General features: G+C 46.5%; 53 protein-coding genes and 2 tRNA genes (2 of these 55 cut by a window edge). 24 read left to right on the plus strand and 31 right to left on the minus strand.

Translation table 11 applies throughout. The annotated features are described in order from the left end of the window. From ACNI23_RS02310 to ACNI23_RS02330, 5 genes are all read right to left on the minus strand, one after another. Positions 1-175: the start of an AMIN domain-containing protein gene (locus ACNI23_RS02310; protein ID WP_420246469.1), read on the minus strand. It extends 704 nt beyond the left edge of the window; only the first 175 of its 879 coding nucleotides appear in the window; its start codon is at positions 173-175; its stop codon lies off the left edge, out of view. Positions 176-366: 191 nt separating this feature from the next. Next, positions 367-1,554 carry an iron-containing alcohol dehydrogenase gene (locus tag ACNI23_RS02315; RefSeq protein WP_420246471.1) on the minus strand — a complete coding sequence of 396 codons (1,188 nt, stop codon included), beginning with the start codon at positions 1,552-1,554 and terminating at the stop codon, positions 367-369. Positions 1,555-1,648: 94 nt separating this feature from the next. Then, complete coding sequence (locus ACNI23_RS02320; protein ID WP_420246472.1) at positions 1,649-2,227, minus strand: P-loop nucleotide/nucleoside kinase family protein; 579 nt, start codon at positions 2,225-2,227, stop codon at positions 1,649-1,651. Continuing rightward, positions 2,164-2,559 carry a VOC family protein gene (locus tag ACNI23_RS02325; protein ID WP_420246474.1) on the minus strand — a complete coding sequence of 132 codons (396 nt, stop codon included), beginning with the start codon at positions 2,557-2,559 and terminating at the stop codon, positions 2,164-2,166. The genes ACNI23_RS02320 and ACNI23_RS02325 overlap by 64 nt, the downstream gene beginning before the upstream one ends. A gap of 9 nt (positions 2,560-2,568) precedes the next feature. Continuing rightward, on the minus strand, positions 2,569-4,509 hold the full coding sequence (locus tag ACNI23_RS02330; protein WP_420246475.1) for a protein-disulfide reductase DsbD family protein: 1,941 nt from the start codon (positions 4,507-4,509) through the stop codon (positions 2,569-2,571). An 80-nt stretch (positions 4,510-4,589) separates the two neighbouring features. On the opposite strand from ACNI23_RS02330, the gene ACNI23_RS02335 reads away from it, so the two are divergent. The 3 genes from ACNI23_RS02335 (at position 4,590) to ACNI23_RS02345 (ending at position 5,687) form a co-directional block, all read left to right on the plus strand. Further along, positions 4,590-4,665: transfer RNA gene (locus ACNI23_RS02335), tRNA-Lys, on the plus strand. 344 nt (positions 4,666-5,009) lie between these two features. Further along, positions 5,010-5,078 carry a Fic family protein gene (locus ACNI23_RS02340; protein WP_420250549.1) on the plus strand — a complete coding sequence of 23 codons (69 nt, stop codon included), beginning with the start codon at positions 5,010-5,012 and terminating at the stop codon, positions 5,076-5,078. A 213-nt stretch (positions 5,079-5,291) separates the two neighbouring features. Further along, positions 5,292-5,687 (plus strand): DUF2391 family protein, encoded by a 396-nt coding sequence (locus tag ACNI23_RS02345; RefSeq protein ID WP_420246477.1) that lies wholly within the window; start codon positions 5,292-5,294, stop codon positions 5,685-5,687. Positions 5,688-5,722: 35 nt separating this feature from the next. Here ACNI23_RS02345 and ACNI23_RS02350 read toward each other — a convergent pair whose 3' ends face one another. The 3 genes from ACNI23_RS02350 to ACNI23_RS02360 all read right to left on the minus strand — a co-directional run bounded on the left by ACNI23_RS02350 (position 5,723) and on the right by ACNI23_RS02360 (position 8,434). After that, a complete protein-coding gene (locus ACNI23_RS02350) occupies positions 5,723-6,904 on the minus strand; it encodes a sensor histidine kinase (RefSeq protein WP_420246479.1) in 1,182 nt (393 codons plus the stop codon). A gap of 309 nt (positions 6,905-7,213) precedes the next feature. Then, positions 7,214-7,462 carry a tyrosine-type recombinase/integrase gene (locus tag ACNI23_RS02355; RefSeq protein WP_420246482.1) on the minus strand — a complete coding sequence of 83 codons (249 nt, stop codon included), beginning with the start codon at positions 7,460-7,462 and terminating at the stop codon, positions 7,214-7,216. Positions 7,463-7,627: 165 nt separating this feature from the next. Continuing rightward, positions 7,628-8,434, minus strand: a complete 807-nt coding sequence (locus ACNI23_RS02360; RefSeq protein ID WP_420246484.1) for a YkgJ family cysteine cluster protein — start codon at positions 8,432-8,434, stop codon at positions 7,628-7,630. Between the two features lie 482 nt (positions 8,435-8,916). Here ACNI23_RS02360 and ACNI23_RS02365 point away from each other — a divergent pair, with 482 nt between their 5' ends. Then, complete coding sequence (locus tag ACNI23_RS02365) at positions 8,917-9,996, plus strand: acyltransferase family protein (protein ID WP_420246485.1); 1,080 nt, start codon at positions 8,917-8,919, stop codon at positions 9,994-9,996. A gap of 80 nt (positions 9,997-10,076) precedes the next feature. Here ACNI23_RS02365 and ACNI23_RS02370 read toward each other — a convergent pair whose 3' ends face one another. From ACNI23_RS02370 to ACNI23_RS02405, 8 genes are all read right to left on the minus strand, one after another. Further along, positions 10,077-11,105 carry an extracellular solute-binding protein gene (locus tag ACNI23_RS02370; RefSeq protein ID WP_420246487.1) on the minus strand — a complete coding sequence of 343 codons (1,029 nt, stop codon included), beginning with the start codon at positions 11,103-11,105 and terminating at the stop codon, positions 10,077-10,079. After that, positions 11,105-11,872, minus strand: coding sequence for a spermidine/putrescine ABC transporter permease PotC (gene potC / locus ACNI23_RS02375; protein WP_420246489.1), 768 nt, complete (start codon positions 11,870-11,872; stop codon positions 11,105-11,107). The genes ACNI23_RS02370 and potC overlap by 1 nt, the downstream gene beginning before the upstream one ends. Further along, positions 11,869-12,723: a spermidine/putrescine ABC transporter permease PotB gene (gene potB, locus ACNI23_RS02380; RefSeq protein ID WP_420246491.1), complete on the minus strand. Its 855-nt coding sequence runs from the start codon at positions 12,721-12,723 to the stop codon at positions 11,869-11,871. The genes potC and potB overlap by 4 nt, the downstream gene beginning before the upstream one ends. After that, positions 12,713-13,831 carry a spermidine/putrescine ABC transporter ATP-binding protein PotA gene (gene potA / locus ACNI23_RS02385; protein WP_420246493.1) on the minus strand — a complete coding sequence of 373 codons (1,119 nt, stop codon included), beginning with the start codon at positions 13,829-13,831 and terminating at the stop codon, positions 12,713-12,715. Before potA ends, potB begins: the two co-directional genes overlap by 11 nt. A gap of 21 nt (positions 13,832-13,852) precedes the next feature. Beyond that, positions 13,853-14,125, minus strand: coding sequence for a hypothetical protein (locus tag ACNI23_RS02390; protein ID WP_420246495.1), 273 nt, complete (start codon positions 14,123-14,125; stop codon positions 13,853-13,855). Between the two features lie 16 nt (positions 14,126-14,141). Beyond that, on the minus strand, positions 14,142-14,690 hold the full coding sequence (locus tag ACNI23_RS02395; RefSeq protein WP_420246497.1) for a GNAT family N-acetyltransferase: 549 nt from the start codon (positions 14,688-14,690) through the stop codon (positions 14,142-14,144). Positions 14,691-14,783: 93 nt separating this feature from the next. After that, entirely contained in the window at positions 14,784-15,056 is a 273-nt protein-coding gene (locus tag ACNI23_RS02400; protein WP_420246499.1) for a hypothetical protein, read from the minus strand. A gap of 267 nt (positions 15,057-15,323) precedes the next feature. Beyond that, positions 15,324-16,721, minus strand: a complete 1,398-nt coding sequence (locus tag ACNI23_RS02405) for a sigma 54-interacting transcriptional regulator (protein WP_420246501.1) — start codon at positions 16,719-16,721, stop codon at positions 15,324-15,326. A gap of 420 nt (positions 16,722-17,141) precedes the next feature. Here ACNI23_RS02405 and ACNI23_RS02410 point away from each other — a divergent pair, with 420 nt between their 5' ends. The 8 genes from ACNI23_RS02410 to hydF all read left to right on the plus strand — a co-directional run bounded on the left by ACNI23_RS02410 (position 17,142) and on the right by hydF (position 24,885). Beyond that, on the plus strand, positions 17,142-18,398 hold the full coding sequence (locus ACNI23_RS02410; protein WP_420250550.1) for a [FeFe] hydrogenase, group A: 1,257 nt from the start codon (positions 17,142-17,144) through the stop codon (positions 18,396-18,398). Between the two features lie 12 nt (positions 18,399-18,410). Beyond that, positions 18,411-18,749 carry an iron hydrogenase small subunit gene (locus ACNI23_RS02415; RefSeq protein WP_420246502.1) on the plus strand — a complete coding sequence of 113 codons (339 nt, stop codon included), beginning with the start codon at positions 18,411-18,413 and terminating at the stop codon, positions 18,747-18,749. Positions 18,750-18,963: 214 nt separating this feature from the next. Then, the gene (locus tag ACNI23_RS02420) at positions 18,964-19,206 is read left to right on the plus strand and encodes a TM1266 family iron-only hydrogenase system putative regulator (protein ID WP_320008982.1); all 243 of its coding nucleotides are present in this window, start codon (positions 18,964-18,966) and stop codon (positions 19,204-19,206) included. 14 nt (positions 19,207-19,220) lie between these two features. Next, complete coding sequence (gene hydG, locus ACNI23_RS02425) at positions 19,221-20,645, plus strand: [FeFe] hydrogenase H-cluster radical SAM maturase HydG (protein ID WP_420246504.1); 1,425 nt, start codon at positions 19,221-19,223, stop codon at positions 20,643-20,645. 18 nt (positions 20,646-20,663) lie between these two features. Continuing rightward, positions 20,664-22,103, plus strand: coding sequence for an aspartate ammonia-lyase (locus ACNI23_RS02430; protein WP_420246505.1), 1,440 nt, complete (start codon positions 20,664-20,666; stop codon positions 22,101-22,103). Next, the gene (locus ACNI23_RS02435; RefSeq protein ID WP_420246507.1) at positions 22,100-22,705 is read left to right on the plus strand and encodes a hypothetical protein; all 606 of its coding nucleotides are present in this window, start codon (positions 22,100-22,102) and stop codon (positions 22,703-22,705) included. The genes ACNI23_RS02430 and ACNI23_RS02435 overlap by 4 nt, the downstream gene beginning before the upstream one ends. After that, the gene (hydE, locus tag ACNI23_RS02440) at positions 22,668-23,690 is read left to right on the plus strand and encodes a [FeFe] hydrogenase H-cluster radical SAM maturase HydE (RefSeq protein WP_420246508.1); all 1,023 of its coding nucleotides are present in this window, start codon (positions 22,668-22,670) and stop codon (positions 23,688-23,690) included. Before ACNI23_RS02435 ends, hydE begins: the two co-directional genes overlap by 38 nt. Further along, positions 23,683-24,885, plus strand: a complete 1,203-nt coding sequence (gene hydF / locus ACNI23_RS02445) for a [FeFe] hydrogenase H-cluster maturation GTPase HydF (protein ID WP_420246510.1) — start codon at positions 23,683-23,685, stop codon at positions 24,883-24,885. The genes hydE and hydF overlap by 8 nt, the downstream gene beginning before the upstream one ends. A 417-nt stretch (positions 24,886-25,302) precedes the next feature. On the opposite strand, the gene ACNI23_RS02450 is transcribed toward hydF, so the two are convergent. Beyond that, a complete protein-coding gene (locus tag ACNI23_RS02450; RefSeq protein WP_420246511.1) occupies positions 25,303-27,423 on the minus strand; it encodes a pentapeptide repeat-containing protein in 2,121 nt (706 codons plus the stop codon). Positions 27,424-27,648: 225 nt separating this feature from the next. On the opposite strand from ACNI23_RS02450, the gene ACNI23_RS02455 reads away from it, so the two are divergent. Next, a complete protein-coding gene (locus ACNI23_RS02455) occupies positions 27,649-27,939 on the plus strand; it encodes a hypothetical protein (RefSeq protein ID WP_420246512.1) in 291 nt (96 codons plus the stop codon). Positions 27,940-28,021: 82 nt separating this feature from the next. Here the strand turns inward: ACNI23_RS02455 and ACNI23_RS02460 are convergent, their stop codons facing one another. Both ACNI23_RS02460 and ACNI23_RS02465 read right to left on the minus strand, forming a co-directional pair. Beyond that, positions 28,022-28,822 (minus strand): hypothetical protein, encoded by an 801-nt coding sequence (locus tag ACNI23_RS02460; protein ID WP_420246514.1) that lies wholly within the window; start codon positions 28,820-28,822, stop codon positions 28,022-28,024. Beyond that, the gene (locus ACNI23_RS02465; RefSeq protein ID WP_420246516.1) at positions 28,804-29,421 is read right to left on the minus strand and encodes a TetR family transcriptional regulator; all 618 of its coding nucleotides are present in this window, start codon (positions 29,419-29,421) and stop codon (positions 28,804-28,806) included. Before ACNI23_RS02465 ends, ACNI23_RS02460 begins: the two co-directional genes overlap by 19 nt. Before the next feature lie 388 nt (positions 29,422-29,809). Here ACNI23_RS02465 and ACNI23_RS02470 point away from each other — a divergent pair, with 388 nt between their 5' ends. Then, a complete protein-coding gene (locus ACNI23_RS02470) occupies positions 29,810-31,312 on the plus strand; it encodes an NHL repeat-containing protein (protein WP_420246518.1) in 1,503 nt (500 codons plus the stop codon). 82 nt (positions 31,313-31,394) lie between these two features. On the opposite strand, the gene pheT is transcribed toward ACNI23_RS02470, so the two are convergent. The 6 genes from pheT to thrS all read right to left on the minus strand — a co-directional run bounded on the left by pheT (position 31,395) and on the right by thrS (position 38,050). Then, on the minus strand, positions 31,395-33,806 hold the full coding sequence (gene pheT, locus ACNI23_RS02475) for a phenylalanine--tRNA ligase subunit beta (RefSeq protein WP_420246520.1): 2,412 nt from the start codon (positions 33,804-33,806) through the stop codon (positions 31,395-31,397). A 32-nt stretch (positions 33,807-33,838) separates the two neighbouring features. Further along, positions 33,839-34,885: a phenylalanine--tRNA ligase subunit alpha gene (pheS, locus tag ACNI23_RS02480; protein WP_420246522.1), complete on the minus strand. Its 1,047-nt coding sequence runs from the start codon at positions 34,883-34,885 to the stop codon at positions 33,839-33,841. Continuing rightward, positions 34,886-35,239: a 50S ribosomal protein L20 gene (gene rplT / locus ACNI23_RS02485; RefSeq protein ID WP_015851226.1), complete on the minus strand. Its 354-nt coding sequence runs from the start codon at positions 35,237-35,239 to the stop codon at positions 34,886-34,888. Between the two features lie 107 nt (positions 35,240-35,346). Continuing rightward, positions 35,347-35,544 (minus strand): 50S ribosomal protein L35, encoded by a 198-nt coding sequence (rpmI, locus tag ACNI23_RS02490; protein ID WP_420246524.1) that lies wholly within the window; start codon positions 35,542-35,544, stop codon positions 35,347-35,349. Positions 35,545-35,589: 45 nt separating this feature from the next. After that, positions 35,590-36,135 (minus strand): translation initiation factor IF-3, encoded by a 546-nt coding sequence (gene infC, locus ACNI23_RS02495; RefSeq protein ID WP_081434574.1) that lies wholly within the window; start codon positions 36,133-36,135, stop codon positions 35,590-35,592. After that, positions 36,122-38,050, minus strand: coding sequence for a threonine--tRNA ligase (gene thrS / locus ACNI23_RS02500; protein WP_420246526.1), 1,929 nt, complete (start codon positions 38,048-38,050; stop codon positions 36,122-36,124). Before thrS ends, infC begins: the two co-directional genes overlap by 14 nt. A gap of 33 nt (positions 38,051-38,083) precedes the next feature. On the opposite strand from thrS, the gene ACNI23_RS02505 reads away from it, so the two are divergent. Beyond that, positions 38,084-38,239, plus strand: a complete 156-nt coding sequence (locus ACNI23_RS02505; protein ID WP_420246528.1) for a hypothetical protein — start codon at positions 38,084-38,086, stop codon at positions 38,237-38,239. A gap of 246 nt (positions 38,240-38,485) precedes the next feature. Here ACNI23_RS02505 and ACNI23_RS02510 read toward each other — a convergent pair whose 3' ends face one another. From ACNI23_RS02510 to ACNI23_RS02535, 6 genes are all read right to left on the minus strand, one after another. After that, positions 38,486-38,707, minus strand: coding sequence for a hypothetical protein (locus tag ACNI23_RS02510; RefSeq protein WP_420246531.1), 222 nt, complete (start codon positions 38,705-38,707; stop codon positions 38,486-38,488). Between the two features lie 45 nt (positions 38,708-38,752). After that, positions 38,753-39,304, minus strand: coding sequence for a DUF2059 domain-containing protein (locus tag ACNI23_RS02515; RefSeq protein WP_420246533.1), 552 nt, complete (start codon positions 39,302-39,304; stop codon positions 38,753-38,755). Positions 39,305-39,306: 2 nt separating this feature from the next. Then, positions 39,307-39,837 (minus strand): DUF2059 domain-containing protein, encoded by a 531-nt coding sequence (locus tag ACNI23_RS02520; RefSeq protein ID WP_420246535.1) that lies wholly within the window; start codon positions 39,835-39,837, stop codon positions 39,307-39,309. A 171-nt stretch (positions 39,838-40,008) separates the two neighbouring features. Then, on the minus strand, positions 40,009-40,734 hold the full coding sequence (locus ACNI23_RS02525; RefSeq protein ID WP_420246537.1) for an acyl-[acyl-carrier-protein] thioesterase: 726 nt from the start codon (positions 40,732-40,734) through the stop codon (positions 40,009-40,011). Position 40,735: 1 nt separating this feature from the next. Next, on the minus strand, positions 40,736-42,853 hold the full coding sequence (gene shc / locus ACNI23_RS02530; RefSeq protein WP_420246538.1) for a squalene--hopene cyclase: 2,118 nt from the start codon (positions 42,851-42,853) through the stop codon (positions 40,736-40,738). A gap of 70 nt (positions 42,854-42,923) precedes the next feature. Further along, the gene (locus ACNI23_RS02535) at positions 42,924-43,532 is read right to left on the minus strand and encodes a TetR/AcrR family transcriptional regulator (RefSeq protein WP_420246539.1); all 609 of its coding nucleotides are present in this window, start codon (positions 43,530-43,532) and stop codon (positions 42,924-42,926) included. 256 nt (positions 43,533-43,788) lie between these two features. Here ACNI23_RS02535 and ACNI23_RS02540 point away from each other — a divergent pair. The 9 genes from ACNI23_RS02540 to ACNI23_RS02580 form a co-directional block, all read left to right on the plus strand. Next, a tRNA-Arg gene (locus ACNI23_RS02540) sits at positions 43,789-43,865 on the plus strand. A gap of 795 nt (positions 43,866-44,660) precedes the next feature. Then, positions 44,661-45,344 carry a hypothetical protein gene (locus tag ACNI23_RS02545; protein WP_420246541.1) on the plus strand — a complete coding sequence of 228 codons (684 nt, stop codon included), beginning with the start codon at positions 44,661-44,663 and terminating at the stop codon, positions 45,342-45,344. 358 nt (positions 45,345-45,702) lie between these two features. Continuing rightward, complete coding sequence (locus tag ACNI23_RS02550; RefSeq protein WP_420246542.1) at positions 45,703-46,464, plus strand: hypothetical protein; 762 nt, start codon at positions 45,703-45,705, stop codon at positions 46,462-46,464. A 21-nt stretch (positions 46,465-46,485) separates the two neighbouring features. Continuing rightward, a complete protein-coding gene (locus ACNI23_RS02555) occupies positions 46,486-54,177 on the plus strand; it encodes an SPM autocatalytic domain-containing protein (RefSeq protein ID WP_420246544.1) in 7,692 nt (2,563 codons plus the stop codon). 5 nt (positions 54,178-54,182) lie between these two features. Continuing rightward, on the plus strand, positions 54,183-54,440 hold the full coding sequence (locus ACNI23_RS02560) for an acyl carrier protein (RefSeq protein WP_420246546.1): 258 nt from the start codon (positions 54,183-54,185) through the stop codon (positions 54,438-54,440). Then, positions 54,440-54,922 carry a GNAT family N-acetyltransferase gene (locus ACNI23_RS02565; RefSeq protein WP_420246548.1) on the plus strand — a complete coding sequence of 161 codons (483 nt, stop codon included), beginning with the start codon at positions 54,440-54,442 and terminating at the stop codon, positions 54,920-54,922. The genes ACNI23_RS02560 and ACNI23_RS02565 overlap by 1 nt, the downstream gene beginning before the upstream one ends. An 8-nt stretch (positions 54,923-54,930) precedes the next feature. Then, positions 54,931-55,443 carry a toxin-activating lysine-acyltransferase gene (locus ACNI23_RS02570; protein WP_320176137.1) on the plus strand — a complete coding sequence of 171 codons (513 nt, stop codon included), beginning with the start codon at positions 54,931-54,933 and terminating at the stop codon, positions 55,441-55,443. 28 nt (positions 55,444-55,471) lie between these two features. After that, positions 55,472-55,945: a toxin-activating lysine-acyltransferase gene (locus ACNI23_RS02575; protein WP_320176136.1), complete on the plus strand. Its 474-nt coding sequence runs from the start codon at positions 55,472-55,474 to the stop codon at positions 55,943-55,945. A 53-nt stretch (positions 55,946-55,998) separates the two neighbouring features. Then, on the plus strand, positions 55,999-57,671 hold the 5' portion of the coding sequence (locus tag ACNI23_RS02580; RefSeq protein WP_420246551.1) for a peptidase domain-containing ABC transporter. The gene runs 514 nt beyond the window's last position; only the first 1,673 of its 2,187 coding nucleotides appear in the window; it begins with the start codon at positions 55,999-56,001; its stop codon lies off the right edge, out of view.

The raw sequence follows: 57,671 nt of genomic DNA on the forward strand, positions 1-57,671 counted from the left end.
TGCTGGTGAAGTAATTGCCATAGCGGCGAAAGCTGCGGCTGCATGAACCGCAGGTGTATGACCTGATCGGTACGAGCAGTGAAATTAGCACGTCAGAAACCAGCCCCCGCCTGAAGTACAAGCGGTTGCTATCACAAAACGGGCACTGAATTATTTTTTTCTGCTTTTTAGTCATTGTGCGGTAATTTCCTCCGATCCCCAGCTACCAACACTTTGAAATATGCCAAAATTCTTTAATTGCCTGTGGTTATACTTATAAAAGAGCACATGACAATGTCAATTAGCAGTTTTTTAGAAATTAAGGGGAACCCACAGAGTGAGTTCCCCCTTGAATAATCAAACTTAGCAGCGCGAAGTTAACTATCATTAACCTGCAATAGCTTCGGACATGATGCATTCGAGATCTTCGCGTTCCATTTTTGCGGGGGTGAACTCGAAGAGTTTGCTCATAGTCTGCTCGGCAATGTCTACCAGCTCGGCAACATCTTCTTCTTTTGCACCGTAATCTTTGAGTGATTCTTCGTTGAATCCGGTCCGTTCGAGTAGGGAGCGAAGCCCTTCAAGAAAGACGGTAGCGCGCATGTTTTCGTCAAACTGCTGGGTGTCGTAACCCATAGCCATGGCGAGATCTTCGAAACGCTCCGGGCTTTCCGGGATCAGGCGTTTGAAGTAGGGCACGGAAAGTTTTGCAAGGCCGAGGCCGTGCGGCAGTTCGGGATATTTTGCGCTCAGGGCATGTTCAAGAGCATGCTGGGAAATGCAGCGGGAAAGGGTCTCGCACATACCTGCGGCAGTACTGGACCATGCCATGACAGTGCGGGCTTCGATGTTTTCGCCTTCGGCAATTGCCATGGGCAGGTAATGGCTGCTCAGGTGAACCGCTTCGAGGGCAAGCATGTCGCTCATGGGCTGGTGTGCTGTGGAAAGGAAGGTTTCCACTGCATGGAAAAATGTGTCGATGCCGGTGTAGGCAGTTGTGCGCGGGGGCACGCTGACCATGAGTTCCGGGTCAACGATGGAGATGGTCGGGAAGGTGGAATCGTTGCCGAGGCTGATTTTTTCAATGCCGCCGGATTTATTGATCACTGCCCACTGGTCCGCTTCGGTTCCTGTGCCCGCTGTGGTGGGAATGGCGATGAGCGGTGCTGCCGGATTTTCAGGGGTAACGCCGCCGCCGGAACCGGACTGCATGTAATCCCAGCATTTGCCCACGTTGGTGGTCAAAAGGGCGATGGCTTTGGATGCATCGATGGTGGAGCCGCCGCCAAGTGCAACGATAAAGTCGATTCCTTTTTCACGGGCTATCTTTGCAGCCTCGTCAACCTGATCGGAGTTCGGGTTGGGAGATATATTATCGAAAACCACGGTGGAAACATCCTGCTTGGCGAGGAGGGCCTGAACTTTATCGAGGTAACCGTTCTCGATCATTGCACCGGATTCACCGATTACGATCATTGCTTTTTTGCCTTTGGGCAGGGGCAGGGTGCCAATTTCTGCAAGTTTTCCGGGACCGAAAACAATGCGGGTGGGGATAAATATCTGAAAATTGAGCATGTGCTTCCTTTATTTATATAGTGTTTTTTTAGTTGCGTTGAGCCACCTGATAACTGACTGTGGTGCTGTCGTAAAGGGTGGAGAGTGCTTAAATCTATTTGTTCCAATCTTTGATTGATGAGATTAGCTCTTGAAGGCTTGTTTTTTCGGTTTTACCAGCTGTGTCCACCACAATCCTGTCCGACTCCCAAGCGTGATATTCTCGTTGCTCCACCTGTTCCCAAGTAGGGAGTTTCAAGCCTGCTACTGTTGAAGTTCTCTTTTCAACTCGTCTCTTATGCTCGGCTTTGTCAGAACGAACAACTTCAATATTTATAAATCTAACGCCAGCATTTATAGCAACTTCCTGCCATTCTGCGCGGGTTAATTCTATTGGGTTGCAGGAATCGGAAACGACGCTGATGCCGCATTTAAGGTTATCGGAAGCAACCCGATAAGCAAGGCGATACCCCTCGCCTTCTACTTTGAAATTGCAAAGGTCGCGTATTGCCTGCTCAATTGTATCTATCCTGAGATAGGCACAGTTTAATTCGGAGCTTAAACCTTGAGCCAGGGTGCTTTTACCTGATCCCGGTAAGCCGGAGAATATGTATAATTTCGCTGAATCCATTAATCTTTTTGGTCGTAAGTAATCAGGTTCAGGTAAATACCCTGCGGGTCTTGAATAACGCAAAACCGTCCGACACCTTCAATTTTTGTGGGGGGGAGCATAACCTTGCCGCCAGTTTCTTCGACTTGCGCCGCCGCAGCTTCCACATCATCGACTGTGATATACGGGTCCCAGCAGCCTTTGATGTGGTCAGGTGTATCCGCAGGTTTGATCATCATGCCTGCTGCCATGCGTCCATCTTTGAAGGCGGTCAGGTAGGTGTCGCCGTATATGGTTTTCGATTCCTTAAAGGTCCAGCCCAGAAGGTCGCCGTAGAACTTTTCGGCTGCCTCCAGATCGCTTGTCAGCAGTTCATTCCAGCTGAAAAAACCATGTGATGATGAATTGTTGTGCATAATATTTCCTTACTTGAGTGTCTGGCTTAGTGCCTCATCCATCTGTCCGGTGGTGTAGAGGTCACGGATAACTGTGGGGGATGCTGAATCCTCTCCGGGTTTGAAGATAGCTGCCAGCGGGATGGAACGGCTGTCCAGAGCTCGCAGGAATTGATCAGCTACTTTATCCGGCGCGGTGAGGTCGACCCTGATAAAGGTCAGATTGTACTTTTCCTGCCAGCGGTTGAGGTTGGCCGGGGTCAGTACTGTCTGTTCCAGAACCTTGCAGGACGGGCACCAGTCAGCTGTGAATTCCACCAGCATGGCTTCGCGTCCCAAGCGCGCTGTGAAATCCTGCTGTTCAAAGCCGACCCAGTGCGCGGTGCGTTCCTGCGGAGTTGCGGCCCAGAATCCGGCACTGATGCAGACAGCCAGCGCGCTGATACGCAGCAGGTACATGACTGATTTCTTGTCTGTTCCGGCGGAAAGTCCCCACATCCATGCGCCAACGGCAGTAAACCAAAGGAAGATCATCGTTGGGATATACATGTCCTCAGGTAGAATGCTGAACAGGTAGATACATGTTCCGGCAAGGAAAAATCCTGCGGCACGTTCGATCCAGATGGTCCATGCTCCGGGTTTCGGGAATTTGGTTGCCATTGCCGGGAAAATGGACATTAAAATATAAGGCAAGGCCATGCCCACGCCAACGCTCAGGAAAACCGAGCTGATTACATAATGCTGCTGCACCATGGCCCAACCGAGCACTCCGCCGAGAAAGGGGCCGCTGCATGGGGTTGCCAGCAGGGTGGCAAGTATCCCGGTAAATAGCGCCTGCCTGCGTGGACCGCTGTTTTTAGATCCAAGCTTGAGGTCTACAATGGGCAGGTTGAACAACCCGAACAAACTCAAGCTGAGTGCGAACACAACTCCGGTCAGCACGATAACTACCGGGGGCTTCTGGAAAATCTGTCCCCAAGCCATACCGGTTACACCGAGGATGCCGCTGAGGACCCCAAAGTAGAGCAGGATGCCGAGGGCAAAGAAAATATTGTGTTCCCTGAAACCGCGTTTTTGTTTTTCCGCACTTTCGTGTTCAGCCCCGGCGAGCAGGGTCGAGAGTTTCAGACTGATCACCGGAAGAACGCAGGGCATGAAGTTGAGCAGGAATCCGGCCAGCAGTCCGAAGATGATCGCGGTGGTCAGGTCTGTTACTTCAAGGCCCGGAGTAAAGGAACGAGGGCTGAGGGAGTCGAATGAAAATGCGCCTTCAGTGGCTTCTCCTTCTACATCCTGAACAGGAGGAGCAGTCTTTTGCGGTTGGGATTTAGCAGTTTTTTCCGCATTCTTCCCTTCAACTTTGGCAGCGATATTTTTTAGGGAAATCTTGATGGTCTTGGCACCCTTGCGCATCTCAATGAATTCCGGCCACCACGGTTGCAGGCTGGCCTGCGGCAGTTTGTCCGGTGAGACCGACATGCCGAAGAAACTGAGATCGGTCCTGAAAGGCTGGCAGGCAGTCTCCGAACACATAAGCAGGGATAGTTTGGCTTTGAGCGTAAAGGATTTCAAAGCAGGGGGTACCGGCACCAGAATAGGGGTAGGCTCTGAGTATGTGGAGACCTTTTTGCCTTTGTTAAAAGGGTCATCCTTGAGCTTACCCGGAAGGTAAATGGCTGGAAGGATGGTGTTGTCCGGGGTCAGGGTGACTTTAAGGGTAGTCGGTTGTCCCAGCTTGCCCGGATTGTTGGAATATGTGTACCAGCCGTTTTTGGGCTCAAGCATCAAGCCTACTAAAATATTGGTTTTCAGCCCGGTAAGTTTCTGGTCATCTTTACTCAGGCTGTAAAGCTTCCATTTGGTATCCAGATTGGGATTCTGATTTTGGGCACTGAGAACCGTTTGCGGACAGATAAGCGCAAAGGTTGAAATGAAACTTAATAAAATTAAACAAATTAGCTTAAAACGCATTTAGTTGCCTTTTTTAAATAAAAAAATAAAAAACTGATTGACATCTACAGTGAATCTCTCTAAACCCATTCTCACGACACGGGTCACTGGCTCAATTGGTAGAGCAGCGGACTCTTAATCCGTTGGTTCAAGGTTCAAGTCCTTGGTGGCCTACCACAGTAAATACAGGGTGTTAGACGAATAGTCTAGCACCCTTTTACTTTTTGTTTTTTCGGGTTGTACAATTCCTGTACAACCTTTTCATGTGACGCTGAGCGATAAAGGGTGACACTATTCTTTCGCATACCCGAAATTATGGCTGATTGTTGTTGTGGTGTCCATTTTTTAGGTGTGCCATGACGTTTCTTTTGCCACTCCCCAAGCTGTCCCCTCCAAGTTAACCCCCAATCACCCCTCAAGTTAAAGCCTTGATAGAAGTCATTTCTGGAGAAATGAGCCGCGATGAGCTGCAAACTGCTGTGAGTTTCAAAGGCCGCAAAGGCCGCAAGTGATTCAGGGAGATTTACCTTAAGCCCGCATTGGAAGAAGGGCTTGTGGAAATGACCATTCCCGGCAAGCCCAATAGTTGAAATCAGAAGTATCGGTTGACTGAGAAGGAGTAGCTGGTAGCATATCGCTAGCCAGTCCTTTTTCTAGTATTTTGAAGCAGGTTGATAATAGTGTGCCTATTGTCGAACTTTGCCGAGAACACGGGTATAGCGTATCTGGTTTTCGTGTAGAAAAAATTGTTATTGAAGACCTTGAAATAACGAATTATCCATCGCGCCGACGGAGTAATTGAGATGAAAGCACATTTTAATTTTGAAGATTTGAGCCAGACTTTTGTAGGGGCGTTTGCATTGGCGGTTCCTATCTCTTTTTCCGAAGAAGCTTGGAACATAGGACCGTCTTTGCCGCTGTTGAACTTGCTTTTGATTTTTTCTTTGTCGGTTTTATTTTTAGCTTTTTTCACCTATGAAAGCGTGTTTAGAGGGGACGTGAAGCATAGGATTGGAGCTTTTTTTTTCCGTCTCCTTGTTGCTTATACTATTGCAAGCTTAGTGGTTGCTCTCCTTCTTTTTGCCTTGGATAAGTTTCCGTTAATTACAGCTCCTGAAGTCGCAATCAAACGTTTGATCGTCATAACTATGCCAGCTTCTATGGGCGCTATTGTTGTAGATAGTTTTGATAAGGAATAAATGAGCCTACCCTGATAGGGTGTGCTTCTCTTTCCTTAGGCCTTTGGTAGATGGACATATATTGTTGTTATTTCAGGGCTAGAACAGTTTAGTTCAATCTTGCCATTTTGAACTTTGACCATCATCATCGCTAAATATGTTCCCAATCCAGTTCCAAATTTTTTGCCTGATGTAACCATTTTGTTGAAAAAAGTTTCTCTTATGCTTTCAGGAACTGATCCGTAGTTACTAATAGCGATGGAACAATACTTGTTTTTGCTAAGAATAACTGAAATTGGCTCTCCTTGAGGAGAAGCTTCTAATGCATTTGTAAGTAGGTTCATGAAGATGCTGTAGAGAAGAAATTTATCTCCAGTTACGGGGAAAGTATCGCTTTCAGTGCCGTCAGCGTCCATGCAGGTGATTGAAATTTTATGTTCGTAATTTGAATGGGAACCAGCGATACGTTCGACAACATTTGTGATTATTTTGAATAGGTTTACAGTCGTAAATTTTTTTTCATAAGTGCCTTCTTCTATCCGATAAAGTGTTAAGCTTGAGTCAAGTATCTCAAGCATTTTTTCCCCACTGTCCCGGATTAGTCGTACAATGATCTTTTGTTTGTCAGTTAAGTTGGGATCAGAAAGAACCGATTCTGGTAATGATGCTGAAGCTATCAAAGCACTTCTGAGATCGTGCTGGATCATTTTCTCTATTAATTCTCTCGCTTCGATTTCTTCATGTAAACGGTCTATTTCAGTTTTTAGTACAGAGATAGATTGGTTTGCATCATCCAGATCAGCAATACTTATTGTTAATTCGGCATCTGTGATACGTTGTTTTTTCTTATAACCATCAATCCGATCTATGGCATTTTGAGATTTTGTATCAAATTCTTCAAGACTTAGTTTGAATTTGAGATGTTCAGACTGCATGTCTGTGATCACATCATCCTGCTCCAAAATCTTATTTTGGAGTTTGGATTTTTCCACATCACTTGTTGACGTTGCTTTTGGGGCCCATATACCTTTCACTATAGTCGCAATTGTTCCAATAAGAATACCAATGAGTAAGGTTCCCAGAAGTACTAATGCACGAGATATTGGAATAGTCCAAAATAAGAACGCGATCTGAATCTGTTCAGTATTTTGGATGATAAACAATACGAAAAAAATAATTATCAATATAATGACAGCTAAGTATATCTTATGTCTGATTTTTGTTAGAAGTTTTAGCATAAACGTCTCAGGATATATCCATCTTTTTTAGATGAGGAGGTTGGTTCTTTTTGGGAGAGTGTTTGCCGCACCAATCGTTTTTTTTTACTCTTGGCCAAATTCCCATGGCCTTATCTGAGGTTGGTGAAACTGTTGGAGGCGAGAACCTGCATATTCCGTCTTCTTTGTAGTCCATTTGGCTTGGAAGGTAGTAACGACAATTTTCGCATGCTTTATCCATTGAATGATCTCCTTAAAAGTATCACTGTCGGTAAAGTTGTGTGCTTTTTATGATTCTCTCTTTAATCTTATGGCTTCTGAAATCTTAGGTCAACCGGCATGCAAAAAAAGATGCTTAGTCCTGACGGATTTTTCGGTTCTGTTCTGCTGATCTTTAAGAATATTTCTGGTCGGAATGTTTATGGGGATACGCTGATCAATACCGTCCTTGGGATCACGGTTAAAAATTAAGCCGCACTCGAAATCAATATCTTGCCATTGCAGCCTGTATATTTCATCTTTGCGCATCCCCGTATAAGACCATGAGCATAAGAGTGTGTTAGAAGAATTGTCTAGCACACTTTTACTTTATGTGAATGAAAACCGGTCCGAGCATGATGTTCGGACCGGTTTTTTCGTTATCTATTTAGTCTGTTGGTAGGCTGGAAGAGTTCGTTCCGTTGTGCTGGGCTTCGGATTGTATATAGATTGATGAAATTCATTAAATCAGGTTGTTGCCGGGATTTAGATAGTTATGCCTCTTGCAAAAAAAGCTTCGCCTTTCAGCCATTTATCGGTCAACTGAGCAATATTCTCAGCCCCGCCTTCCAATAATAAATATACGGCTCTAGGTAAAAGCAGATAGCCTGTTTCGCGGCCTGTTTCTTTTGCCCCGTTCAGAATTCCTATTTGAATGCTGTCTGCAGCAATTCTGGGCAGAGGATGGTTCTCTATTGGCGCTAGGGCGTCCCCGGATTGATTGCTGTGTTTGCACATCTCCGCATTAACTGAGTTCCAGCCCCGGCAGACAAAAGGTCGGGCTGCATAAATAGAACAAGTCTCTCCTTCCATGAACAGACAGGGATGAAGATGCCTTTCCATCCCGATTTCCTGACGACTTTTCCCTTTCAATTCTGTGAACAGGGTTAGTGTTCTGTCTTTAAGGGTTTGGAGCTCACTTGGGCTGCGGGTTTCAAGAAGATGAAAGCCCAGATACAGCGCTTCCGGCTCAGTCAAAGACACCTGGTTTATGCAGCAATAAATACAACCCTCTTTGCATGCCAGAGGCGGTTCTAAGGTCATATCATCCAGCATTGAGTCGAAAAGGGAATATGATTCCTGCATAAACTCGTTGAGCGGCTGGATTCCGCTGTGGGCTGTTTTTAAGGAAAGCCTTTGAACAAATTCTTTTCGTCTTTCTTCAGCTGTTTTTAAAGCAGCAGCTTCATGTTGAGATAGTGTGTTTGATACGTGCTGATTTTGTTTGGCAGCATTGGGTATTACTTTTCTTTTTCTTGATTTCTTCTGCCGAGTTTTTTGTCTGGAAGCCATTAGTTGTTCCTTTGGCAGGGATTTGATCATGAATACACTGCCTAAATTATAGTCTGTATTGGAATAGTTAATTCTACATTAATCATGCCAGACAAAAGTGAAAATGAATAATGTAATTATTGTAATGTGCTTTTGTTAACTGACTGTTAAATAGGCATATTTTATATGTTATTATTTAGGATGCCTGTTTTGATAAAGATATGGTGTGTGGTTGATTGTTTAAACAGGTCTTCAAAGTTCTTTTTATGTGAAAAAGAGAATCTAGAGTTCTTGCCGATCATGCCTTTATAAATACTGGAATTCATCAAATAACGTCACTTCATTCATATAAGAGGAATTCATAGTTCCTATCATGTCTCAACGCTACTGACATTGTGTATGGATTATAGCCTGTTATTCGGTGGCATGTATGTTGATAACAGTCCGGAGTATATAAAAGCTGTTTCATTTCCATTTAGTGTCATGTTGACATTCCTGCTGTTGTGAAGAGTTCAATATTCCGGGAGTTGAAGTTGGGCATAATAAGGTTGTTACTAGCTATAGCTGTCTGTAATTCTCATTTTGAGTTGACCGCGCTACCGATGGTTGATGGTCATGAGGCGGTGCTGACATTTTTCGCAGTGTCAGGCTTTTACATGGCCATGATTCTGGAAGAGAGGAAAGAGAGTACGGGCAGTTTCTATAAGAGCCGCATACTGTCTCTCTATCCCATGTTTTTATTTGCAGTAGGAGTTAGTGCGGCAATTTTATTCTTTCTCGATGCCCATCCGCTGATAAGTCGTGCCCAGATGGTTGAAATGTTGAGTAATCCATTAGGATTTATTATTGTTCTTTGGACTTCTGTGTGCGTGGTAGGGCAGGAGTTGCTGTTCAGTCTAGGGGTATCCGAGGGCGGGACCTTACACTTTATAAGCGGGGATGTGTCTAGCATATATAATCATGTTTTTCTGGTGCAGGCATGGTCTCTTTCGCTTGAAATAGTTTTCTACTCGCTGGCACCATTTCTTGTCCGATTAAAATCCAAAAACCTGCTTAGTTTAAGTCTCGGAAGTCTCTTATTGCGGGTCCTGATCGTTGTGACCCCGCTTTCAGAGCAAAGTTTTTTTCTGCGCTTTTTCCCTGCTGATTTCTGGCTGTTCGGGTTCGGTATTATTTCCTACAGATTTTATTGCGGTCTTTCGAAAAAAGTATCTCCGGTTGATTATCTGGCATTTATAACTTTAATTGCTCTAGTTATGATCGCCGGTGGAGTCAGCAACACTTATGCTCCCTTCTTTCTTCCCATGGGAGCCATAATTCTTCAGCCGTTCATTTTCCGGGCTTTTCAGTCTCTTGTGCTGGATTGTGTCGTGGGTAAAGTTACTTATCCCTTTTATCTGCTGCATTATGCCGTGATCGGACTTTTTGAGGAGTATGCAGATGATCCGCTTGGGTGGCATATCTTTGCAGTCTCAATGGCTGCGGCCCTGATAGCCTTTTTATTATTCAGCCCCGGTATAGGTGTTTTGAAATCTAGAGTAAGGAGATGGACTTCCGGTAATCCAATTCTTGGTACTGCGTGAGAAACAGCGGTATTGGCTGGCGTTGTTTGGGCACCACCGCCCCCGTCTGCCAGGGGCGGTGATGTATGGAGGTTTGGGAATTAGTCGGTTTTCAACTTAACCCAGTATTCATCATATAATTTCATAGAATCACCTAAGTAATCCTGAAACTCTCCGCGTTCGATTACTTCATTTGAAGGGTAAACGATGGGGTTTTTACGCACTTCTTTCGGGATAAGTTTCATGGCTGCATCATTAGGTGTAGAGTAACCCATCTCAGTAGAGATTATGGTAGCGACATCAGGGCGCAGCAGGTAGTTGAGGAAAGCGTGTGCTTCTTCAATATTCTTGGCTCCTTTGGGAATGCACAGGGAATCCACCCAGAGGTTGTATCCTTCAGGAGGGTATACGTACTTGATGTCGGGGTTTTCCTGATTGGCGATAAATGCTTCTCCGTTAAATACCACGCCTACTGCAACTTCCCCGGCGAGCAGAGCCTGCTTGGGGGAGTCGGAATCAAAAACACGAACACTCGGGATCAGAGTTTTCAGCTTCTGATAGGCTTCCTCAATGTGCGCAGGATCGGTTTCGTTCAAGGGATAGCCGAGCAGCTTGAGGGCAAGTGCGAATGCTTCACGCGGTTCGTTAGGCAGAAGCAGCTTGCCCTTAAGTTCCGGTTTCCAGAGATCTGCGATGGAGTTTACAGTGTCGTTGCCGAGCAGGGCGGTGTTTACTGCAATAGATGTTGATCCCCACATATACGGGATGGAGTATGTGTTCTCCGGGTCAAAGGACTGGTTGGTGAACTTTGGGGCAAGGTAGCTGAAGTTGCTCAGCTGGTTTTTGTCCAGCGGCAGCAGCAGACCCTGACGACGCATCAGGCTTACATAGTCAGAGGAGGGAACAATCAGGTCATATCCTTCTCCGGCCAGTTTCACCTTGGTATACATGGCTTCGTTGCTGTCGTAGTTGGACATGTGGACCTTGATCCCGGTTTCTTTAGTGAAGTTCTCCACAACTGCATCCGGTATATATTCGGACCAGATGTAGAGATAGAGTTCACCGCTTCCGGCGTAAGTGGGCACGCAGTAGAACAGAACCATGGCAAGAGCCAGCAGTATTTTTTTCATTATTTTTTCTCCTTAAGCAGACGCCGAGATAAAATGACGGCGACAACAGTTATCCCGATCATCACCACGCTGAGTGCGTTGACGTCAGGTTTAATTCCTAAACGGACCATGGAATAGATTCGCAGGGGCAAAACTTCATAGGTCGGCCCTGTTGTGAAAAAACTGATGATTACGTCGTCCAATGAGAGTGTGAAACTCAGCAGCCATCCGGCCATCAGGCCGGGCAGCGCCATCGGGACGATAATCTTTTTGAAAACCAGATATTCGTTTGCCCCCAGATCGCGGGCAGCCTCAACCACGGTCCTGTCGAATCCCTTGAATCGGGAATAAACAGTTGCGGTGACGAACGGAACACATAAGGTCACGTGTCCCATGAGCAGCGTCCAGAATCCAAGGGTGAAACCGGCTCCCATGAACAGCACCAGCAGTGAAATACCGATGACAATGTCAGGGGACATCATCATGACAAATATACTGCCGAAAACAGCCCCGCGTCCTTTGAAGCGGTATTGATGCAGCATGAAAGCTGCAAGTGTACCGATCAGGCAGGCGATTGTGGCCGAGATCAGTGCAATGGTCATTGAGCGCAATGCAGCATCAATCAACGTGGTATTGGCGAGCAGTTTGCCATACCATTTCAGAGTGAATCCCTTCCATGAAAGCGAGTATTTGGACGCATTGAAAGAGTACACCGCCATTACAGCCAGAGGCAGGTAAAGGAATGTGTAAACCAGCCCGACGTACAGAGACTTGATGAATTTATTCATATTTTAAGCCTCCTGCCGGAGCGGCGCATGCTACGGTAGTACACGGCCAGCATAAGTCCCATCATCAGGGTCAGAGCAATGGATGCCGCTGATCCCATGGGCAGGTCTCTTGCAGTAAGGAACTGGTCACGGATGTAGTTACCAAGCAGCATTGTCCGCGCTCCGCCGAGGACATCGGGGATATAGAACATTCCAAGTGCCGGAAGAAATACCAGCATGCATCCGGATACAATTCCCGGCATGGTCAGCGGTATGGTGATCTTCCTGAATGCAAGCCATCTTCCTGCTCCAAGGTCTCTTGCTGATTCCAGTAAACGCTGGTCGAGTTTTTCGATAGCAGCGTAGAGCGGCAGAATCATAAACGGCAGCAGGGTGTAGACCAGTCCGATGAATACGGCGGACTGGGTGTACATGATCTTAATGGGTGCATCTATCAGGCCGAGAAACATAAGTGTTTTGTTCAGGATACCGTCAGCCTTAAGGACAGCAACCATGGCGTAGGTCCTGATCAGGGTGTTGGTCCAGAACGGGATCATGACCAGCATAAGCATCAGCCGGGACGCTTCTTTGCCGGCCCGGGCTACAATGTATGCAAATGGATACCCGATGAGCAGACAGAGCAATGTGGCTGTTCCCGCCATCAGCAATGATTGCACAAGCATGGTCCCCAGTGCCGGTTCGAAAAGCCGGAAATAGCTATCCAATGAAAAAACCGGGGCAACGAGGTCATCGGTATGCCGGGTCATGAAGCTCACACCCAGAAGCATCACAGTGGGCAGAATTCCGAATAATGTAATCCAGCCCAGAACTCCCCCGATGATAAAACGTTTGAACAAGCGTCTATCCTTCATGGGGCAGGACCACCTCCCAGCCTTCGAACCAGCCGACTGCTACGCGGTCTCCGGCGTGGAAGTAGAGGGTCTCGGCGTCTTCATCAAAGAACTCCGAAACCAGAATTTTTTTACCGTCATCAAGGGTTATGTCCAGATCGTATGTCGCACCTTTGTAGTAGGTGTGCTCAACGGTGCCTTTGAGGAGTGCTTTGGCAAACTTTTCAGCCAGTTCCGGGTCATCGTTTACTTCATGCATAACCTCAACCCGGAAATCTTCCGGCCTGAGCAGGACGTGGACTTTGTCTCCTTCGGAGAATTCACGTTTTGATTTGACGATGACAGGAACTCCTTCAACTTCGGCGTTGAAGCAGCACCCTTTTTTTCCGGTGATGATCCCATCAAGTACGTTGATTTCCCCTACAAAGCGGGCCACGTATAGGTTGGAGGGATCTTCGTAAATTTCGCGAGGCGTGCCGATCTGCTCAATGCATCCTTTATTCATTACCACCACACGGTCAGACATGGTGAATGCTTCTTCCTGATCGTGGGTAACAAGTATGAAAGTAATGCCGAGGGTACGTTGAAGCTCCTTGAGTTCCTTCTGCATTTCCTTGCGCAGGCGGTAATCAAGAGCGGACATGGGTTCGTCCAGCAGCAGTACGCGGGGTTTGTTGACAATGGCACGGGCGATGGCAACGCGCTGCTGCTGTCCTCCGGAAAGTTCACCGGGCATGCGTTGTCCCATTTCACCGAGGCGGACCAGCTTGAGTGCTTTTTCAACTTCGCCGGCAATCTCGGCTGCAGGAATACCTGCTATTTTAAGGCCGAAGGCAACATTCTCGTACACTGACATGTGCGGGAAGAGGGCATAGCTTTGAAAAACGGTATTTACCGGACGGTCCTCCGGCTCAATGCCGGTCATGGGCTTGCCGTCCAGAAATATCTCGCCACTGTCGTATTTTTCAAAGCCGCCCAGAAGACGCAACATAGTAGTCTTGCCGCAACCGGACGGTCCCAGCAGAGTAAGGAATTCACCATCGTCAACTGACAGGGACAGCTTTTTCACGGCAATGTCCCCGTCATATGATTTAGATATGTCGGATATCTTAATAACCTTGTTCGCCAAAATTATCTCTTCCTTTGTTTGTTACCAGGCATCGTCGCCTCCGAATTGCATTTCATCCTCAAGGGTGTAGCCTAGAATTTTAACGCTGATATCATCATCTGTTTCTGTTACTACGGCCTGCACTGTGATCCATCTGTCTATGTAGTTGGCAAGCAGCTTGCTGGACTCGTCTTTTTCGATGTTGAATTCTTCTTCCCCATCTACAAGCAGGACAAGCTCGGATACAGAGTCGTTGTCCCATCCTGAGGGCACAAGCTGTCCGTATAATGTGTCTTGATAAATTTCTGAACCCATGTTTCCCCCTCAGTAACTAGTTAAGCTCGTCAGCGTCCGGACCCATATCATATCTGTAAACAATTCCACCGCCTTCCGGGATGAATTGTTTGATATAACGGTGTTCTGGAATGAAATTATTAGCTTCACAAAAGAGACGTGCGTTTTCAAAGGCACGGTCTGTTTTTGTTTCCAAAAAGATGCATTGCCCGTTCTCGTAATCAATCATTCTGTTCATCTCGGCGATCAGAGCAGAACCGATTCCGAGCCTCTGGAAGTCAGGGTCGACGGCAATTGCGTACATCTCATAATTTCCCGGCCAGTACGGAATGGGTCCGAAACAGATAAAACCGATAACCTGATCCTGTCCGGCTTTCTTTATAGTTGCCTTGAGAAACGTGTCAGGTTCACTGCCGTTTCCATAGGCACTGTCCCATGCCATGGATTCTGCAGAGGTCATTTCTGAGGACGAAAAAAGTCCACTGGCCGCTGCCATGCTTAAAACTTGTTCAACCTCATCCGGGGTAAGTCCCGATGCGATTGCAACCTCTTGCGTTTCGACAGATGCAACTTCCTCTAGAGCCATCTCTCATCACCTTTGTTATTGGTTTTATTGCATGAGGGGGGGGGCGAGTGCGTCATTCAGTTGCGGTATGCTTCCGTTGGCGTGAATCTCCCGTCACTCCCCAGCATTTTCTATCAGTGTAAAGCTTTCCAGCAGAATGGATTCCATGCCATCTTTTTGGTTAATGACACCGGTAAAAAATGCTTCCTTTTGCGAAAATGTCCGTAATTCCGGAAAACTTTCAAGATTTTCCACGCGAAGCTCCCGTTCATCCCGGCAGGCAACAAGAATGCCTGTCACTTCGAAGCGGGCGTTCCATTGAGCAGGAAGGGCCATGCCTCTGACGGTTGTTCTGGTGCTTTGCGCAGATGTAGATAATTTTTCCATAAGACCTCACGACATTTTCAACTGCGCAGCCAAAGCATAAGGAATGCCAAAGTTGTAAGTCCTTGATTTTAAATACTTAGAGTCTTTATTTGTGATTACAGTAGGAATTAATAGTTCTTGTTGCGCTGAAAAAGGCTAAAAAAAGACAAAAGCCAATCTTGCATATGCAAGATTGGCTTTTGTGGCGTCTAAATATAATTCTGTTATTTTAGTGTATTATGAATAGATAGGAACTTTTAGTTCTTATAAACAAAGGAGAGAGAATTCTTATTTCTTGTTTTTGAAGTCTATTCGTTTGAGGGCATGGCGGTTCATCAGCTTGCTTAGTTGCCGGGTCGTTATTCCTGCTTTTTCAGCTGTGGTTTTGATAACACCATTACATTGCTCAAGCAGACTGGAAAGGTATTGTTTTTCAAATCTGTCTACGGTTATCTGGCGGGCTTCCTTGAGAGGAAGGCTGGTTTTGACCGGAGAGGTGACCACTTCACCCTGCGTATCCAGCAAGTCCGGGGGAAAGCTGTCCGGCTGTAGAATGTCTCCTGTTTCCAGAATGCAGGCTCGTTCAATAACATTTTCCAGCTCCCGTACGTTCCCAGGCCAGTCATATTCGAGAAGAGTGTCCAGTACCTGGGGATGAATGCCTTTGATTTCGGTATTCAGCAGTCCGTTAAATTGCCTGATGAATCCCTCAGAGAGGCGGGGAATATCTTCCCGGCGTTCTCTTAGTGGGGGAATTCGAATGGGAAATACATTGAGTCGGTAGAACAGGTCGCGCCGGAATTTGCCTTCCTCGCAGAGCTGCCCCATATCTTCATTTGTTGCAGCTATAATGCGCACATCGACTGAAAGGTCGTTCTCGCCGCCGACTCGCTGGATGATGCGTTCTTGAATTACGTTGAGAAGTTTAACCTGCACCGATTGACTGACAGTGCCGATTTCATCAAGAAAAATAGTGCCCTCGTGGGCCAGTTCGAATTTGCCCAGCTTGCGACGGATAGCACCGGTGAATGCCCCTTTCTCATGACCGAAAAGCTCGCTTTCCACTAATGTGTCGGGAATCGCCCCGCAATGCACGCTGATGAAAGGCATATCTTTGCGGTTGCTGTGGGCATGGATAAGCTTGGCAATAAGACTTTTCCCGGTACCGGTTTCACCTGTCAGCAGAACCGTGGTACGTGTTCCCGCTACCTGTCGGATCTTAGCAAAGACATCGCGCATGGATTTGCTGCGAGTGTCCACGTATTCCAGTGAGTCGTCGTTCCAGAATTGTCCTCTGAGATAGTCCAGTTCAGATTGAAGCACATCGGATTCACGGACCTTCTCCATGACCAGACCCAGTTCTTCTTTTTCAATGGGGTGGGTCAGGTAATCAAAAGCACCGGCTTTTACCGCATCAACAGCTACCTTAGTCTGTTCCTCGCTGGCCATGACTACGATGGAGGCTGACGGGTAATGCTTCCAGAGGTCATCAAGGGCTTTAGTCATGGATTTGTTCTTTTTTTGCAGCGATTCTACGTCTACAAAAAGTGTATCTACTTCCCGGTCATCTTCTGGGCTGGATGATTCTGTGGATGTTTCGGTTAGAATCTCTTCAATCTGGTCAATCAGATCTCCGATTTCTTCCGATCTGCTCCCATCGCGGGTAATCACAAGCATCTTTCTCATAGGTTACAACTCCTCATAGAGTATTTAAGGCTATGTTGGGTTGAGCACAATCAGAAAGTTGCACAAATCTTAAAATGTTGTTGCTGGCTCTCAAAAAGATGCGTGTCAGCTCTCCATTTGTCCTTTCCAGCTGATGAATCATAGCTTGTCCCATCATTATTTTAAATTTTTCATAAAGGAATTAGTAGGCTATGTAGGTCTACCAAAAATAGTAATGCTTTTAGATCATTAATTGACACGTATAACAGAAGTGTATTAGTGCATCTCTAGTGTTACTTTTTCAGTATTTGTGTTTGGTGTGTTTGATGATTTGTTAACTAATTTTAACAAAGGAGGCCATACATGTCAGGATGTGCGCCAAAGTCCCCGCCAGCCGGGGCGGCAGCGGTCCAACCTGCTGTGAATGAAAATGCCAAACGAATGGAGGGTGTTGAGTACAGTCTTTACGCTCCTCCTGTGGGGGTTGATGCAGACACTGTCAGATTCGTGCGGGTTGATGAATCTAAGTGTGAAGGGTGTGGTGCGTGTGAAGAATATTGTGCCAGTGGTGCTATCCAGTCTATCAATGACGATGGCACTCACCGGATAGTCGATCCTGTTGCCTGCATGAACTGCGGTCAGTGTCTTACCAACTGTCCGTACGGTGCTATTTATGAGGGTGTTTCCTTCGTTGATGAGCTTGCAGCGAAACTTAAGGACCCGGATACCATTGTTGTATCTATGCCGGCTCCTGCGGTTCGTTACGCTCTGGGCGAATGTTTCGGTGCGTCTACCGGGACATATGTTGGCGGAAAGATGCACGCGGCTCTGCGCAAGCTTGGATTCGACTATATCTGGGATACCGAATTTGCAGCAGACGTGACCATCATGGAAGAGGGAACAGAACTGCTTGAAAGGGTCAAGAATCAGGGCAAAAAAGATACTCTGCCTTTGCCTCAGTTTACTTCCTGTTGTCCGGGATGGATCAAGTTTTCGGAGACTTTTTATCCGGATCTGCTTCCGCATCTGTCTACCTGTAAGTCTCCTATCGCTATGCTTGGTCCCTTGGCTAAGACATACGGTGCACAGGAAACAAAGACTGAAGGTAAAAAAATCTACACTGTGTCCATCATGCCCTGTATTGCTAAAAAGTACGAAGGCGTGCGCAGTGAGATGAATGACAGCGGATTTGATCGTGACATCGATGCAACTATCAACACTCGTGAACTGGCTTACTTGATCAAGGCCGCAGGTATTGATTTTAACAACCTGCCGGATGAAGATCCTGATCCGGTTCTCGGTGAATCAACCGGTGCGGCTACCATCTTCGGTAACAGCGGCGGGGTAATGGAAGCAGCTCTCAGGCTTGCTTACGAAGTCCTTTCCGGAACCAAGATTCCCAGCCCTGATGTCAAAGTTGTCCGTACCCATGAAGGCATCAACACTGCTGATGTTCATGTTCCCAACTTCGGAACTGTGAAAGTTGCAGTTGCCAGTGGTCTTGATAACGCTGCCAAGCTTTGTGATGAAGTTCGTGCAGGTAAATCTCCTTATCACTTTATCGAGATTATGACTTGTCCCGGCGGTTGCGTTAACGGTGGCGGACAGCCTCTTGATCCTGAAATCCGGGCTTCCCTGTTCAGGTCTACAGTGGCTCAGATCAACAAGCGTTTCAGAGCCCGCAAAATTAAGGCATAAGGAGAAACTGATATGAAATTAAGCAGACGCAGTTTCATCAAGGCCGCAGGTGCAGTGGCCGGTTATGCGGTTTTGGGCGTGAATATTGCCAAAGAGGCAGCGGCAGAAGTCATGGACTTCGTTGCTCGCCGTCAGAACTCTGTTTATGCAGCAGATGCCAACAAGGATATCTACAAGTACAGAAAATCTCAGGATAACCCCATGATCGTTAAAATTTACGATCCCAAAAAAGGTTTCCTGCATGATGGTCCTTGCGGACATAAATCCCATGAACTCCTGCATACTCATTACTATGATCGCAGCAGCAAACTTAATGCCTTGAAAGAGAAGGGCATCAAGCTGAATCTCTAAAAAACTATATACATGCGTTTGCCTGAGGTGAGGATTTATCTGGCCCAAGGGTCGGCGCAAGTTTCGGAGGCTGTTTTGTGAAAACAGCCAGTGTTTTTCTTACCGGCAAATTACCGAGGAAAAGGGTCCGTCCTGACTTCCTGCAGGGGTTTCCCCGGCAAGCTCCGGAAGCTGTCAGCTGCTTCTTTACTTCGACCATTGCGGAGCCTTTTTAATGGATAAGCGTTTGGGAATTATAGGAATAACCATCAAAGATAGATACAAATCTGCACCCAAGGTCAATCAGACCTTGAGTGAGCATGGAGAAATCATTGTAGGGCGCATGGGACTTCCTTTCCGCGAAAAGGGCGTGAATGTCATCGGTATAATTATCGAGGCAACCACGGACGAGGTCGGGGCATTAACCGGGCAACTTGGCATGCTTCAAGGCGTAAAAGTCAAATCACTTCTCGTGTAGGAAAGGATACCGTTATGAATAAGAATGCCACCCTTGGAACCGATCTTGAATCATTTATTGATGAAGAGCTTATTTGGTCGGAAATTGAAAAAGCCACCAATCCTGAACCATCCCTCGTCCGTGACGTCATAGCAAAAGCCAAGGAGAGAAAAGGTCTTTCTCCCTTTGAGGCGGCGGTTTTGCTGAAGAACAAGGACAAGGCGTTGGACAATGAAATTTTTGAAGCCGCCATTGAAGTGAAAAAGGGAATCTACGGCAACAGATTGGTCCTTTTTGCTCCTCTATATATTTCTAATGAATGCGCCAACCAGTGTGCATACTGTGGTTTTAACGCCACTAATAAAGATCTCGAACGTCGAACTCTTACTGCGGAAGAAATTCATAAAGAGGTCGAGGTCCTTGAAGATCTGGGGCATAAACGTCTTCTTCTGGTTTATGGTGAACACCCCAAGTATGATGCGGACTGGATTGCTCAGACTGTTAAAGATGTTTACTCCGTTACTTCCCGCAAGAGTGGTGAGATTCGCAGGGTAAACATCAACTGTGCACCGTTGGATGTTGAGGGCTTCAGGAAATTGCATGAGGTCGGTATCGGTACCTATCAGTGTTTCCATGAAACCTATCATCAGGAAACATACAAAAAATATCACCTTGCGGGCCGTAAAACAGATTACAACTGGCGTCTTTATGCCATGCACCGAGCTATGGAAGCAGGTATTGATGATGTCGGCATGGGCGCGCTTTTCGGTCTTTATGATCCGGTCTTCGAGGTTATGGGTTTGCTCTATCATGCTTTGCAGCTGGAAGCCGATTACGGCGTAGGTCCTCATACTATCTCATTTCCCCGTATTGAGCCTGCGCAGAACTCTGATCTGGCACTGAATCCTCCTTTCCTTTCTTCACCTCATGATTTCAAAAAAATTGTGGCAGTACTGCGCCTGGCAGTGCCGTATACCGGACTGATCCTGTCTACCAGAGAGAATCCCGAGACCCGCAAAGAATTGCTGGAAGTAGGTGTTTCCCAAATTTCAGGCGGTTCGCGCACATACCCCGGCGCCTACAGTGATCCTGAATATGACCGTCCCGAGGTTCAGCAGTTCTGTATTGGCGATAGCCGTTCCCTTGATGAAACCATCCGTTCCATCGTAGGTGATCATGGCTATGTGCCTTCATGGTGTACTGCCTGTTATCGCCTTGGTCGTACCGGCGAGCATTTTATGGAACTGGCCAAGACCGGATTCATCCAGAAATTCTGCTTGCCCAATGGCTTGCTGACTTTTAAGGAATACCTTGAAGACTACGCTTCTGAAGAGACCAAGAAAGTAGGTGAGGAATTGATCAGGAAGGAAATTGAAGGCTATGCTGATCCTGAACGCCGCAAGCTGCTTACTGACCGCCTTTCCCGTATGGAAAAAGGCGAGCGGGATCTCTATCTGTAATTAGAATCCGGGGGAAATATGTCTGAAGTCGGAAAAACTGCTTTCCGCATAGAGAAGGACGCGCTGGGTGAAATGGAGATCCCGGCGGAATCGTATTACGGTATCCATACCCGGCGGGCTATGCTCAATTTCCCGCTATCCGATTCCCGAATTCATGATCGGTTTATCCGCTCATTCGGGCAGGTGAAAGAGGCATGTGCTGCTGTAAATATGAAACTGGGCTTTCTGGATGACAGGATAGGAAGGGCGGTTATTACGGCATGCAGGGATGTTTCCTCCGGTAAATTTAATTCCAGTATAGTGGTTGATCCTTATCAGGGCGGTGCGGGAACTTCCACTAATATGAATTTTAATGAAGTCATAGCCAACAGGGCAGTTGAGATATTGGGCGGTGAACTTGGGGACTACAATCTGGTCCACCCCGTTGATCACGTAAATATGCATCAGTCCACCAATGATGTTTACCCCACGGCTCTGAAGGTGGCAGTTCTTGCGCAGCTGGTTGATCTGGAAAAAGAGGTCTCAAAACTTCAAGAGACATTACAGCAGAAAGAAACGGAATTCTCACAGGTTGTAAAAGTGGGGCGGACGCAACTGATGGACGCTGTTCCCATGACGCTGGGAATGACTTTCGGTGCCTTTGCTGATGCTATCGCCCGTGACCGTTGGCGCATTTTCAAATGCCGGGAAAGGATTAAGAAGGTCAATCTGGGCGGGACTGCTATTGGAACAGGACTTGGTGCACCTCGGGACTACATCCTCAGGGTTGCAGGCGAGTTGAAAAATATATGCGGTCTGCCAGTTTCAAGGGCAGAGAATCTTATTGATGCCACCCAGAATTGTGATTCTTTTGTAGAAGTCTCCGGCATGCTTAAGTCCTACGCCACAAATCTGATGAAGATCGCAAATGATCTGCGGCTGTTGAGTAGCGGACCTTCTACCGGGCTTGGAGAGATCAAACTTCCTGCACGTCAGTGCGGTTCATCCATCATGGCCGGTAAAGTCAATCCGGTTATACCTGAATCGGTTGCGCAGGTGGCTTTGCAGGTTATGGGCAATGATCAGACCATTACTCTTGCCGCGTCTATGGCTCAGTTGGAGCTTAATCAGTTTATGCCGCTTCTGGCGCACAATATCCTTAATTCCTTAAGTCTGCTGCAAAATGTAACCGTAAGTTTTACTCGTAATTGTGTACATGGGATAACCGCTGACACTGACCGCTGCCGCGAGCATGTGGAGTCCAGCTACGCGCTGGCCACGGTTCTGGTTCCGGTTCTGGGGTATAGCTCTGTGGAAAAACTAATCGCTGCCTGCCGTGAATCCGGGCGTTCATTACGGGATGAAATTGTTTTTCAGGGGCTTGCCGGGGCTGATGACGTTGACGAACTTCTGTCGCCGCAACGGCTTTGCAAGCAGGGTTTCACCTCGGATGAAGTAAAGTGGGGTAAGAAGAAATGAAGCTCGTAAGTGGCGTAGGAGAGTTGGGCATTCCTGCAATGTTTGCCGAGGCGAAGAGGAGAATTATCCTCCATGCCGCGGTTTACGGCCCTTTTTCAAAGTCCGAAGTTCATATTCAGGGATTGGAGAAAGCCTTGTCGCGTACCGGTTTCAACAGCCTTGATGTTATTGCCGTGCAGCCCGGAAGCGAAAATGGATGGGACGATTCGTTCTTAACTGCTCTTCGTTTCGGAATTTCCCGGCAGTCTGTCGATGATGAGCTTGAGCTTTCACAATCATTTTTAGCTGAACTGGCTGAACGTCATCCTGAAAAGGTAAATGTTTTTCCGGCCGGCAATCTTCCATGTCTGCCGCTTGTTATTGTAGATGATACCATTTGTTTCGGGCAGTACGCCCATTCCAGCGTTCATGCTCCTCAAGGATTCTGGGGATGTGTTGAGGCTGATGTTGAAAAACTTTTTAGCTGGGCCGAGTCAGGAAATGTTCCGGTTGGAGCCGGGGCTGATGAGATTGCCGCATTCAGACTGGTCAGTGAATGTTCCAGGGCTATGAAGTGCAGTGTAAATGTTGAAGGGGTTGATGATGGCTGTGCTCGGGCGTGATGATATTTTGTATTACCTGAATGGCGGCAATGATGAAGAATTGTATGCAATAGCCGATGGTTTGCGGGAAGAATCGTTTGGGCGTGAAGTGTATTTGCGGGCCATTGTCGAGTTTTCTAACATCTGCAATAAGAAGTGCAATTATTGCGGGCTGCGTGCTCCTAATTCCAAAGTGAGTCGTTACCGCATGAAGGTTGATTCCATAATTGAATCCGCGCATCTGGCTGCTGAGGCAGGTGCGCGTACCATTGTTCTGCAGTCCGGTGATGACTTCAACTATTCCCCAGCGCAGGTCGAGGATATCATTCTAGGGATCAAGGAATCGCACGATGTGGCGGTAACTCTCTCACTGGGAGACCGTAGTGCCGGGGAATACGAGCATTGGTTTAACTGCGGTGCTGACCGCTGCCTGCTTAAGCTGGAAACAACTGCCCCGGAGATCTATAAAAGAATCAGGTGTGGTGAGAATTATCATCAGCGTATCGAGTTGCTGCGGTCCTTGCAGGATATAGGTTATGAGGTGGGGTCTGGAATCATTGTAGGGCTTCCGGACTATACCTTGGAGCAGCTTGCAGATGACTTACTTTTTCTTAGTGCCCTCGATCTGGATATGATCGCGGCAGGGCCGTTTATTCCGCATCCCGATACACCTTTTTCTTTAGCAGAAACAAGCGATATTGAGCTTTCATACAGGTTTACAGCTTTGGCCCGTTTGCTAAATCCGCTGTCTAATATTCCTGCTACCTCCGCCCTTGATTCCTTTGATTCAAAGGGCAGGGAAAAGGGCTTGCAGCGTGGTTGCAATGTCATTATGCCTTCGGTTACTCCCGCCGCCAAGCGGAAGGATTACAATATATATCCCGGCAAGAATGCTATTTCTGTAGATGTTGCCGATACTATTTCCCGAGCCGAAGAATTAGTCCGCGCACTTGGTTTTGTGCCGTCAGCTTCCAAAGGTTCTTCAAGGAGAATGAATAATGTCTAATAAGGCTCCTCGCGGTGTCCGTCTTGTGGTAACCCTTGTAGGCAAACGCAATGCCGGTAAATCTTCATTAATCAACGCCATTTCCGGGCAGGATGTGGCGATTGTCTCCGATCAGCCCGGAACAACCACTGATCCGGTGGCAAAGCATTATGAATTGCTCCCTCTCGGTCCTGTGACATTTTATGATACAGCCGGACTGGATGATAGCGGAGAGGTCGGCGAGTTGCGTATTAAGGCTACCAATAAGGTCATGATGCGCACTGACCTTGCTCTGGTTGTCGTTGGCGAAGATGGACTTACCGATTACGAAATGAAGTTGATAGACAAGGTTGCTGAACTGGAAATTCCTTATCTGGTAGCTTTCAATAAGAATGATCTGTGCGAGCCGCTTGAGTCTGATATGGACTATTGCCGTCAGCGCGGAATCCCATTTTACAAGACTTCAGTGCTGGAAGCCTGTTCCATTGATAAACTCAAGGAAGCCATCATCACGCTTGCTCCGGAAGAAATGAAGCGCGATCCAGTCCTCGCAGGTGATCTGTTCGGTGAGGGCGACTGGGTTGTCTGCGTGGTGCCCATTGACCTTGCAGCCCCCAAAGGAAGGTTGATTCTCCCGCAGGTTCAGGTTCTGCGTGAAATCCTCGATTGCGATGCTGTGGGGGTAACAGTCAAAGAACGGGAGATTGAGGAAACATTGTCTTCAATGAAGCGCAAGCCCGCGTTGGTCATAACTGATTCACAGGTTGTTATGAGCGTTGCCGGGGATGTGCCGGATGAGATTCCGTTAACAACATTTTCGACTCTGTTTGCCCGCTACAAAGGGGATTTGCCCAGTCTTGTAGAAGGTGCAAAGGCCATTGATTCCTTGCAGGATGGGGATACTGTCCTGATGGGTGAGGCATGTTCCCATCACCCCGTTGCCGATGATATCGGAAAGGTTAAGATTCCGCGCTGGATTCGCCAGTATACCGGAAAGGACATCAATTTTGTTATGTATTCCGGTCATGATTTCCCTGAAGATTTGGAGCGCTTCAAGCTGGTTATTCATTGCGGAGCCTGCATGCTTAATCGCAGCGAGATGCTTCGTCGCATCAAAGAATGCCAGCGTAGCGGGGTTCCGGTTACTAATTACGGCGTAGCAATATCCAAAGTGCAGGGAGTCTTGGATCGGGTTATCCGTCCATTTGAACTGTAGGATTCTTCTAAAAACCAAAAAGGCCGGCATCCGCTTTCATTAAGATGGATGTCGGCCTTTTTTTATGCTTCGTGTATCCCCACGGGCCTGATAGCAGGGACAGGCGCTATCAGGCTCGTGCTCGAATCTAGAGGTAGTTATTTCCGAGTCGCCGTGGGATTTGAAAAACTTAATGCCCCGGGGATGGAGGTAGATCTTCTTGAGGGTATTCAAGAAGCCGGAAAGCGTGCTGAGCAGTAGCTTCTTTCCGGACTGGGGCCGTTTTTCTTGAAAAGTATCTACTTGATTTTGTGTTACCAGTCAAGAAAAGGTGTTACAAAGTTTGATGAATATTTAAAACTTATTCATGAAATATGTGGTGGCTCGTTTTTGAGTGGATGAAGAAAAAAGGCCCGAGCGCTATGCTTGGGCCTTTTTTTATCTTCTTAGTTTGTTGCGGAGGGCGAAGGCGAAGAGGGCGGCTTGGATTGTTATAAGCAATCTCCAGAGTGCTTGTGCTAGCGTAGCTAGGCTGAGTGGTTCTGAGCTAATTTTAATAATTGGTAGGTATTGGGCTGCGGTCGTTATTGCTGCAAATTTATAGTGAGTTAGTAGGTCTGTGGGCATAAAGAAAGCGGTTACAATAAAAAGTATTAAACAGAGAAAAGCTCTTAGAGGTTCTTCTCCGTAGCCACTTATAGCGCGGTAGATGTTTAGGTATATTTTGGGAAACCATTTGTGTGATTTTTGGTTAGTTTTATATTCGTCATAGGCAAGTAAAAATGGTGAACTTGCCAAAATAAGACAGGTGATAAATGAGCTTGAGTTTAGGGCATTACTTTTAAGTATTTGGTTAATGCACATAGTCATAGCAAGGGCTAGGGTGGCGATTATAATTAATGGAAATAAGGATACATGTGACAGCCTTTTGCGTGACATGTCTTTTTCTTTGTAATGCCATGCTGAGGTTTGCACTTCATCGTTGTTTTGGCGGGCTATTTTTTGGAGGCGGCGGTAAATTTCTTCAAGCTTCAAGTAATCAGGTGTTTGGTCTGATTCAAGGGCTTGGATTTCATCGTAGATAGCTTTTCGTCCGTCTATTGTGGGCCATGTGCATTCTGTGAATTGGAAGGATTCTATGTTTGTTTCGGATAGCTTGAGATTAAAAAGTTTTGTTGATTCTATGAGGATGGTTTCTTTGGAAATTGCCCCTGCAAATTCGATTTCGCCTTCAAATATTACATTTTTGAAGTAAGTCCATTCTTTAAAATGGGCATATTTGAAGGAGGTATAGTTCTTAAAAGAGGATTGTTCGAAGTTTGTGTAGTCGCTAAAAATACAATTTTTAAAGCTGGTCCGATTGTTAAAGTGTGCTCCGTTGAAAGCTGCAGGACCTTTCAATTCCATTAGTTCAAAATCAGCACTGTTAAAATATGCATCATCAAAGTAAATTTTTTTACGTGATTCCGAATCATTAAAATGTGTTTCTCCTAATGAAGTTCCTGAGAAATATGCATCTGCACGAAATTGTGTCTCTTGAAAACAGCTTCTTGTTCCGAGTTTTGAGTCGGTCAATATAGCTTCTGACCGAAATTGAACTCTATTGCACACCATATCTCCGTAAACGAATGTTTCTAAAAAACTTATATCACCTCTAAATTGAGAATCATCGAATCTTGCATTGGTACTGAATACTGAGAATGAAAAGGTTGCGTTCTTCCTGAATTGAGTTGAAAAATAATGAGCTTCCGAATGAAAATAAGCATTTTCGAAATAAGCAAGACCTCTGAATTGTACTGCATTGAAATTGGCTTCTTTATCAAAAATAGATTTAGTAAATGTAGCAGCTTCATGAAATTTAGTTCCTTCAAAAATAGCTTCATCTTTAAATAGGGTCTTGTTAAATTCTGTAAAAGCCTTGAATACAGATATTTCAAAATCAGCCTGTCCAGCAAAGACACATTCAAGAAAAGAAGCTCCACAATTATATGTCGTTTGCCCAAAAGTCGCATGTCCTAGAAAATTGGCTCCATTGAAATCTGCATACCCATTGAAAAGAGTCCCCTTGAATAAAATATCTCTTTCAAAAATTGCTATTCCAAAATAAACATCTGATGTGAAATGAATCTGGTCAAAAAAAGTTTGTTCTAAAAATGTAGTTTTTTGAAAACTTATAGGCGGAAGTGAGATATTTTTTTTCTCATGAAATAATGAAAATGAGATTGTGTATGGAAAAATAGTTCCTGCAAAATTGCAACGAGGATTCCATTCAACTATAAAAGTATATGTGTCTCTGAAATCTGCTTCCTCATCCTCCCCAGCATCAATAACCCCCTGTATCCGATCAAATACAAGCTGATTAAAATCTTCCCCACTCATTAAAGCGGGTTTCTCACCGCCTTCACGCTCATCATACAACTCTACAAACTTACATTCTGCCGGAGCGTGAAAGATACAATACTCATTTCCTTCTTTATCAATATAAACCGGGGGATAACTGGGGCCAGTAAGGTTATCCTGACACCAGTTGCTATGCTTTTCTCCGATACAACAGCCCATCAAATTCCTCGCAAGTAATTGTTCTTCTGATTGCTGCTCTATATCGCAAAAATATATGAACAATCCAGCAGGAAAATCTCAAAGCGTGGGCGCAATTACTCCTGATGCCATACCCCTATGCAGAACTCCCATATTGTATATGCATGAATATTATGCTTATTATGACAGCATATTTCATCGGTTAGTACTATCTGGCATTACTCACCAAAGTTAAGGAGACTCAAAATGGATATTGTTCATGACATAGAAGTGCCATGCAAGGCAGAGGGGATTGGGCTTGGAAAGCTGACCACTAAACACCCCGAAGGGGACATGGGTAAGCCCGTATTCGTTGCTGACGATTCAGAAAAGGCTTACGGACCTTCTGAAGTCGATGCTCTTATGCCTATTGAGGGTCAGGAATATTCGGAAGATCAGCTGGAGTATATTCGTGTGCACGGCTTGCAGATACAGGGCGATCGTGCATGGTATATGGATGGCTGGGCTTCCAGCAAACATGTTTGCAAAGGTCACTAAGCCTGTTCGGATAATACGTAAGGCGTAAAAAAATCCCCTGTTGAGATAATCAACAGGGGATTTTTTTTGCTTTGGTGTGGATCTAAAATTTAACGTAAAGACGAAGCCCGGACATATAGAACTTATTTTTCGGTTCCATGTAGGTTCCGGTGCTTACTGTGTCTTTCTCTGAGTCTTCAATATGCCAGTAACGGAAGTATGGCTCCATCCCCAGTGCATAATCATCAAAGTCGTATTCAAGGAATGCTGATACACGTCCACCGCCACCGGAAGCGAATTCCTGTGTGTTGTTGACGTCTTCATAGTTCGACCCGACATCGGAAAGCTTGCTTTTGACCTTACCGCCCAGCAACAGGTCGCCTTCAAGGGTTCCGCCGATGGACCAGCCTTCGTCAAGTCGGGTGACGATATTAACGCCCACGGGCAGATAGACCTGCTTGATCTGACGTTCGTAACCGCCGGTGGTTTTAATGTCGTCATTCCAGTAGCGGGCAGCTATGCCGAGGTAGGGGGTAATTCCTGTGTGTCCGTAATCGAGACCCATGCCGATGGTGGCGCGCCCACTGATGAAGTAGTCGTCAGTGTCGCATTCCAGCGGCGTGCCGTCGCTGTATTTACCGCTGTAGCGCAGCGATCCGGCAAGGCCTTCAAGTTCGGCATTGAGCATGATGTTGTAGTCTGAAAAATATCCTGTCCACGATCCGAATCCACCATTGAGGATACCTTTTTCATGCATTACATCGGGTTCATCGTAATACATGTACATCCCCTCGTAACCGAGCTTGAATTCGCTGGTGGGGAAGAGTTCCTTGTCCGCTGCAAAGGCAGAACTTGTCATTAGCAGCAGGGCGGTAATGAGGATGATTACTTGTCTTTTAAGCATGAGTGCATGAACATTTCGATTAAAGATTCGGATTCTTTATGGATGTTTACTTCTTCCGGGAAGAACTGGGAATACTGTGCCAGTCCGAGCAGGATCGAAAAATACTGTGCGGCCGCAACGCTTGGTTTCAGACTCTCTCTGAAAACACCATCCTGCTGGCCTTGCTCAATAATCTTTTCGGTTCTTTTCAGGAACTTGTATTCATATTCCCTGAATTTCATTTTGAAAGGCATGAGCTCTTCAGACCATTCAGTCTTGTTGAACATGATACCGAATGCTGCCCGGAAATTCTCTTCCGTACCTGCATGTGAGATCCAGACCTGCATGAGGCTGATGAGCATCTCTTTGGGCTCGAGGTCTTCTTCAAATTTACTGAAGAGTAGATCGCGAACAGGCATGAATGCATAATCAAAGAGTTTCCCAAAAAGATCGGTTTTATTTTTGAAATGCCAGTAGACTGCCCCGCGAGTCACTCCGGCATCTTCGGCGATATCCTGCAGTGTGGTCTTGGCATATCCTTTTTCATTAAACACCTTGAAGGCCGAGGCAAGCAGGGCTTGCCGCGTTTTCTCTGCTTCTTCTTTGGTCTTTCTGGCCATGTCTGTTCCTGTTTTGCTTATTTTCTCATTAAGTTAGCTTCTTCTTGTAACATAATCCTATTACAACCTGAGTGCGGGAAAGTCCAGTCGTGTATGTAAAGGTGGGATTGGTTTGTTAGTGAAGGGTAAGTGTCTTTGCGGCTTGTTACAGAGGAACAAAAAATGTTGTTATAATGGTTAATATGACAAATAACAAAAGCGTTTACTAGTATGTTTTTAATTGTATAATTAAATTTATATTGCTATATGTTAAACACATAAAGCGTTTAGCAATAGTATTTAATAGCTATATATAATACTTGTTGTTACTGATTTGGTTTACTATGCACTTAATTGTATTTATGCAGGGTGTAGTGTCGGATATGAGCGTTGAACAGGGACGAATAGTATGAATAAAATTTTTAGGTTGATTGTTTTGCTATCCTTAACTGGTGTGTTAATGACCCCAAGCTTAACACAGGCAAAAGATATATATGTTCTAAGCAGGTCTAAGGCTTCTGTTTTTGTTTTTGATTCAGAATCTAGTGGTACAGCTACTCCAACTCGGACGATCAGCGGGTTAGCTACAACTTTAACTGCTAGCAATGTGTATGGTATTGCTGTCTATAATGATGAAATATACGTAACTAATGATTCAGGTAAAACCATTAACGTCTTTAAGGTTTCTGATAATGGTAACGTGGCTCCAACACGTCAGATAACCGGAGACAATACAGGATTAAGTCTTCCGAGAGATATTATCATACACGATGGATATATCTATTGTTCTGATGAAAGTGTCAAATCGGTTAAGGTTTTCAAAACAAGTAATTCCGGTGATGTCGCGCCGACAAGGGAGATTACTGGTTTTACTCATTATCCGTATGCATGTGCAGTATATAACGGAGAATTATATGTGCAGTGCTCTGATACAAAAATATATGTTTTTGAAATCACTGCATCTGGGACCGTAGCTGCTACCAAGAAAAGGGAGCTTGATCTTTCAGGGTCTCTCAGTGCTCCCAGAGGTCTTTTTATCGCAGATGGAATAATCTATTCTTCAGATGGCGATCAAGTCGACACCTATACAGCTACAGGAGCTGGTGCAGTAGCACCCCTCACAACAATTAAGGGTAATGTAAATACTGGTTTAAGTTCTGTACATTCTTTGATTGTTGATGACGGAAATATATACGCGGCTAACTACAGTAACTTCGCTAAAGCGGTTGAAATTTTCAGCACTTCCGCCAACGGGGATGTTGCAGCAAACAGATTTTTCACTGCCTCAGATATAGGCTCTGTCATCGATATTACTATGGAAACAGGTTATGTATCGCCAGCAACACATCAGCAAAGCGGTGTGACTGTAAGTGTTACGAAGTCTGTTCAGAACAGTACTTCGGAGGCTGTTTTCGTTTCAGCATACTCGCCGCCGCCCACTTTTGCTAAGGTAACTCCTTTGGCTGAATTTGAAGCCACAGTGGATAGCAATGGAGCAAATGGGGTTTTTTCATTTAGTTCAAACGCTCTTAACGGTACCGCTGGGACGTACTCTCTGCTGAAGTGTTTTAGTACGAATGGTACAAGTATATTTTTTGGTGGATATTCTCCGATTGCGGATCCTGACACAGAGGGAACCTGGTGGATTGAGGATGATGATGGTAACTTTCTCTCTGGTGACACCGTTCTCAACTTAGGTGCAACTTATCGTGTCAATTTTGTTGTACAAGATAATGGAAAATATGATGAAGATAGAACTCTTGGACAGATCAAAGACCCTGCTGTACTTGGTTCTCTTGATTCCGGGACAGGTTGTGTCTTTAACCCTGTCGCCGGATTTGGATTTGAATGGTTAATGCTCGGATTTGGTGTACTACTTTCTATTCTGCGTAGCTACGGGAAGAAGAGATAACGACTAGATTAGATAATCCTTAGTAAAAAAAAGCCCTGCTGAACATGTTCAGCAGGGCTTTTAAATTGCGTCAGTTCGAGAACTAGAAACGTACGGGCAGGGACTTTTCAAGACCTGCGAGCACTTTCTTGTGTTCTTTGTCTACTGCCTTGTCAGTCAGAGTTTTCTGGCCGTGGCGGTAGGTGATGCGGAAGGAAAGGTTGCGTTCTTCGTCCTGACCTTCAGGCACGAATACGTTAACCAGTTCCACGGATTCGATCAGCGGCAGTCTCAGGCCGAGGATCGCTTCCTTGATGGTTTCCGCGTGCAGGGAAACGGGACCGATTACGGTTACGTCACGTCTGGACGGCGGGAATACCGGAAGTGTTTCGAACTTGATCTCGTGATCCATGACGATCTCACGGAGCAGATCAGCGTTGAGGTCAGCCATCCATACTTCTTTCTTGGCGTGGTACTTATCGGCAATATCTGCCTTGACCATGCCCATGAAGCCGATTTCTTTCTCACCGAGAGTGATGTTCACGCAAGGCTCAAGGTAGCTGTGATCTTCAGCAAGGGCGAAGGTTGGGTTACACTTTGAGTTGGCCAGCTTGAGGTCGGCCAGCAGGTGTTCTACGAGGCCTTTTACATCGAGGTAGTCGGCATCGCCCTGTTCGTTGGGCCATTCGGCGTTGGAACGGGGACCGTTGAGCATAATGCCCAGACGGGTCTGCTCGCGGGTTTCTGTATCGGAAGTTTCATCTTTGATGAATTTTTTGGCGATCTCAAACACCCGGATGTGGGTGTTGCCCTGTGCGAGGTTGTGACGCACGGTGTTGAGCAGTCCGGGAGCCAGCTCGGTACGCATTACGTTCTGGTCTTCGCTCAGGGGGTTGGCGATGTTCACGCGTCCTTCTTTGGGCAGGCCCAGAAGGTCGAGATCATCATCACCTACGAAGCTATAGTTGATGGCTTCGTGCAGACCTATGCCGCGTCCCCAGTTTTTAATGCGGCGGTAAAAGCCGTAAGGGGTTTCCGCAATAACGGAAGCGTCAAAGGTCTTGGAGATGCGGGGCAGAACAGAAGGAATCTTATCCATGCCGAAGTAGCGGGCTACTTCTTCGTACAGGTCGGCCTCGCGTTCGAGGTCCAGTCTGTAGGAGGGGGTGGATACCTTCCAGCAATCTGCATCGCTATCGTTAACTTCCAGCCCCATGAGGGAGAAAGCTTTTTTGCTGAATTCAGGTTCGAGGTCCAGACCGAGCCAGCTGTTGCAGCGCTTGTGGCGGTAATCGTGGGTACGATCCTGCCAGGGAGTGGGCTCGTTCTTTGCCACGCCGGAAACAACTTTCGCGCCGGACAGTTCGCTCATGAGCTGAGCTGCACGGTCCATTGCAAAGGTGTTCATCTGCTGATCCACGCCACGTTCGAAGCGGTAGGATGCTTCAGAAGGCAGGGCCAGACGGCGGGCGGTTTTGCGGATGAGGCCGGGACGGAATACTGCGGATTCGAGGACCACGTTGGTGGAGTCGTCGTTAATCTCGGAGTTCATGCCGCCCATAACACCGGCCAGCGCAACCGGACGCTCGGCATCCCAGATGAGCAGGTCGGAGCCGATAAGCTTACGTTCCTGTTCATCAAGGGTGGTGAATTTGGTTCCTTCAGGAGCAAGGCCGACACGGATCTTGCCGCCTTTGAGCAGGTCTGCATCAAAGGAGTGCAGGGGCTGGCCCAGTTCGAAAAGGATGTAGTTGGTCACGTCAACAATGTTGCTGATGGGACGAACACCCACGGAAAGGAGACGGTAACGCATCCAGTCCGGGGAAGGTGCGATCTTTGCGCCTTGCAGGATTCTGGCCTGATAGAGCGGGCAAAGGTCGGGATCATCGATCTCAATCTTAAGCATATCTGCCGCATTACCACCGTTCTCAACGAGGTTGAGTTTGGGCATGGTGATGGGCAGGTCGAATGCCAGAGAGGTCTCACGGGCAATACCGAGCATGGACAGGCAGTCGGCACGGTTGGGAGTGATACCCAGATCAAGAACCGTATCTTCCATGTTCATGGCTTCGGTAAACTTCACACCGGGTTTCAGGCCCTCGGGCAGAATCATGATACCTTCGTGCGCGTCGGAGAGCTCCAGTTCGCGCTCGGAGCAGATCATGCCGTTGGATTTAACACCGCGGAGTTTGGCCTTCTTGATTTTGAAATCGCCGGGCATGGTCACGCCGACTTTGGCCACAGGCACGTTGATGCCCTTGGTCACGTTGGGTGCACCGCAAACGATATCAAGAAGCTCGCCGTCACCGACGTCTACTTTACAAACAGACAGCTTGTCGGCCTCAGGGTGCTTGTCGCACTCCACAACGTGACCGACAACTATGTCTTTGATCGCTTCAAAAGGATTGAAAATTTCTTCAAGCTCAAGGCCGAGCATGGTCAGCCTGTCGCCAAGCTCCTGAATTTCGCCCTCATATGGAACGAAATCCCGCAGCCATTGCATGCTTAAAAGCATTTGAGCCTCCAGCAGTATTTACTGCGTATATATTAGGAAAACTGTTCGAGGAATCGGATGTCGTTTTCAAAGAACATGCGCAGGTCGCCGATGCCGTATTTGAGCATGGCTACGCGTTCAATGCCGAGTCCGAATGCGAAACCGGAGTATTTTTCGGTATCGTAATCAACTGCTTTCATTACGTTGGGGTCCATCATGCCGCAGCCGAGGATTTCCACCCAGCCGGTCTGCTTGCATACGCGGCAGGGTTTGCCGTCGATGGTACCTTTACCGCCGCACATTACGCAGGAGATATCAACTTCCGCACTGGGCTCGGTAAAGGGAAAGAAGCTGGGGCGAAAACGTACGTCAGTTTTGGGTCCGAAAAGCTGGTGGACGAATGCTGTAAGTGTTCCGCGCAGGTCTGCCATACTTACGTTCTGATCGACGAGAAAACCTTCGATCTGGTGGAACATGGGGGTATGGGTCAGGTCGGAGTCCCTGCGGTAAACCTTACCCGGTGCGATTGCTGCCAGCGGAGGAGTTCTGTCCTTCATGGTGCGGATCTGCAGCGGAGAGGTGTGGGTACGCAGCAGGATGGAATCTGAAATGTACAGGGTGTCCTGCATATCGCGTGCGGGGTGTTCCGGCGGAATGTTCAGTGCTTCGAAGTTGTACCAGTCATTTTCAACTTCGGGTCCGGTTACGACTTCAAAGCCCAGCCCGATGAATACGTCACAAATCTCGTCCATGACGAGGGTGACCGGGTGGAGCGAGCCTTCAGCAGGTTTGCGTCCGGGCATGGTAGGGTCGAAACGGGACAGACTCTCAGCGGTGGCGGCTTTTGCAAGCTCGCTCTGCTTTCCCTCGATGAGCGCTGTGAGAGCGGCCTTTACTTCATTGGCTTTTTTACCTGCGACAGGCTTGTCTTCGTTAGGAAGTGAGGGCAGACCGGACATAATTTTGGCTACGCGGCCCTTGCGGCCGAGCATGTCGATCTTGATATCTTCCAGTTCAGACAAAGAAGCCTGATCCAGGCGTGCAGAGCACTCCGGGACCAGGCCTTCAAGTTCCTGTAACAGGGACTTTACGTCCGACATTTAGCTTACCTGAGCTTTTGCGATCTCAACCACTTTGGCGAATGCAGGAGCATCGTTTACAGCCAGATCGGCGAGAACTTTGCGGTTCAGGGTAACGCCAGCGGTAGAAAGGCCGTGAATAAGGCGGCTGTAGGACATACCGTTCAGGCGTGCGGCAGCGTTAATACGCTGAATCCAGAGTTTACGCATATCGCGTTTGCGGAGCTTACGACCAACGTAAGCCATGCAAAGGGAACGTTCAACACGCTCTCTGGCGGTGCGGTAAAGGGTTGATCCGGAACCACGGAAACCCTTGGCCATTTTCAAATATTTTTTATGACGCCTCTTAGCGGCGACACCACGTTTTACTCTCATTTATTCCTCCTAGGGAATTTTCTCTAAAACCAGCCACGAACGTAGTTCCGTGGACAGGAGTGTTCAAATAAAGTGCTAATTACTCAAGTAAGCTTTCTAAAAAGTAATTATGCGTAGGGAAGCATGCGTTTGACCTGGCCGATGTTCGCACTGTCAACAGTTGCGCTCTTGCCGAGTCTGCTTTTACGCTTCGCGTTCTTCTTGGTCAGGATGTGGCGCAGACCCTGCTTGCGACGTTTAAATTTGCCGCTGCCGGTCTTAGCAAAACGCTTTGCAGCGCCTCTTCTGGTTTTCATTTTAGGCATTTTTTTTCCTCCTTGGGAATACCGGCACGTAAGCCGGAAAAAACCTTATTTTTTAATTGGGGCCAGCATCATATTCATGGTGCGGCCTTCAGACCTTGGGGCCTGTTCCATTTTGGAAATGTCCTGAGTTTCCTCTTTGACACGCTCCAGAACAGCCAATCCTCTGTCCTTATGGACGATTTCACGGCCCCGGAAAAATATAGTGACTTTGCACCTGTCGCCGCCTTCGAGAAACCGACGGATGTGCTTGAGCTTTGTCTGGTAGTCGTGCTCGTCTGTCTTGGGGCGGAATTTGACTTCCTTGATCTGGATTACCGTCTGTTTCTTCTTGGCTTCCTGCTTACGTTTCTGCTGCTGATATTTGAACTTACCATAGTCCATAATCTTGCAAACAGGCGGGTTAGCCTTTTCTGCAACTTCAACCAGATCAAGCCCCCGGTCTTGTGCAATTTCAAGGGCTTCACGTGTGGGAAGTTCTCCCAACTGATTACCCTCTTCGTCAATAACCATGACCTTGGGAACTCTAATGCGCTCGTTTCGGCGGGCACCGTCATCCCTGCGATAGGGACGCCTGTCTCTATGAAAAGCTATAGCTCATGCCTCCGCGTTTGAATGGTTCGTCAATGGCGGTCGAAATAAGCTCTGCCGCTTCTTCAAGAGACTTGAGTCCGGGGTCTTCCCCGTCGCGGGCTCTTACATTGACCGATTCCGCAGCGACTTCTTTGTCGCCAATTACTAACATGTACGGGATTTTTTCAAGCTGGGCTTCCCGAACTTTGTAGCCCAGTTTCTCATTTCGATCGTCAACCTCGGCACGAATGCCTTTTTCTCGCAGAAACTGCAAGACTTTTTGTGCAAATTCGTTCTGAGAATCGGTGACTGTGAGAATTTTTGCCTGAACAGGGGACAGCCAGGCAGGCAGTGCACCACCGGTGTGTTCAAGCAGAACACCGATGAAACGTTCGATGGAACCGAGGATAACCCGGTGGAGCATAACAGGTCTGTGACGCTCACCATCTTCGCCCACATAGCTTAAGTCGAACCGCTCTGGCAAGGTAAAATCACATTGGATTGTAGCACATTGCCAGCGACGTTCAAGAGCATCTTTAATAATGATGTCAATTTTGGGACCGTAGAACGCTCCGTCACCTTCATTGATTGAGTATTCCATACCCATTTCTTTGAGGGCGCCTTCGAGTGCTTCGGTGGCTCTATCCCAATCTTCGTCAGAACCGATAGCTTTTTCAGGCTTGGTGCTGACTTCTGCTTCGTATTCAAATCCGAACAGGCCCATTACATCGCCGACAAATTTAGCAACGCCGATGATTTCATCGCGGAGCTGGTCGGGGCGGCAGATGAGGTGCGCATCATCCTGAGTGAAGGTGCGCACACGGAGCAGGCCGTGCAGTACGCCGGATTTCTCGTGGCGGTGAACTACTCCATGCTCAAAGTAGCGCTGGGGCAGGTCACGGTAACTGCGCAGTCTGGATTTGAATACCAGCATGTGAGAAAGGCAGTTCATGGGCTTGATGCCGTAGGACTGCTCATCAATCTCAGTGAAATACATGTTTTCGCGGTAGTTGTCGTAGTGGCCGGATTTTTCCCAAAGCTCACGCTTGAGAATCAGCGGACCTTGTACGAACTGGTAGCCGCGTTTGAGGTGTTCCTTGCGTTCGAAGTCTTCAAGGATAGCACGGATAAGCGCACCCTTGGGATGCCAGATGGTCATGCCCGCACCCACTTCGGGGTTCACGGAGAAGAGATCAAGCTGAGTTCCCAGTTTACGGTGGTCGCGCTTTTTGGCTTCCTCAATCTGAGCGAGGTGCTTTTTCAGGGCTTTCGGATCGGGGAAGGCGGTTCCGTAAATACGCTGGAGCTGCTGGCGTTTTTCATCACCGCGCCAGTATGCACCTGCAACGGAGAGCAACTTGAAAGCTTTGAGCATACCGGTGCGTGCCACATGGGGGCCACGGCAGAGGTCTGCAAACTCACCGTTGGTGTAAACGGAAACTGTTTCTGCACCAAGATCGTTGATCAGTTCGATCTTGTAGTCTTCGCCCATTTCTTCGAACTTTTTCAGTGCATCAGCACTGGAAAGCACTTCACGGGTAAATTCTTCATTAGCACCCACACGGCGCAGCATTTCGGCTTCGATGGCCTCAAGATCTTCAGGAGTGAAGGGGCGTTCATAGTCGAAGTCATAATAGAAGCCGCTGGCGATGGAGGGGCCGATGGTTACCTTGGCTGTGGGGAAGAGTTTCTTCACAGCTTCAGCCATAAGGTGTGCGGTGGAGTGGCGGATTACTTCCAGACCTTCTTGGGAATCAGCCATCACCGGCTCAAGGTCGGTACAGTCGGCAGGCACGGTGGTGGTGAGATCAAGAAGCGTTTCGCCGCATTTGGCTACTACAACGTTCTTGAACTGCTTCTTGGACAAGGCCTCTTTGAGAACCTCGCCGCAAAGCGCACCCTGCTGAACCTCAAGTTCTTTACCTGCAACTTGCATAATCCATTCTCTCTTTGCGGAAAAATTGTTTCTATGTCCGATTCTTTCGAACAACTAAAAAATGTCTTCAAGCAGATGGAAATGTTGCTATTGCAACTTATCATTATCCTTGAATTCATTGGTCTTGAAGACGCAAAACATCATAAAGATCGCGCAGTAATATTACTGCACGAAAGGCGGTATATTTAGCTGACATATTGTGGGAAGTCAAGGGATACGCGGCCTTTCAGAGGGTTTTATTACAAATTCAGTTTATATTGAAAAGCATCTGTGAATATTTTTTGATGTAGCAAAAAAAAGTAAAAGTTTTGTCAAACTCCTTATCCACCGGATGGGCAGGGGGGAGAAGGTGTTTGTCTTTCCGGTTATACCGATCCGGTTTCAGCTTTTAACGGCTATTTGAACCCTTTTGGGAAGTCCTGATATTGCTTTAATTCAGCAGTAAGCATGTCGTGCAACTTCTGTATGAGGGCTAAGTCGGCTTTCTTTCTTTATCCCCAGCAGTCCCGCAAAGAGTGATTCACAGTCTTCGGTGAAAAACATGGCACGGTCACGGACACTTGCCTTAGGGTCCTTCATGACAGGAACAAGGGATTTGCCGTAGATGCCAGCTTTGTTCAGTTCTTCCGGTGTTGCGGCTCCGGTCAGCTCTGCCACTGTGGGAACCAGATCGATCAGGCTCCAAAAGGATTTGGTTGTTTTTTACTCTAGCTCTATGTTGCTTTCTTTTGAGATAATGCCATTTTTTATAAGTTTCTTAATCTTAATATTAAATTTTTCGTTGAGTCTATTTGAAAAAAAAGAGTCAAGTTCAGACATCATTTTATTTTCTGTTTTATGAACTACGTCTGCCTGTTTTGCTATATATTTTTTACCTACAGGTGTTTTGGCGAAAGCAAGTAACTCTTTAAGTTCTATTTCATTGAATTCTTCAAAGAGTACTTCGGTGCGGATACGCTCTATTTTTGTCAATATTTCTTTGTCGAAAAAAGTTTCTTCAACTGCTTCTATAAGAATTTGCATTAATGGCCTTTCATATTTGGCTGTTGCAGGGTTCTTATTCATTTCTTTTCTTAGTCTCATTACTGCTACATAACCGAATGAATGGTAATATGAGTCAACATCAAACGTTTCTTTTTCCAGTTCTTGTGCTGCTTTCATATGCATGTTTTCCTGAGCATTAGCAGGCAGTGTCTGGGCAACGGTTACAAGAATCGTAAACATGCAAGGTAGTATGAATTTAATCTTTCTCATCTTTATTCCTCTGTAGGGATAATTCCATCATTCCGCAGCGCTTCAATTATCGGTGTTAGTTTGTTATTCATTGTTTCGATAAAAACAGGGCCAAGCAGTTCGGCGGCTTCTTTTTCGCCTGCTCTTGCGATTATTTGTTGTTTTTTCATGTATTTTTTACCTAGGGGTGTTTTATAGAAACGCAGCAGTCCTTCTAGTTCAGCCTTGTTGAATTCTTTAGCATAAATGTCAGCCTGCAGGCTTTGCAATCCACCCAGAATTTTCGGGTCGTAAAACGCTTCTTTTACTGCTTGTTGGTGTGCTGCTATTAATGGGATTCGGTGTCCTTCTGTTTCAGGATCATTATTGATGTCGTTTTTGATTGCAGTCATGGCTATATAATCAAACACTGCGTACATTGCTTGCATATTGACTGATTCGCGTACCAATTCGAGAGCTACTTCCTGTTTTTCTGTTTCATCGGCTTTTACGGGCTGGGCGGTAAGGCAGAGAAGAGCCAATATGCACACGATGCTTAATTTTATTTTTTTCATATTTAATCCTTAATTTAAATAGTTGTGGTGTATTTATATAGAGTATAAAATATTGTCAAATGTTAGTTATATGGTGCTGAAAACTTGTACATAATTTTCAGCCAAAACAAGAAAAGCTCAGGATATGCGAACATATCCTGAGCTTTTCTTGTTTAATTATCAGAGTGCTTTTTATTCCACTTTCAAAGCAAAAGCAGCTTTCCCTTCAGTCTCATTCAGGCCAATCAATTCAAAGCCATCTTCTTCGCAATCACAATCCATCAACTTAATGGTGTTTCCTTCGAAAACTTCGGAAAGGAAGGCAACGCGAATTGATTTCACTTTGTTCTGGTCAAATCCAAGTGAGCGCAGTCCGTCAAATGACCAGCGTAGATACTCGGTATTGTTGACGTGCCCATTGGCATCAAGAGAACTGTAGCCCACATTTAAAGACCTGAGTTCTTTATCAGGTGTGCCGGGACGAAGTCGCTTCATTGAGTCAGGGAATACGCAGCGGTCTTGAGCGTGTAGATTCAGCTTTTGATTAATTGCTATCGGTCTGCGGGTTTCGGAATCAAGTACCATCCATTCTGAGGAGGCACGGATTATTTCACGTCCGTTTTCATCGCAGCCGGAGAAATCGCGGAAGGCCCGCAATTTTTTTGCGCCCCGTGACCATGTTGTGAGTGCAAAAGTCTTTTCGCGCAAGGGCAGTTCTGCAATTTCAATACGCATTGAGGTCAGCACCCAGAAGCAGCCCTGCTTGGCCATATCCTCAATGCCGAAGCCAAGAGAGTTCGCGTGGGAGGTGGCAGCTTCCTGCAATCTGCACATGAGCCAGTGGCAGTGCATGCGATCATCCGGTCCCGCCTCGTATGCCGGGACCGTGTTGCTGATCAAAAGTGAACTATTGTCCATTTTACCATTTCCTGCCGAGGTCAAGCGGATATTTGCGGCGCATCATAATCTGTTTGGTCTCTTCATCTGCGGAAAAACGTTGGTACACGCCCAGTGCCCACATGGGGAAGTACTGGGAGTAGCCGTGGTAACGCAGATAGAAAACGCGCGGGAATCCGGTCCCGGTGAACAGGCTTTCTTCCCAGCTTCCGTCATCTTTCTGTGTATCCAGCAGGTAACGGATACCTCGGCTGACAGCCTTGGAGTGAACCCGTCCGGCGGCCATGAGACCGAGTAGGGCCCATGCTGTCTGGGATGCAGTGGAATCACCAAGTCCTGCGTAGTTCTTGTCGTTGTAGCTCAGGCAGGATTCGCCCCAGCCTCCGTCTTTGTTCTGGTGGTTTTCAAACCATTCGACAGCCTTGCAGACGTAGGAAGAGTTCATGTCCTCTCCGGCCTGACGCAGGCCGCAAAGTACGGACCATGTTCCATAAATATAGTTAACGCCCCAGCGACCGAACCATGAACCATCGTCTTCCTGTTCATTTTTAAGGAATTCAATACCTTCTTTGATTGGGCGGAAGCTCTTATCGTAACCGAGTACACCCAACAGCTCGATGACACGTGCGGTCAGGTCCGAGGTGGGCGGATCGAGCAGAGCACCGTGATCCGCAAAAGGAATATCGTTCAGGTATTCTGCGCAGTTGTCGATATCGAATGCTGCCCAGCCACCGTTGGAGGACTGCATACCGATGAGCCAGTTTACACCTTTGATAAAGTTCTCACGGTGTTCAGGCTGGTCCAGAACTCCGGCGCGGCACATGGCCATGAGTACCATAGCGGTATCATCAAGGTCCGGGTAGAAGGTGTTCTCAAACTGGAAAGCCCAGCCGCCGCCCTCAAGTTTGGGCGCCTTGGAAATCCAGTCTCCACGGAAGAAAATCTGCTGATCCCAGAGCCAGTTCAGTGCTTGCTGAGTGCTTTTGCTGTCCTGATTTTCGCCTGCTTCCATCATAGCTGAAAGAGTCAGGCAGGTATCCCATATAGGGGAGTTGCAAGGCTGGCACATGGCCTGCTCAAGGTTCTCCGCTGTGCCGTGGTCGGGGGAAATGTCCAGCTCAGGTGCAGCGGAAAGTTCAGCTCCACCAGTGATAACAGTGTGTTCCCAAGGGGACTTTTCAGGCACGTGGAATTTATCGACCATGAGGTCGTCCACAGACTGCATGCCACGGGCGAAATCCGGGTCTGATTCATCGTATCCGAGCAGGCTAAGGGCCATGACAGCGTTAGCCATTGCCGGGAAAATTGCACCGATACCGCCACGTCCGGCCATGTGTTCGCGAGTCCATTTTTCAGCATAGTTCAAGGCTTTCTTGTTTATGGACTTGGGCACCAGATGAATGGTCCGCTTGAGTACGCGGTCCAGCAGAATGAAAAGATTCTTGCGCCAGCCTTTGTCGCGGTACTTATCTATATGTATATGTTCTTCCGCCGGTTTGCAGAAAAGTTCGGGCACTGCTTCTTCCGGGCGCAAGCGGCAGACCGGCTGCTTAGCGTAGATGATCAGAAGCGGGTAGATTACCGAGCGGGACCAGTAGGATACTTTGTCCAGATGAAAAAAGAACCATTTGGGCAGCAGCACGATTTCAATGGGCATAGCCGGAGGGCAGTGCCAGGGGATCTGTCCGAAAGTGGCAAGGCAGATACGTGTAAACACGTTAGCTGTTTCAGCGCCGCCCTTGGCAAGGATGATCTGGCGGGCGCGCACCATATGTTCAGCGTCCTTGTTATCGCCGAGCATCTTGAGGGCCATATATGCTTTAACGGAAGCACTGATATTTACCGGACCGTCATTATCATGCAGGGGCCAGCCGCCATCGGGCATCTGTTTGGCGCGGATGTAGTTGCCAAGTCTTTCGGCAAGGCCTTTGTCCATCTTGCGGCCCAGAAATCTGTTGAACATGATGTATTCGGAAGGGATGGTCACATCCGCTTCAAGGGCAAAAACCCAATATCCTTCAGGGGATTGCAGGGAGCGGAATCTTTTCATTACCCGGTTCAGGGCATCTGTAGGCTGAAGCAGAGAGACGACGTGATTTTTAGCCTTTTTTTTCAGTTTCATGGCACTTTTTTTGTTCATGTTGAAGTTCCTTATGTAAACGGATTATTTTATCCGACCCGTGCGAAAAAGATTTGTTCGATTATAGTAATCAGCCGATGGCGTCAACAGCGGAGTCAATTACCTGCGCTTTTAACCTGTCCAGCGGGCCCCATGCGAAAGTAGGGTAGGTGATTAAAAGGGACGTAAGCCCGTGGGTAGCTGCCACTACCGAGTTTGCGGTAACCCGAATGTCCTCTTCGGAAGCATTTGCAGGCAGACAGTCCTTAACACATTCATTAATGCGGTTGTACATGGTCTTGCCTAGCGGGTTATCCTGAAAATGTGAGTTGTGATCATTCCAGAGGTCGCTTTCCATCATGAAACCCACACGATAGGCATTCGGGTTTTCAAGTCCCATATCTACAAGAGTGTACAGGATATTCTTCAGGGCCTTACGCGGGGGAGGCGTAGTCGCTATAATGCGATTGATGCGATGCAGGAAGTCCCGGTATGTCTCTTCAGTCAAGCAGAGGAAGAGTTCCTTCTTATCCTTAAAATGATGATAAATCGTAGTGGGCGAGTAGCCGATAGTGTTAGCCAGCTTACGCATGGAGACCTGAGCGTACCCGTGCTCTGCAAAGAGCTTGCGGGCGGCGTCCAGAATCAGCATACGCAAGGGCTGCTGCGGCGCATCCATTGTTTTCGAAGTAGTATTCATCGTTGATTCTCCTGCGCTTAACAGTGTTAAGCTGAGAAGCGTTCTGGCATGAATGTATGCGACTGTCAACCAAATGTAACCGAAGATATGAACTTTTTACTGGAAGCAGGGCTAAGGAAGGCGTGTTAACCGGATTGTGTGGAAAAATAAGGATAAAGATAAAAAAAGGACTTGCAATCGAAAACCTCTTTGGATATTAATTCTCGCCTCGGACGGAGAAATGCGCTAAAGTTCTCCAGCCGTTTCCACATAAAGTGGCCCCGTAGCTCAGTAGGATAGAGCACAGGATTCCTAATCCTGGTGCCGCAGGTTCGATTCCTGCCGGGGTCACCATAGAAATCAAAGCCTTACGAAGATTTTTCTTTGTGAGGCTTTTTATTTTCCAACCGTATTTCCAACCTTTGAAGGGAAAATTAGGGAAAAGGTAGGATATATCGTTCTTTGATAGATTTAGTATAAATTCCATTACGTCGCGAGTTGCTTGTAGGTATTTATAGTAACTCTATCTATCTTCACTCAGCAGTAAAATTTCTTTCCGTAATTAGTTGTGATATTGATATACTCAATGGCTTTGGTTTTGTTCGATCGATAAAACAGTGTGTTTTATATTTTTAATCGCCCAATGTGTAAATAATATAAAAATATATTAATAAGTGCTTGCTAATTACTTAGTGTTTCTATAACAGAGAGCGCTAGTTTTGATAATGTCTATGCACTGATGTCGTCGATTTCCTTTTGTCCGTGAGAGTGGGAGTCAATAAATTTGAGGCTATCAATACTATTAAGCAAGCTCTCTGTCTGATTTGAAGAAAACACAAGTTTACACCACACCCTAGCATAACTCTCCAGTTCCATAATATTCATAGTATTATAATTTTTGATCACTCTGGCCGGTTTAGATCGAAGTCCTTTTGGCTATCTCTTTGCTCATGAATTTTATATTAAAAAGTATGAAGATATATTATAAAAGCTATTGCTCTTTATTTAGTATTTCTGTAATAGCTGGCGTTGCTTTTTTGTAAAACCTTTGAGTGGCGCGGGTTAAAACTAGGTTAAAATAAACATAATTTGTTTTGAATAAATATACTGCTTAGGATTGAGTTGTGAGAAAATATTTTGTTTTGTTTGATGGCTCAAGGTGTTTGTTGGGCTGGGGCTAATGAAGATGACGTTGTGGCGATTAGTAATGCTGTGAAAAAAATTTTCAATTATAAGAAGTACGTAATAAAATGGAACGGAATTGTTCGTTATCGTTTTGTCGGGGCTTCTAATGCTATTTTGAATGAGTTTGATAAAAAAAAGATTCAATATGAGGAGTTAACTGGGGTTAGGTTTGAAATATGGCACGAAGGAGATTCTGCGTCTCCGAATATTATAGTGTTCTTAGGTGATGCGAAATCAGTGATGATGAATAACGTTAACCAAAGAATGATCGAAGGAAAAGATTTACAACCAGCAAGTCTTACATATGAAGAATTTGTAAAGAAAATGGAAGGAAATCTGTTTTACCAGTCTGCTAAGGCCGGCAGGTCTGGTTACTATACAGATATGTATTTTTTGTGGACACCTGAGATGAATGTTTGGAGCCTTAGCAGGCAAATGAACTTTCTTTTTATGTCCACATTACTTGGTGCTTGTGCGCCTCTTGAGGTGTGTGGTTCTGTCTTTTCTTGGCAGTGCGATTATGATGGCACCCTCTTTGATGATGGTTTGTTGCAGGCTTACTATAATACGGAAATTCATCCCAAGTCTAAAATTGAAAATGTAATCCCTAAAATTGTTGCGGAAATGATCGCTATCTTTAGCAGGTAGAGTAGGCGTTGGCTGTTCAGTTCATTCGCATCATAACCCGTCATAACTTTTTCGCTCCTCAATATTATGGAATTAAAATTTATGATCATTCAGGCTGGTTGGGATCGAAGTTTTTTTGGCTATTTTTGGTTTACGATTTTTTTAATTAAAAAGATAAAGATAGGTTATAAAAGTTATTGCCCTTGTTTTAGTATTTATGTAATACGGGTCTGCACTTTTTATAAAACCCTTGAGTGGCGCGGGTTAAAAACATGCTAGGGTAAACATAATTGCTCGAAAGTGTGCTGTTTTAGAAAGGTGTTAGTGGTCGAGTTGGTTTCTATTTTACATTGGTTTTAATTTTTGTGTGAGTATTCTTATGAAATATATATTGATGGTTTTGGTTTTAATTTTGTTTGTGGGGGGGAGTTCTGTGAGTGCTAAAGCTACGGATAGTGATGCTTCTAATGGAATAGGGAAATACTTAGACCTATATCTATCCACTTTGTTTTATAAAAATAATGATACCTTGCTTAAGTGGGATGACCACATAACAATCCGAATGATTGGTTTGCCAGAGGAATTAAATCCTTTTTATCATATGTATTTAGATTATTTTAATTCAAAGTTAAATAGTGATGGTGTTGTCATTGAAGATGTAGAGAGTGGGGATGCCGACATTATGATTGTTGTGTCAAATGATCTGACTAAAACAGCTCTTTCTTCAAATATTAAAAGTCTTTTAAAGATTAATTCGCAAAGCGAAGATGATTATAATGAAGAAGTTTCTAGTTATAAAAAGGACGGAATAGTTCTCAAGTATAAAAGATTTGAAGATGGCGCTAGATTTGTCGCTCTTTGGGATCCGTTAGTATATCCAGCTAGAAATAAAGTAGAGAGAGACCCTCGTTTTCAAATGCAGAGAATTCTTTATTGTGCATTGACTTTTGTTCCACCAACTACAAAATGCAATAGCCTTGTTGTAGGTAAACGAGTTTACGGTTTGAATTACCTTGATGCTTCTTACATGGTTTCTTTATATGATAAAAGTATTAAATCTTTTGCCCCTATTTCAGAGGCAAGAGGTAAAATTTTAAAGAATATGGTTAATTATCTTTCAGCTATAAGAAAGCGTAAGTAGTAAGTTTGAGGAATTTTAATTATGTCTATTGTGCCCAAAAAAATAAGCTCTCCATCTGATCTGAAGAAATTAATCATAGATTGTGATGGTAAGATCACTGTTGACCCCTATTCAGGCGAAATCACAGGTATGAAGGGGGAGGTTGAGACAGTCTTAGGGTCAGTAAAAGGGCGTATTAATTTTGATTCGCAAGGAAATGTCGAGTCTGTTGAATTCGGAGGTTCTAAATCATTTAAGCTAGCTGAAATTGGGGCTCAAGTGACAGTTGGCGATGACCAGTTTATAACCGAATTAAGTGCTTCGTTGGGTGTTGAGGCAAAATTTATAAATGCCGAAGTGGGTGTTTCTGGAAGTATTGAATATACTGATGGCTCTGTACTATTTAGTGTTACAGCAAAAGGCGAAGTTGTAGTTAATGCTTTCGGATATGCAGGAAAAGTTTTAGAAGGGGACTATACTAAAGACTGGGTCTTGAATGAAGGTGATGGCGCTGTAGGAGAGGGCGGCACCGTCAGCGGAAGAGTAGAACCGTCTTCTGATGATAACACTCCTTCGTCAGGTAAGGTTAATCCTGACACCCCTGATACACCTGACACCCCCGATACACCTGACACCAGCTCAACAAATACACCCCAGCCAGATAATCTGGTAACTCCTACCCCGCAAAACAATACTTCTCAGACTATCCCCCGCAATAGCACTTACAAAATCCAGCCCGATGACACTTTGACTGCGATTTCAAAAAAATCAGGTGTACCAGTTGATGTGCTGCGTGAGCATAATAATATTGATGACCCAAACAAGATATATGCAGGCGCTGACCTTGAGATTCCTACTAAGGATAAAGAAGCCGAAATAAAGCAGAGAATCAAAGACGAACGCGAAGCAGCAATAAAAAAAGCACAAGAAACAAAAACTGCCGAAGATACAGCCACAACTTCTTCTGAAAATAATTCTGACCCTCATGATCAGAAAGATGCAGATAGTGCTGATGATCCTGCAAATGAAGACAATCCTACTGAAAATAAAGATGAACAGAATGCGTCCTGTGAAGATCAAGACGAAAATAAACCAGCTGAAGAGAATGCAGACGCACCAGCAGTAGATAACGTCATCACCGGAACCATCGGTTCCATTGTCGGCTCCCATATTGGTATGGCCCTTGGTATAGATGGGCGTTTTGAAGCTGCTGCTGTCAGTGCCGTGGGCCAGACTTTTGGGCGGAATATTGGTGAAGTTGTCGGCGGTAATATTGATGCTTTTGATGATTTTCTTATCGGTAGCGGGCATGAAGATAACGACCTTCCTTTTGAAGATTTTTCCTCTAGCGATTTCGGCCAGAATCTAGTCGGGGCTGGGGTTGGACTTGCTTCATCATTTCTTACATCAGAACTTGCCAATCTATTAGATGTCGGTGGAGACTTCGGTGGGGCTTTGTTTGAAACGGTCACGGATTTCGCAATTTCGTCCGTTCTTGAGCAAGGGCTTATTGCCGCTGATTTCAATCCAATTTTAGAAGGTGGCGGTAAGCTCTTCGACGGTATCGGTGGGCTTTCAGATATTGGTAACTGGGCCAACATGGGGGGCGGATTTCTGGGTGGTTACCTGGGCCGTCAGGTCGTGGATATTGATACCCAGGCCGAGGCCATAGGTAGTTCCATCGGGTCAGCCCTCGGAGCCTGGGGCGGTGCGGCGGCAGCATCCAGTATTATTGAGATGGCCTGTATCACCCAAACTTGTATCCCTATTCCTTTTGTCGGAGCTGTTATTGGTGCCTTTGTAGGTACCATTATAGGTTGTTTCTTTGGTGGATTGTTTGGCGGCAGCAAGCCTGAGCCTCCGCCGCCGCCACATGCCGAGGCTGTTATGGAGCTCAATGCGGACGGTGAGTTCGAGTTGACCCATATGGAAATGGAGCATGGCGGGGACGGTGGCGGACTCGGTGAAACGATCTCCACCATGGCCGACACCCTGAATGCCCTTATTGAGGCCAGCGGCGGTTCTATCCTTAATGTCGGGGATATCGGTAAAGTTACCATCGGCTATACCAAAGATGAGAAGCACCTTAACGGTGAACCTATTGATTCCCTTTCTGATGGTGTTGATAGGGGGCTGCTGGCTACCATCCGCAGCATTCAGATTGAGGGTGGCGATCCTATCATCAAGCGGGCCATTTATAATTCCCGAGCCACCACGATTGAGGAGCTGCTGGAAGATGTTCAGGCTGCGGAGAAATACCGCACCTACGTTGAGAATCAGGACGAGATTGACCAGTTGCTGGAGGCGGAAGGCGAGATTGAAGAACTTCTGCAGAAGGCCGATGAGCTAGCGGCTGATTCAGAGGTAACCCCTGCTGAATTGCGTGCTCAGGCCAACAAGATGGCCGAAGAGATTGAGTTCTGGAAGGATGTACTTAAGCAAGTAGAAGGACTCCGACTTGATCAAGAACATTATTCGGATGGCTTCAGCAAGCTCGGCAAGCTGCTGGCAGCCAGCGGAGTGAATTTTTCCGGGCAACATCTGAATGACCTCTCCATGGAACTTTCCCATGGTCGGCTTACTATTGCTGTTAATGATCCGGAGAACCCGGATGCTGATTTTTCTGACCTCCAGCCTCGTTTTACTATTTCAGATTGGGATAATTGGAAGAAAGATTCTTCCATGCTGACTCTGTCCGACGGGACTATTGTTTCCCTTGGTGGGCTGGTGGAAAGTTTCGGTGTTACCGAGAACTCCGGCCCTGTTAATCTGGGTGAGGTCATGGCCGAACGTCTCGGCACTGATGGTATCTCCGGTACCGATATGAATGATGTGCTTGGCGGCACAAGTGGTGATGATGTCATGTCCGGCGGTAAAGGACGCGATACACTCAAGGGTGGAGCCGGGAACGATACTGCCGATTATTCAAGCTCGGATGCCGGTGTGGATATTGATTTGGCCGCAGGCACAGCTAAAGGTGGTGATGCTGCGGGCGACAAGCTGGTCAGCATCGAAAACCTTACTGGTTCCTCTCAGCGTGATGTCCTTAAGGGGGACGCTAAAGCAAACGTGATTGACAGCGGAGCGGGTGATGATGCCATTGCTTCCGCTGGCGGGGATGATGTTGTTCTCGGTGGAGCAGGTGAAGATGTTATCAATGCCGGGGCTGGGGATGACGTTATTGATGGCGGTGCTGATTCAGATAATATTTTCGGTGATGGTGGGCGCGACCGGGCTTCCGGAGGCGCGGCCAATGATTCGGTCTTTGCAGGGGCCGATGATGACTTTGCCTCCGGTGGTGATGGAAACGATATGCTTTCCGGAGGTTCCGGGGACGATGTTCTGATCGGTGGTTCCGGGGACGATGTGCTCGTGGGCGGCGAAGGCAGTGATTACCTTGTAGGTGGTACAGGCACTGATACTGCTATTTTTGATGGCGATGCCGGTGACTATATCATCAAGACTGAGAATGGACGGACTACCGTACGTCGCAAGGACGGTACCGGAGATGAAGATGTCCTTAAGGATGTAGAATTTTTCCAGTTTGACGATTCCGTTGTCAACAGGCTTGATACAGTTGTGGCTTCAGGTGGAGCAGACGAAGAGGAAGAAGAGGAAGAATATAAATCTTCCGGTTCCCGTGTGTTGCCTTCCAGAGCCAGCATGATGGCCATGGCCGCAGCTTTGGGTATTGCCGCAGTGATGGCAACCGATGAGTCTTCGGCTGCCGATGAATTTTATGATCTTACACCTGATCAGGTGGTTGGAACATCCGGCGGAACCGTTACTGGTGATGACGCGCAGGATGTGGTTGTTAATGCAGCAGATCAGGCGGCGGACATTGAGAGCTCTTTGTCTGAAAACACAGCAACAAACGGGGCTGCAGAGAGTGATAATGTAGTTGTTCCATCAGATGAAGATAGCGCAGATGAGGAGCAGCTGGAAACAAGCTCTTTTAGTTCTGTTGCTATGCCGGAGCTGGATCTGGAGCAGAGTGCTGAAGCAGAACCGGCAGAGGGCGGAGAAGTTTCTACCGCCGAGGCTGTTGCAGAAGATGATGCTGAAGAGAATGTTGAAGTTGAAGAAGACGGAGAGGGGGCTGAGATAAATGGAGATAGCGACCCTGAACCTGAAATCCTTATCGCAGAATCTTCTCCCTCTGCCAGCGGAGATGAAGATAGTTCCATTGATCTGGACTTGAACGTACATTTAAGCAATCCGGGAAAGGCCTTAATCATAATTTCAGGAGTGCCTGAAGGAGTCTCTCTATCTGCAGGAACTCATACAGGATCAGGCAATTGGACTCTTGAATACAGTCATCTGGAAGGTCTCAAGTTACTGATGCCGAATGACTGGGCTGCGGATTTTGAATTGGGGCTTTCACTAACCCAGTTCGGTGCGTATTCCGTTAAAAGCAAGGTCAGTTCCTTTACGGTCCAAGTTCAGGCTACTACCAATGCTCCGACTCTTACCGTTGTTGAGGAAATCTTGGCTGTCTCCGATACCAGTACAGGCGAGCTCATGAACGGTACAGCTGTAGAGGATACTTTCCATGCCGGTGGAGGTGACGATACTGTTTACGGTGCTGCCGGTAATGATGTTATATATGGTGACAGTGCAAAAGGATTGTCCACTTCGCCTCTGGTAATTGATTCTACAATGGTGCAGCCCGATGCAGACGGGAGTGAAACCCTGACTTTGGCTGTGTTCGGTGTTCCTGTCGGAGGGTATCTTAGTGCCGGAACCGAAATGCCGGTTGGATCGGGAGTATGGAGCCTTACAGCCGACCAGATCGAAGGGCTTGAAATAACTGTTCCCGCAGGTGCTGAAGATTACACCGTTGCAGTCATTGCCACCACAACCGATATTGATCCTGATACTGGGCCTGTTACAGCTTCCAGCGAGCCAAAAGAAATCACAGTTAAAGCTTCCGACGTTGCCGGGGATGATGAATTGCACGGCGGTGCTGGAGCTGATGAACTGCGTGGAGAAGACGGTGCCGATGTTCTTTGGGGTGATGCCGGAGAAGATAGCCTTTATGGCGGTGACGGCAATGATGTCTTACATGTGGATGCGGACGATAAAATTTATGACGGCGGCGACGGTTACGATACTCTTGTTGCAGATGGAAGCACAGGGATCACAGTCGATCTTGGTGAGAATAATATTGAACGCGCCTATGGTGGAGCTAACTCCGACAATATTTATACTTCAACCTCCGCATCAGTATATATTGATGGTGGAGCCGGAACTGATGCCCTCACAGGGAATGACGGTGATGATACTTTAATCGGTGGTGCCGGAAATGATGCGTTTCACGGCGGCGACGGCGATGATACTCTTTATGTGGATAGTGAAGATACCATCATTGACGCCGGGGAAGGTACGGATACGCTTATCGTCACCGGTGACAGCGGGCTTGATATTGATCTTAGCGCGGCCGATGTGGAGATTGCTGTCGGTGGAAATCATGCAGATACATTTCGGATTAGCGGCGTAGAATCCATTGTTGCTGATTTAGGAGACGGAGACGATCTGGTTCTGTCCGGTTCGGGCCGAGATGTTCTCTCCGGCGGCGATGGTGAAGATACAGTCTCATATGAATTGTCCGATACTAAGGTTTATGCCAGTCTTGCCGTCGGTTTTGCTGGAGTGGATGGATATGCTGAGGCAGATTCTCTGGACGGTTTCGAGAATATCATAGGATCTTCGCATGATGATGTGTTGACCGGGGATGATCTTATCAACAAGTTGGTTGGTGGTGCTGGAAATGATAATCTGATCGGTGGCGGTGGCGACGATATCCTTACCGGAGGCATTGGCGATGATGTAATTGAAGGTGGAGATGGTGACGATGTCGCAGTATTCAGCGGAAAGTTTTCTGATTACACCGTAACCAAAACCGAAGACAGGGCAGCCTCTGTTGTCTGGAACGGTGCCTCCGGGACCGATTCTGGTAGTGACACGGTATCCGAAGTTGAAACATTGCAGTTCGATGATGCTGTCATCTATCTGGATGGGCGCAACAACAGACCTTATACTCAGGCGGATACCGCATCCACTCGCGAAGATACAGCTGTAATAATTTCCAAGGAAGACGTTTTTGCCAATGATATGGATTTTGATGGCGACCCCATGCATATTTCTAATGTCTCTGCAGCGGTAAACGGCTCTGTCAGCCTCACCTCCGGTGGTGATATCAGGTTTGTGCCTTCGCATAACTATTACGGCGAAGCCTCTTTCACTTATACCGCCTGCGACGATAAAGGGCTGGAGCATTCTTCTACAGTGAGCGTTACCGTGGAGGCGGTTAACGACGCTCCGACAATTCAGGCCGGTGGGGCCCAGTATTCCGGCCAGCATTCACCATACAGCGGCTCTGGACGTGTGCTCGGAACCGATGTTGATGATTCTTCGCTAACCTATCAGTTAGTCTCAGGGGACGGATTTTCTGTAAGCAGTGACGGTTCTTTTTCCTACGATGGAGGTAATCAGACAGACTCCATGGTCGTTCGTATTACCGACCCACACGGTGCCAGTTCCACTCATACAATATCTATCACCAACCCCGAAAAGCCTGATGGCGGTGGAAAAAAGCCTATAGCCATGGATCTGGATAACGATGGTCTGGAATTTATAGGCATTGATGATTCAGATGTCTATATGGATGTTAATAATGACGAGTTCATAGAACATTTGGCTTGGGTAAGTGGCGACGATGGTTTGCTTGCATTCGATCGTAATGACGATGGTAAGATTGAAGGTTTTGACGAGATTTCTTTTGCCGCTGACCATGATGATGCCCGCACAGACCTTGAGGGATTGGCTCTGGGCTATGATTCCAATAGCGACGGAGAGTTCAATGCTGAGGATGATTTATGGGATCGTTTCGGAATTTGGCAGGACGCTAACGAAAATGGAATCTGCGAGCATGGAGAATTTATCGGCCTCGAAATAATTGGAGTGTCTTCCATTGGTCTGAGTAGTGATTGGCAGGCCGAGCGTTTGGGCGATACCGTATTATTCGGGAAGACGTCTTTCGAGACAACTGATGGTGAAGTCGGTGTTATGGGGGATGTTGCTTTTCTGTATGACGATTCTCGTTATGTTCGTATCGATAATGACGATGGGTCTAGCCGGATTGTACAAGTGGCCGAAGATACAGAGGAAGGTAGACAGGTTCTCAATGAAATGGTGGATGAGGTAATTGCCGATATTCAGGAGCAGAATAGTAAGACTGAGCAGCAAGAAGTTACGGAAGAGAGTGTCGAGAGTGATGTTTCCCCTGAAGATATGTGGCTACAGGATCAGCAGGACAGTGACACTCCAGGACTGGAGGATGGGCCGGAAGAGAGCTTTAATCATGATGTTTCTCCTGAGGATGCGTGGTTACAGGAGCAGCAGGGCAGCGATATTCAAGGGCTCGATGATCCGCCTGCGGAGAGTCTTAATGGAGATGTTTCTTCTGGGGATGCGTGGTTACAGGAGCAAGCTGTTGAATCGTTTGATAACGATGAACAACCTTATGAGAATAACTCTGAATCCATTTCAGATTCACGTTCAGATTCAGGTATTGGAGATGGGGGGAGCGTAGCAACTGAAGCTTGTCAGGTTGCTGAAGCTATGGCCGTATTTGATTCTCCGGACGATTCTTCTGCTGAAATTGATTCCGCAATAATTGATTTGAATATGGATGTTTACATTGATGAAGCTATTGATGCTGATGCCAGATAAAAACAATGAGACCGAAAAAAACTGAAATAATTGAACAGGTAAAGCAGGTTACTGCTCAGGTTATGGGGCTGAACTCTTTGAGATTGAAGGAAGAGTTCCACTACATTGCAGATTTGGGTACAGATTCTCTTTCAATGCTGCAGATTAAGCTGGAGCTGGAAGATTTGTATGACATAGATATACCTGACGAACATATTACAAAAATATCCAGTATCGGTAGTACCGGCGATTATCTTTTAGAGCGATTGAGTGAGGGATCATAATGAATATTCGCCCTGCAATGCATTCAGATGTCGAAGCTGTAGTTCAGCTTGGGAAAGAAATGCACTCCTTAGGTCGTTTTAAAAATATCAGATATGATTTTACAAAATGCCGTCAGGCCGTCAGGCATTGTGTGGATAACCCCGGTTCCTTTTTTTTCTGTATTGCAGAAACTGATGAAAAGGAAATCATCGGTTTGCATATGGGAATGCTTCAGGAGTATTTTTTCAGCAATCAGGTAGCAGCGCAATCGATTAGTTTTTTTGTAACGCCTGAGTACCGTGGGTCATCGGCTGCTTTGAAAATGTTATACGCTTTCAAGAAGTGGGCGAAGAAGCGAAATGCCATTGAGGTTGTTTTCGGTACAGGTATTTCTGAAGGAGCTCCTTTAGCTGTTATGGATAATTTTATGAAAAGGCTCGGTTTTGAACTCACTGGCGGTAACTACGGCTTGTGGATTAACACGGACCAAAGTGTGGGATAATATTTTTAATGATGACGAATTCAGAAGACAACCTTGATTTTGAGGCAGCGGACAGGAGTTTTATTAAAGAAAGAGGCGGGGAAAGTTTCAATAATTATTTTGGAATTCCTGATGGTTCTGCTGTTTTTGAGTCTGTGGTGAAGTTGCTTCTTAACTCTCCTTCCCATGATCATTTATTCCTTTCGGACATGAAGTGGCTAGTGTTGCCTCCGTTACAGCTAAGGCAGTGCAAATTGTATCGCCAGCAGGGGGTTGCCGTGGCTTTTGCTTCTTGGGCGATGCTGTCTCCTGAGGCAGAGAAGGATTTTATTCGTAATAAAAGACTGCGTCCAAGGGATTGGGATTCCGGAAATAGATGCTGGCTTGTTGACGTGGTGACTCCCTATGGTAATTCGGAACAAGTCATAAAAAATTTGACTAGGACAGCTTTGAAGGAAATACCGGTTCAAACTCTGCAGTTCCACAAAGACGGTTTTAGAGTTGTTCAACTGGAAGAAATGCTGGCAACAACAAATCAGTAATAAAAAATATTTTTTTTAGGAGAATAGGATGAGTGAAAAAAATAATAAATCTGGTCACTGGAGTCAGAAGAATACCAACGTTAGAGGAGCAAATGGGGAACCCATCACAATGGCTGGAGTTCTCGGAGAGATAACTTGGGTTCTCTCACAGCACCGCTCTCACCGTTATATGTTTCTTGCGGATTTGGAATGGCTGGTAATGCCTCCGGTGCTGGCTGGTCAGTACAGAATATTCCGTACTGAGGAAGGTCCGATCGGCGTCGCTCTGTGGGCATACTTGTCAGATAAAGCCGAAAAAAGGATTTCAGAAGGGTTGGGGCGTATTGCCCCTGTTGAATGGAGGAGCGGAACGAATCTTTGGATTATTGATTTGATAGCTCCTTTCGGTGGGGATGATAAAATGATTGAGGAATTGAAAAGCAGCGTATTCAAAGGACAGTCGTTTAAATATCCCAAAGTAACACCCGATGGTCAGAGAACAATCGTGGAAGATAAAGGATAACTGGTTCTCGGCGTAACTGTATTGCTCTTTAATGGCAGTAGCTTGTGAGTTGCATGAGTGAAATAGGTGAAATTATTATGCATACCAATGTTAATGGATTGGCCGGTTCAAGTCATTCCAACGAAGGACATACGATTGATAGTGGATTGGCCTGCACTGCATTGGCATTGAATCTTCTTGAACTTCCTTCTGATGCTAAAGAAATCAGGAGAATTGTCGGAACCTATGAGCTTTTTACTGTCAGCGATATTATACGGGCGGTGAGGGAGTCTGGTGCAAAGGCAGACCAGCAGAAGACCACATGGGAACGGCTTATCAAGTTGCGTTTTCCACTTATTGCAGTGTGCAAGGAACAGCGTTTTGTTCTTGTTGCTGGTGCTGAGGAAAATAAAATTCTTATTCGTGATCCTCTGCAGTCAGGGACGCTCGTCCTGACCAGGGAAGAGTTTGAAGCGCAATGGGAAGGGGTGGTTGTTCTTGTTGCTAACGCCAGTCAGAAAAGCTCAGAAGCAACAAAATTTGGGTTTAAATGGTTTTTACCGGGGTTGTTCCGCCAGAGAGGTTTGCTTACGCAAGTTCTTTGTGCATCTTTTTTTGTGCAAATCTTTGGGTTGATAACTCCTCTTTTCACAATGGTTATTATTGATAAGGTCCTCTCTACAGGAGGTATGAGTACTCTGGATGTACTTGTTTTCGGTCTTATCATAATTACTGCATTTGATTTCATTATTGGTGCTTTTCGAGGATTTCTTTTTCGACATATGACCAACCGAGTCGATGTTGAGTTAGTTGCACGCCTATTCAGACATATGAGCAGGCTGCCAATGAGTTATTTTTCTTCCCGTAAAACTGGCGATACTGCTGCACGTGCCCGTGAGCTTGAAACTATCAGGAATTTTTTGACAGGTCCTGCTTTGACATCCATGACGGACTTTCTGTTCACTTTTGTATTTCTCATTGTCATGTATGTTTTCAGCCCGTTGCTTATGGTTATGGTGATGATTTCTATTGGATTGCTGCTCTTGCTATACGGAGGTCTTGCTCCGAAACTTAAGAATCGTTTACAGAAGAAGTTTGAGGCCAATACCGATTCGCAGTCATATCTGGTGGAAGTTATTTCCGGCATGGAAACCGTGAAGGCAATGTCGGTTGAGCCTCAGTTTCAGCGGCAATGGGAAGATCTAGTGGTGGGGCACACTAGGCAGGCCAAAGATTCGGAAAATCTTTCCAACATAATCGGGTTGATTTCAGGAACGATCAATAAGCTCACTGTTGCTATCTGTCTTTGGGTGGGGGCTAAGCTGGTCATTTCGGGAGACATGACTGCAGGTGGTTTAATCGCTTTCAATATGATGGTAGGGCGGGTTCTTGCTCCTGCAATGCGAATTGCTCAAGTTTTTCAACAGATTCAACAGGCTAAAGTGTCTGTTAACCGTGTGGGAGATATTATTAATTCACAAGTGGAGCCTGCAAGCGGCTCAAGCGTGGAGAATCTTCCTGCTTTGCGTGGCAATGTGCGGTTTGAAGATGTTTCTTTCAGTTATGGACCTGAAAGCCCTTGTGTGGTTGAGGATATAAGCTTTGATGTAAGAGCCGGTGAGATTGTCGGTATTGTCGGTTCGTCCGGGTCTGGTAAGAGCACCCTAATGAAGCTTTTGCAGCGTCTTTATACTCCCCAAAAAGGTCGGATTCTAGCTGATGGCATCAATGTTTCTCAAGTGGAGCC

It is taken from the genome of Maridesulfovibrio pacificus (SeqCode) (assembly GCF_048612815.1).
Taxonomy (GTDB): Bacteria; Desulfobacterota; Desulfovibrionia; order Desulfovibrionales; family Desulfovibrionaceae; genus Maridesulfovibrio; species Maridesulfovibrio pacificus.

Coding starts and splice junctions, on each gene's coding strand:
- ACNI23_RS02315 (WP_420246471.1), bottom strand. CDS start 1,554: ATGCTCAATTTTCAGATATTTATCCCCACCCGCATTGTTTTCGGTCCC.
- ACNI23_RS02325 (WP_420246474.1), bottom strand. CDS start 2,559: ATGCACAACAATTCATCATCACATGGTTTTTTCAGCTGGAATGAACTG.
- ACNI23_RS02330 (WP_420246475.1), bottom strand. CDS start 4,509: ATGCGTTTTAAGCTAATTTGTTTAATTTTATTAAGTTTCATTTCAACC.
- ACNI23_RS02345 (WP_420246477.1), top strand. CDS start 5,292: ATGAAAGCACATTTTAATTTTGAAGATTTGAGCCAGACTTTTGTAGGG.
- ACNI23_RS02350 (WP_420246479.1), bottom strand. CDS start 6,904: ATGCTAAAACTTCTAACAAAAATCAGACATAAGATATACTTAGCTGTC.
- ACNI23_RS02360 (WP_420246484.1), bottom strand. CDS start 8,434: ATGGCTTCCAGACAAAAAACTCGGCAGAAGAAATCAAGAAAAAGAAAA.
- ACNI23_RS02370 (WP_420246487.1), bottom strand. CDS start 11,105: ATGAAAAAAATACTGCTGGCTCTTGCCATGGTTCTGTTCTACTGCGTG.
- potC (WP_420246489.1), bottom strand. CDS start 11,872: ATGAATAAATTCATCAAGTCTCTGTACGTCGGGCTGGTTTACACATTC.
- potB (WP_420246491.1), bottom strand. CDS start 12,723: ATGAAGGATAGACGCTTGTTCAAACGTTTTATCATCGGGGGAGTTCTG.
- ACNI23_RS02390 (WP_420246495.1), bottom strand. CDS start 14,125: ATGGGTTCAGAAATTTATCAAGACACATTATACGGACAGCTTGTGCCC.
- ACNI23_RS02395 (WP_420246497.1), bottom strand. CDS start 14,690: ATGGCTCTAGAGGAAGTTGCATCTGTCGAAACGCAAGAGGTTGCAATC.
- ACNI23_RS02400 (WP_420246499.1), bottom strand. CDS start 15,056: ATGGAAAAATTATCTACATCTGCGCAAAGCACCAGAACAACCGTCAGA.
- ACNI23_RS02405 (WP_420246501.1), bottom strand. CDS start 16,721: ATGAGAAAGATGCTTGTGATTACCCGCGATGGGAGCAGATCGGAAGAA.
- ACNI23_RS02410 (WP_420250550.1), top strand. CDS start 17,142: ATGGAGGGTGTTGAGTACAGTCTTTACGCTCCTCCTGTGGGGGTTGAT.
- ACNI23_RS02415 (WP_420246502.1), top strand. CDS start 18,411: ATGAAATTAAGCAGACGCAGTTTCATCAAGGCCGCAGGTGCAGTGGCC.
- ACNI23_RS02420 (WP_320008982.1), top strand. CDS start 18,964: ATGGATAAGCGTTTGGGAATTATAGGAATAACCATCAAAGATAGATAC.
- hydG (WP_420246504.1), top strand. CDS start 19,221: ATGAATAAGAATGCCACCCTTGGAACCGATCTTGAATCATTTATTGAT.
- ACNI23_RS02430 (WP_420246505.1), top strand. CDS start 20,664: ATGTCTGAAGTCGGAAAAACTGCTTTCCGCATAGAGAAGGACGCGCTG.
- ACNI23_RS02435 (WP_420246507.1), top strand. CDS start 22,100: ATGAAGCTCGTAAGTGGCGTAGGAGAGTTGGGCATTCCTGCAATGTTT.
- hydE (WP_420246508.1), top strand. CDS start 22,668: ATGTTGAAGGGGTTGATGATGGCTGTGCTCGGGCGTGATGATATTTTG.
- hydF (WP_420246510.1), top strand. CDS start 23,683: ATGTCTAATAAGGCTCCTCGCGGTGTCCGTCTTGTGGTAACCCTTGTA.
- ACNI23_RS02450 (WP_420246511.1), bottom strand. CDS start 27,423: ATGGGCTGTTGTATCGGAGAAAAGCATAGCAACTGGTGTCAGGATAAC.
- ACNI23_RS02455 (WP_420246512.1), top strand. CDS start 27,649: ATGGATATTGTTCATGACATAGAAGTGCCATGCAAGGCAGAGGGGATT.
- ACNI23_RS02460 (WP_420246514.1), bottom strand. CDS start 28,822: ATGCTTAAAAGACAAGTAATCATCCTCATTACCGCCCTGCTGCTAATG.
- ACNI23_RS02465 (WP_420246516.1), bottom strand. CDS start 29,421: ATGGCCAGAAAGACCAAAGAAGAAGCAGAGAAAACGCGGCAAGCCCTG.
- ACNI23_RS02470 (WP_420246518.1), top strand. CDS start 29,810: ATGAATAAAATTTTTAGGTTGATTGTTTTGCTATCCTTAACTGGTGTG.
- pheT (WP_420246520.1), bottom strand. CDS start 33,806: ATGCTTTTAAGCATGCAATGGCTGCGGGATTTCGTTCCATATGAGGGC.
- pheS (WP_420246522.1), bottom strand. CDS start 34,885: ATGTCGGACGTAAAGTCCCTGTTACAGGAACTTGAAGGCCTGGTCCCG.
- rplT (WP_015851226.1), bottom strand. CDS start 35,239: ATGAGAGTAAAACGTGGTGTCGCCGCTAAGAGGCGTCATAAAAAATAT.
- rpmI (WP_420246524.1), bottom strand. CDS start 35,544: ATGCCTAAAATGAAAACCAGAAGAGGCGCTGCAAAGCGTTTTGCTAAG.
- thrS (WP_420246526.1), bottom strand. CDS start 38,050: ATGCAAGTTGCAGGTAAAGAACTTGAGGTTCAGCAGGGTGCGCTTTGC.
- ACNI23_RS02505 (WP_420246528.1), top strand. CDS start 38,084: ATGTCCGATTCTTTCGAACAACTAAAAAATGTCTTCAAGCAGATGGAA.
- ACNI23_RS02515 (WP_420246533.1), bottom strand. CDS start 39,304: ATGAGAAAGATTAAATTCATACTACCTTGCATGTTTACGATTCTTGTA.
- ACNI23_RS02520 (WP_420246535.1), bottom strand. CDS start 39,837: ATGAAAAAAATAAAATTAAGCATCGTGTGCATATTGGCTCTTCTCTGC.
- ACNI23_RS02525 (WP_420246537.1), bottom strand. CDS start 40,734: ATGGACAATAGTTCACTTTTGATCAGCAACACGGTCCCGGCATACGAG.
- shc (WP_420246538.1), bottom strand. CDS start 42,853: ATGAACAAAAAAAGTGCCATGAAACTGAAAAAAAAGGCTAAAAATCAC.
- ACNI23_RS02535 (WP_420246539.1), bottom strand. CDS start 43,532: ATGAATACTACTTCGAAAACAATGGATGCGCCGCAGCAGCCCTTGCGT.
- ACNI23_RS02545 (WP_420246541.1), top strand. CDS start 44,661: ATGGCTCAAGGTGTTTGTTGGGCTGGGGCTAATGAAGATGACGTTGTG.
- ACNI23_RS02550 (WP_420246542.1), top strand. CDS start 45,703: ATGAAATATATATTGATGGTTTTGGTTTTAATTTTGTTTGTGGGGGGG.
- ACNI23_RS02555 (WP_420246544.1), top strand. CDS start 46,486: ATGTCTATTGTGCCCAAAAAAATAAGCTCTCCATCTGATCTGAAGAAA.
- ACNI23_RS02560 (WP_420246546.1), top strand. CDS start 54,183: ATGAGACCGAAAAAAACTGAAATAATTGAACAGGTAAAGCAGGTTACT.
- ACNI23_RS02565 (WP_420246548.1), top strand. CDS start 54,440: ATGAATATTCGCCCTGCAATGCATTCAGATGTCGAAGCTGTAGTTCAG.
- ACNI23_RS02570 (WP_320176137.1), top strand. CDS start 54,931: ATGATGACGAATTCAGAAGACAACCTTGATTTTGAGGCAGCGGACAGG.
- ACNI23_RS02575 (WP_320176136.1), top strand. CDS start 55,472: ATGAGTGAAAAAAATAATAAATCTGGTCACTGGAGTCAGAAGAATACC.